A 56216-nucleotide genomic window follows, 5' to 3' on the forward strand; every position below is an offset into this window, starting at 1 on the left:
GAGCACGCCGAGCACGTCGTAGGAGGCGTTGTAGGTCCAGCCGTCGCCCGGCTGGTGGATCAGCGGGATCCGGGAGAGCCGCCTCATCCACTCGTCGGGAGCAGGCACCGCGTGGACGTCGTCGTCCGCCTGGTGGAGCTGCTCCATGAGCAGCGGCACGACCGGCGACTCCCAGGTGCAGAAGCCGTGGCCGGCCGTCCCGGTGAGCAGGTGCCGTGCCGTGATCGGACGCTCGCACACGACCGTGTCGTCGAGCGGGCTCTGCAGCGTCCGGAGCACCCGCGGCTCGGCGAGCTCGGGGAGCAGCTCGTCGACCGGGCCGTCGAGGTCGACCAGCCCGTCCTCGACCAGCGTCATCGTCAGCGCCGCGGTCAGCGGCTTGGTGATCGACGCGGCGCGGAAGATCGAGTCCCGCGCCATCGGCACGCCGCTGGATCCCTGGGTGCCGAGGGTGACGACCTCCACGTCGTCGCCCAGGGCCACCAGGGCCACCAGGCCCGGGATGTCGCCGGCGTCCACGAACGGGCGCAGCATGTCCTCGAGGTCCGCCATGTGCCGACCGTACGCTCGCCGTATGACATCCCCCGTCGCCCTCGTCACCGGCGGCTCGTCCGGCATCGGCGAGAGCACCGCCCGCGCCCTGCTCGCCAAGGGCTTCACCGTGTACGCCGTCGCCCGCCGCGTCGACCGGATGGCCGACCTCGCGGCTGCGGGCGTGCACGCGTTCGCGATGGACGTCACCGACGACGACTCGATGGTCGCCGGCATCGACCGGATCATCGACGAGCAGGGGCGCCTCGACGTCCTGGTCAACAACGCCGGCTACGGGTCGTACGGCGCCGTCGAGGACGTGCCGATCGACGAGGCGCGCCGGCAGTTCGAGGTCAACGTCTTCGGCCTGGCCCGCCTCGTCCAGCTGGTCACGCCGCACATGCGGGCGCAGCGGTCGGGCCGGATCATCAACATCTCCTCGATCGGCGGGAAGTTCTACGAGCCGTTCGGCGCGTGGTACCACGCCACCAAGTTCGCCGTGGAGGGCTTCAGCGACAGCCTCCGCATGGAGCTGCGGCCCTTCGGCATCCAGGTCGTCCTCATCGAGCCCGGCCCGATCCGCACCGAGTGGAACGAGATCGCCCGCGACTCGCTGCTCGAGCGGTCCGGCGACGGCCCCTACGCGTCGTACGCCCACCGCGCCCGCGGGGTGATGGAGCGCTTCGACGAGCCGTCCCGGGCCTCGACGCCCGAGGAGGTCGCGGACAAGATCGTGAAGGCGGCGCTGGCCAAGCGGCCCGCCGCCCGCTACCCGGTCGGCCGGGGCGCGCGGACCATCACGACCTCGCGCGACCTGCTGCCGGACCGCTTCTTCGACGAGGTCGTCAGCCGCACCTACGGGACGCGCTGAGGCCTCGGCTGGGCGCGGTCAGGAGGGCGCGAGGACGCTCATGCCCAGCGACGTCGCTGCGTCCGTCATGCGCGCGTCGTAGGTGATCACGGCGTCGACCTCGAGCCGGATGGCCGCGGCCAGGTGGAGAGCGTCGAGTGACCTCAGGTCGGCGCCGGGGAGCAGCCCGGCCTCGGTGAAGAGTGGCGGCGGCAGCTCGTAGAGGTCGACGCCTCGCAACAGGTCGCTGACCGCGTGCTGGGTCAGGGCGGGCTCCCGCGCCGCCATCCGACGCAGCTCGGTCTCGAGCAGGAGGCACGCCACCAGGACAGGTCCACGGCGACGCAGCGCGCCGGCCAGCGCCTCTGACTCCGATTCGTCCACCAGGAGCTTCGCGGCCGCGGACGTGTCGAGGTAGCAGCGGCTCACCGATCGCCTCGGCGGTCGTCGAGGAGATCTGACGTCGACTGCGAGGCCGTCACGCGTGGCAGCGCGGCCAGGTCACTCCCCGGGTTGCGAGGCCTGACACAACGGAGGTCCGCCTCCGGCACAGGCGTCACCCGCGCGACCGGGACTCCCCGCTTGGTCACCGTGAAGGATTCCCCCGCCTCGACGGCACGGATGATCGCAGCGTTGTCGTTGCGGAGCTCGCGCTGGCTGATGGTCCTCACGCGCCCTAACGTAGCACCTTGTAGCACCTTGTAGCACGGCCGCCTGCCGAACCGGGTCGACCGTCATCCCGCCGCTCGGGAGGCCTCGGCGAGGTCGAGGAGCAGGCCGCGTGCTGGTGCGTGCACCAAGGCCGCCCACCGCTCCCAGACGCCGTGCTGGCCCTCGCGGACGAGCATCCTCCGTGCGTCGGCCTGGGCGCCCGGCTGAAGGATTGCTGCCGCGACGTGCGGCGCCTCGGAGTCGGGCATGCCGCCGGAGGCGACGCTCCGCAGGATGCGGAAGGCGGCTCGGGGGATCTCGTCGCGGCCCGAGCGCAGCTGGGCCGTGACCCGCTCGAGATCTGCCGGGGGCGTGCCGATCCGGAGCAGCTCGATGCCGAGCACGTCGGTGACCAGCTCGAGGTCGGCGCGCATGAAGTCGCGCTGCACGAGGTCGCCCTCGTCGAGCGCCTGCTTCACCCGAGTCCAGGGCTGCTCCGCGCCCGCGACGTCGCGGGCGACCTGCTCGGGTACGGCGATCGGCGGGGTGTCGAACATCAGGAGGTCGCGCACGCCGCTGGGCACCAGTCGTCCGAGGACCCAACCGTCGGCGGCGTTGGCCCGCGCACCCAGGTCGAGCACCTCGGTCCAGCAGTCGGCGGCGAGGTCCTCGACGCGGAGTCGGCCGCCGGGCAGGCTCGGCCCGACGAGGAAGCCGCTCAGGGGGGCGCCGGCCCACGACCGGGCCAGGTCGGCGTGCTCTGCGAGACGCCCGGTCGCGAGCTCGTCGACGAAGCGCTCCAGCCCGCCCAGCTCGTGGACCAGGACCTGGTGGAACAGCCACGACTCCCCCAGCACCCGTGAGACGACCTGGACCGGGTCACCCCCGTTGGCGTGGCAGTCGGCGAGCTGGTCGTCGTGGAAGGTCTCGATGGCATAGGTCAGCGCGAGCCGTTGGATCGTCCCCGTCTCGGTGTCCGGGTCCTCGCAGCGGACGGCCTGGTAGGCGATCCAGCGCGCCCACACCCAGTCGGGGAGCTCGTCGCCGAGGGAGGCGAGCTGGGTCAGGAGCACGTGGTGGCGGCTGCGCAGGTTGAGCGCCGGCACGGACGCGTGCAGCTCGAGCGCGCGGGCGGCGTCACCGGACCGCTCGGCGGCGAGCGACTGCTCCACGATGTCGAAGTGCGCGGCGGTCATCCGGTCGGCGACACGCGGCTGCCGGCGAAAGCCGGGAGTGAGGTTCCGAGACATGCCTCCACCCCAATGCTCGCGCGGGGGCCACCACAAGCCACTCGAGCGGATCTGTGGACAGTGGCGGGACCCTGTGGAGACGCGTTCGCCACGTGCCTCGTCGGAGGGCAGTCTCGGTCCATGTTCGAACCAGTCCTCACCACCCAGACCCAGCTGGAGCATGCGTGGCGCGAGCTGATGGGGCCATGGAGCTTCGGTCGCCACAGCGTCTGGATGATGCTCATCGTCGACGACCGCCCGCTGCCGCAGCTGACCGAGATCGACGAAGCGGTCCACCCACCTGACGCCGAGCACCTGGACGGTCTCGCGGAGCTCCTGCTCATGCTCCATCGCGAGGTGGCGCCGGGACTGCGCGTCGCGTTCCTCCGCTCACGCCCCGGCAAGGACTCCGTCACCGACACCGACCGGGCCTGGGCGACGAGCCTCTACGCGGCCGCACGTCGCGCAGGCGTCCCGTGCGAGGTCGTGCACCTCGCCACCCGCGGCGCGATCCGGCCCCTCCCCGCCGACGTCGTGGGGATCCGGTAGGTCGCGCGCCACGCTCGCCCTGCGTCGCGCCGGGTGCTCGATGACCGGGCGGGCACGTGCCGAGGGGGCCTCTAGGCTCGCGCCATGCCTTCTCCAGCGGCCGAACCACGGCACGCCAGCCAGACGGCCGGACCGCTGGACGCCCTGGTCGACCGTGCCCTGTCGCTGCTCGAGCGGGCCGAGCGGGTCGTGCTCGGCATCACCGGCCCACCCGGCGCCGGCAAGTCGACGCTCGCCGAGATGCTGATCTCGCGACTGTGCGCCGACCTGGGCGAGGAAGCCGTCGGCCACCTGCCGATGGACGGCTACCACCTCGCCGACGCGCAGCTCGACCGGCTCGGCCGGCGCGACCGCAAGGGTGCGCCCGACACCTTCGACGTCGACGGCTACGTCGCGACGCTGCGGCGCCTGCACGACGAGCCCGACCGCACCGTCTTCGCGCCGGGCTTCGAGCGTGACCTCGAGCAGCCGATCGCCGCGGCGCTCTCGATCCTGCCGTCCGCGCACCTCGTGGTCACCGAGGGCAACTACCTCCTGGCCCCCGACGGCGGCTGGGAGCGCGTACGTCCGCTGCTGGCCGAGGCGTGGTACGTCGACGTCGACCCCGCCGTGCGCCGCGAGCGGCTGACCCGCCGGCACGAGCAGTTCGGCAAGTCACCCGGTGCCGCACGGGCCTGGGTCGAGCGCGTCGACGAGCCCAACGCCGAGCTGGTCGCCCGGACGCGGGACGCGGCCGACGTGGTGGTCGAGCTCGACCGGCTCGGGCTCGGGTTCGGGTGAGGGGCATGATCACCCCATGAGCGAGCGCAACGTCCTGGGCGGAGAGCTCGAGTCCTGCGGCACCGACCCCGTCACCGGCTTCTACCGCGACGGCACGTGCACGGTCGGCCCGCAGGACGTCGGCCTGCACGCCATCTGCGCCGTCATGACCGAGGAGTTCCTGGCCCACCAGGCGTCGGTCGGCAACGACCTCTCCACGCCCCGTCCCGAGTGGCACTTCGCCGGCCTGGTGCCGGGCGACCGCTGGTGCGTGGTCGCCGTCCGCTGGCTCCAGGCGTACGACGCCGGGGTGGCCGCCCCGGTCGTGCTGTCCGCGACGTCGGAGCGCGCGCTCGACGTCGTACCGCTCGAGGTGCTCCGGGCGCACTCGGTGGACGTGCCCCCGGACCTCAGCGCGCTTGACTGACCGCGACGCTGGACTGACCGCGACGCTCCACTCGCATGTGCCTCGGACCCTCGGGTACGGGACGTCTTCGACCACCCCCGATCCGAAGGCGGTAGACCCGCGATGAAGGCAGTCACCTGGCAGGGCGTCCACGACATGCAGGTCACGGAGGTCCCCGACCCCCGCATCGAGCAGCCGACGGACGCGATCATCAAGATCACGTCGACCGGCCTGTGCGGCTCCGACCTGCACCTCTACGAGACGCTCGCACCGTTCATGGAGGCCGGCGACGTCGTCGGCCACGAGCCGATGGGCATCGTCGAGGAGGTCGGCCCGGGGGTGAGCAACCTCAAGGTCGGCGACCGGGTCGTCGTGCCCTTCAACGTGTGCTGCGGCTCGTGCTGGATGTGCGACCAAGGCCTCTACAGCCAGTGCGAGACCACGCAGAACCACGAGCACGGCACCGGCGCGAGCTTCTTCGGCTACAGCAAGCTCTACGGCCAGGTCCCCGGCGGCCAGGCGGAGTACCTCCGCGTCCCGTTCGCCGACTTCCTCCCCGTCAAGGTGCCGCACGAGCACGCCGACGACCGGTTCCTGTTCCTCTCCGACGTCCTGCCCACGGCTTGGCAGGGCCTGCAGTACGCCGACGTGCCCGACGGTGGCACCCTCCTCGTCCTCGGCGCCGGCCCGATCGGCGACATGGCCTCCCGCATGGCCGTTCGCGCCGGCCACCGTGTCATCACCGTCGACCGCGTGCCCGAGCGGCTGGCCCGCGTCGAGGCCTTCGGCGCCGAGCCGCTCAACCTCGACGACGCCGAGGAGGTCGGCAGCGTGGGCGACGTCGTCCGCGAGGCCACCGGCGGCCGCGGCCCCGACGCCGTCATCGACGCGGTCGGCATGGAGGCCCACGGCTCGGGCGGCGCGCAGGTCGTGCAGAAGATGACCGGGCTGCTGCCCGACGCCATCGCCGAGCCGATGATGAAGACGGCCGGCCTCGACCGCCTCGCCGCGCTGCACACCGCCATCGACGCCGTCCGCCGCGGCGGCACGATCTCGATCTCCGGCGTCTACGGCGGCATGGCCGACCCGATGCCGATGATGCAGCTCTTCGACAAGCAGATCCAGGTGCGGATGGGCCAGGCCAACGTGCGCCGCTGGACCGACGAGCTCCTCGCCATGCTGGTCGAGGACGACCCCTTCGGCGTCGACGCGTTCGCCACCCACCACCTCCCGCTCACCGAGGCGCCCGACGCCTACGCGCACTTCCAGAAGAAGGAGGAGGGCATGGTGAAGGTGGTCTTCCAGCCCTGATCCGCACGGCGGGGCGAGGGACGTCGACAGCCCGCAGGCCTATCCACCGGCCCGCCCGGAGGTGTAGGCAAGGAGGGCGAGGGCGTCCCTCGCGTCCGCCGGACGAGGAGATGGCATGGCCGCACTCGAGACCACCCAGCTGCTGACCGAGCTCGAGCCGGTGGTGGAGGACAACCTCAACCGCCACCTGGCGATCGCCGACGAGTGGATGCCCCACGAGTACGTGCCGTGGAGCCTGGGCCGCGACTTCGCCGACCTCGGCGGCGATCCGTGGGAGGTGGCGCAGTCGCAGCTCTCACCGATCGCGCGCACGGCGCTCGAGGTCAACCTCCTCACCGAGGACAACCTGCCGAGCTACCACCGCGAGATCGACCGCGCCTTCGGCCGCGACAGCGCGTGGGGCGCCTGGGTCAACCGGTGGACGGCCGAGGAGGGCCGGCACGCGTTCTGCATCCGCGACTACCTCCTCGTCACCCGCGGCGTCGACCCCGTCGAGCTCGAGCGCGCGCGGATGGAGACGATGGAGACCGGCTACGAGGCGATGGACAAGTCGCTGCTCAACGTCTGCGCCTACGTGTCCTTCCAGGAGCTCGCCACCCGCGTCTCCCACCGCAACACCGGGCGCTACACCGAGGAGCCGGTCGCCGACAAGCTGCTCGCCCGCGTCGCCAAGGACGAGAACCTGCACATGATCTTCTACCGCAACCTCGTCACCGCGGCCCTCGAGCTCGCGCCCAGCCGGACGATGCGCGCGATCACGGAGGAGGTCGTCGGCTTCGAGATGCCCGGCAGCGTCATCCCAGGCTTCTCGCGCAAGGCGGTGCAGATGGCCAAGGCCGGCATCTACGACCTCCGCATCCACCACGACGACATCGTCTCGCCGCTGCTGCGGCAGTGGGGGGTGTGGGAGCTGACCGGCCTCGACGCCGACGGCGAGGCGGCCCGCGACGAGCTGGCTGCCGCCGTGGCCGCGCTCGACGGCGAGGCGACGCGCTTCGTCGAGCGACGCGACGCCGCGGCAGCCAAGAAGGCGGCACGCCAGGCCTGACGCGGCGCTCCGGGCAGCCGCTGCGGTCAGCCGCTCGAGTTCAGTGCTGCGCCGGCACGACGTGGGCGTCGGCGCCGGGGTAGACGAGCCCCTCGTGGCCGTCGCTCCACTTCACGACGTACGGCGGCCCGCCGTCCTCGCCGCGCACCTCGACGATCTGCCCCTGCCGGGGGGTCTTGTCCACCCTGTTGCTTTCGGCGACCAGGCTGTCGCCCACCTGAGCCTTCATGCGTCCACCATGCGACGGGGTCGACCTCCCGGCAAGGGACCTTCTGCCCCCGTCCGAGGGCCGGCGTGACCGGGCCCGACAGCCCGCGACTCGTGGCCCGCCACCAGCTGGTGGACCACGAGTCGCAGGGGGCTTCAGCCCAGGACGCTGCCGATCATCAGCACGCCGTCCGGGTCGTACGTCCGGCGCGCCCGCCGCAGCCGGGCGAGGGTCACCTCGTCGTAGGCGTCGGCGTACTCCTCCGGGGTGAACGTGAAGTTCGGCAGCCGGTGCGTGCCCACCCACGGCGCCATCGCGTCGAGGATCGCGCCGGCGTGGTCCTCCACGCCGGGGATCCCGGCGATGCCGACCACGAGCAGCGAGTACGCCGCGTCGCGAGAGGCGAAGGCGCTCGGGTGCTCGCCCGGCCGGGCGTAGGCGCCGCCGAGCTGGCGCACCTCCACCAGGATCTGCGGCGAGGGGACCCCGGGACCGGTCAGCGCCAGCAGCGCGTCCGCGGTCTCGGCGGTGAAGTCGGCGAGCACGTGGCCCGCCTCGTAGGCCGGGGTCGGGTCGAGCGGGTCGGTGTGGACCGAGTCGATCGCCGTGTAGGGCTTCTCGCTCACGTCGTCGAGGATCACCGGAGCGGCCGCCCGCATCGCGGCGAACCAGCGCTCCCCGTCCTCGGCCGAGCCCGTCCAGACGTAACGGACCGAGAGCGTCAGGCGGCCGGCGAGCATCGGCGGCACCCCCTCCATCTCCGGGAGCTGGAAGAGCGCGAACGACGTCGTGCCCTCCTCGGGCAGCTCGGCCGACCAGGCCCGCCAGGCGTCGATGACGGCGGGGGCGTCGGCGCCGTCGAACCACATCGAGCCGCCGTAGAACCGCGGCTGCTCGACCAGGTCGAACTCGATCGCCGTGATGATGCCGAGCATGCCCTTCGCGCCGCGGAGGGCGAAGAACAGCTCGGGGTGCTCGGTCGGGGTCACCCGCCGCAGCACGCCGTCTCCGGTGACGACCTCGATGGCGCGCACCTTGTCGATGGCGAGGCCGTAGGTCCGGGCCATCGGCCCGAGGCCGCCGCCGGTGGTGTAGCCGACGATGCCGACGTCGGTGATCGAGCCCGAGAGCGGGGCCAGGCCGTGCGGCGCGGCGGCCTCGACCACCTTGAGCCACTTCACGCCGGCTCCGGCGCGGGCCCAGCCTTCCTCGGGGTGGATGACGACCTCGTCGAGCTCCTTCGTGGTGACGAGCAGCCCGGTGGTCAGGTCGGCCATCGGGCCGTGGCCGGTGGCCTGCGGGGTGACGCGGAGGCCGTGGCGGGCCGCGAACTGCACGGCCTCGACCACGTCCTGGGCGTCATGCGCCGCCAGGACGGCCGCGGGCCGCACCGGGACGGCGACGTTCCACGGCGAGACGAGGGCGTCGTACTTCTTCTCGCCCGGCACCGCGACGGTGCCGATGGTGAGTGCGTCCAGCTCCGCGAACGGTACGGCTGCGGCGCTGGTCTGTGCGATGGTCATGCTTTCCTCCGTGTGGGTCGTCGTTGACCAGACGAAGGTGCACCCCGAGGCTTGCGGGCGACTTGAACCCGACTTGAGCCCGACCGCGGAATCAGTCGTTCGAGGCGGCCTGAGGGCCCACGAACAGTCCTTGCGGGTCCACTTGACGACGGATCCGCAACAACCGGTCGTACGCCGCCGGCGACCAGCCGCGGCGGGCGGCGGCCTCGTAGGCCATCGACAGGTAGGCCGCGCTCGAGGTCCACGGCGAGAGGGAGTCGAGGATGCGCAGGGCGTCCTGGCGCACGGCGCTCCACCCGGTGCCCACGTCGAGACCGACGCCGAGCACCAGGAACGACCCGTCGAGGTGGTCCATCGCGCCACCGCGCGGCGCGGGTCGCGCCAGCGCGCCGCCGAGCTGGCGCAGCTCGACGAAGAGCAGGTTGCTGCCCGACCCCGGCCCGGCCACGTCGACCAGGGCGTCGACCGCGTCCGCCGGCAGTCCGTGGACGAGCACGCTGTTGGCGTAGACCGCGGTGGGCTCCTGCGGGTCGAGCTGGAGGTGGGCGATGTCGGCGGCCGGCATCTGGGTGAACGTGTCGACCTCGGGCCGCAGCGCGCGCAGCGGGGCGATCGCGCGGGCACCCGCCTCGGCATCGCCGAGCACGACGGCGTCGACCACGACCAGCTTGCGGGCGCGCAGGTGCGGCGGCAGCCACTCGATGTCGGGGATCTGGAAGATCCGGGCGACGCTCGTCACCGCCTCCGGAGCGTCGGCCGTCCACTCGCCCCAGGCGGTGAGCACGCGCCGGGCGTGCTCCCAGTCCCACGCGAGCATCCCGGCGTACGCCGTCCGCACCGGCAGCAGGTCGAACTCCAGGGACGTGACCACCCCGAAGCCGCCGCTCCCCCCGCGCGCGGCCCAGAGCAGGTCGGCGTCGTGGTCCTCGGTCGCCCGCACGAAGGTGCCGTCGGCGAGCACCAGCTCGACGGCCGTGATCGCGCTGCACTGCAGGCCGTGCTGGCGGGCATACCAGCTCACGCCGCCGCCGAGCGAGGAGCCGACCACCCCGACGCTCGGGCTCGACATGTGCATCCCGGCCAGCCCCACCCGACCGGCGCGGGCGACGACGTCGCCCCAGAGCACGCCGGCCTCGGCGCGCGCCGTCCGGGTGGCGACGTCGACGCTCAGCCCGGTCATCGCGGAGGTGCGGAGGAGGACGGCGTCGCCGAGCCGGCCGGCGAGCGGAGGGGCGCCGTGGCCGGTGCCCTGCGGCGCGACCCGGAGCCCGGCCGCCGCAGCGGCCTTCACGACCCGGGCGACCTCCTGCGGGTCGGCCGGGTAGGCCACCGCGGCCGGGTGCTCGTCGACCTGGAGGTTCCACGGCATCCGCGCCTCGTCGTAGAGGGGGTCGCCCGGCAGGTGGACGGCACCACCGGCCAGCCCACGCAGCGCCCCCGCGTCGGGGTAGGCGTCGGCGGTCGGGAGGGGGGCGGAGTCGGGCACGTCAGCACCTCACTGTGTCTGCACCCCAGCGTCGCCGAGGCGACTTGAGGATGACTTGAGCCGTCGGTTGAGCCGCTCGACCAGCAGGGCCCGCTCGCCCGCCGGGACGTCGGAATGGATCGCGTCGCGGACCAGCGGGTTGACGAAGTCGAGCGGGTGCCCGTCGCGGAGGATCTCGCTGCGGGCCAGCAGGTCGAGCGCGGCCGCGACGTCCTCCTCCGAGAGCTGCGCGAGGTCGGCCACGCTCAGCAGGTCGGCGGTCGGCCCGAGCATCGCGACCGCGCGCGCGACCGTCGTGACGCCGGGCGGCATCCTGCGCAGGCGCAGCGTGACGAGCGAGGCGATCGCGCGCGAGCCCACCGCGCGGACGGTGTCGACGTGGGCGGCGTCGGGCGGGACGCCCTGGTCGGCGAGGGCCCGCAGCAGCTGGCGCAGCAGCAGCGGGTTGCCCGAGGTCATCCGGTGGCAGGTGGTCACGAAGGCGTCGGCGCCACGACCGAGCCGGTCGGTCACCAGCGCGGCGGTCCCCTCCTCGCTGAGCGGCGCGGGGCGTACGACGCTCACCGTCTCGTCGGCGACCAGCTCGGCGAGGTCGTCGGCCTGGTGCGCCTCGCCGGTGCGCATCGCGAGGACCACCAGCACGGGCAGCCCCTCGAGTCGCCGGACCAGGTAGGCGAGGAACTGCAGCGACGCCTCGTCGCACCGCTGGACGTCGTCGACGCAGAGCACGAACGGGGCCTGCTCGGCGAGCTGCGTGGTCAGCTCGCACAGCCCGCGGAGCACGGCGAAGCGCTCGCCGTGAGCCAGCGCGTCCTCCGCGCCGGCGCCGAAGAGCTGCCGGACCACGCCCCACTCGAAGTCCTGCTCCAGCGCGCTGCTGCGCGCCGACCGCACCCACACCCCGGCCGCGACGGCGAGCCGGCGGACCTCGTCGAGCAGGCGGGTCTTGCCGATGCCGGCGGGCCCCTCGACCAGCAGGCAGCCGGACGTCCCCTCGGCCAGCTCGTCCAGCTTGGTCCGCAGGAGAGCCATCTCGTCGTCCCGGTCGACGAGCCCATCCGGGGTGCGCGGTCGCGGGACGAGCGTCGCCGGGGGCGCGGGCGCCGCGGGCCTCGGCCCGTCGAGGTCCGGCGACTGGGCCAGCACCTCCGCCTCCAGCGCGCGCAGGGCCGGGCCGGGGTCGACGCCGAGCTCGTCGGCGAGCACCTCACGCGCCCGGCGCAGCGCAGCCAGCGCGGCGGCCTGCCGGTGCGCGCGGTAGAGCGCCAGGGTGAGGAGCCGCCAGCGCTCCTCGCGCAACGGGTCCTCCTTGACTAGCGCCTCGAGGTCGCCGATGACGAGCTGCGCCTCGCCGAGCTCGAGCCGCGTCGCGAGCAGCCGCTCCCTGGCGACCCCGCGCAGCTCGGTCAGCCGCGCGACCTCGGCCTCGGCCCACGCCTCCCCCGCGTAGTCGGCGTACGCCGGTCCCCGCCAGGCCCGCAGCGCCGTCTCCAGCGTGCACACCGCGTCCCCGGGCGCCTGGCCCGCGGCCGCCTCGACCGCGGCTTCGAAGGCCCACGCGTCGACGGCGTCCGGTGCCAGACGTAGCACGTAGCCCGGCCCGGCCCGGGCGATCACGCCCTCGCGCTGCCGGGCGGTGGCGTCGGGCTCGAGCCGCCGACGCAGGTGGCTGACGTACGCCTGCAGCGCGCCGTTCGCGTTGGCGGGCGGGTGGTCGCCCCACACGCAGTCGACGAGCCGGTCGGCCGGCACCACCTGGTCGCGCTGCATGGCCAGCGCCGCCAGCACGGCGCGCTGACGGCGCCCGCCGAGGTCCACGACCGCGCCGTCGCGCGTGGCCGTGAGCTCGCCGAGCACGTGCAGGTTGAGCTGCGGCTGTCCGTCCACCCCATTCCTCGCCTCGCCTCCGTCGAGGATAGGACTCCACGAGCTCCCCTGCGGCCCCGAATTTGGGCACAGGTGTCCCGCTCAAGTCGGTCCCAAGTCACCGTCAAGCCATCCCGGGCACGGTCGTCTCCTCGACCGAACAACCCAGGAGCACATCGATGAACCGCACGACCCGACTCAACCCCCGACTCACCGCCCTGACCGTCGCCGCGCTCGCCGTGCCGGCCCTCGCCTCCCCCGCGGTCGCCGCCCCCAAGCCCCTCGTGGATCTCCGCGGCGCCGACGTCGGGACGTACTCCCCAGACGCCGCAGGGACCGCGCACCTCGCCGGCTCGGTGACCGGCGACCCGTTCGACGGCACGTACGTCGCCACGCTGGCCGCCGACGACGGCTCGCTGCCGGCACCCGGCACCTGCGAGCCCGCCACCGGCACCCTCGACGTGACCTCCCCGAAGCGGACGCTGAGCCTCGAAGCCATCGGCGAGGTGTGCGGAGAGTTCACCGACGCCACCTACGTCGTCACCCACCGCTTCGTCGGCCGCTACGTCGTCACCGACGCCACCAGCCGGAGGCTGCGCGGCACCGACGGCTGGATCTCGCTGGTCCTCGCCACCGAGGGACGGGCCACCGTGGAGGCGTTCGACTCCTGAGCGCCGCAGGCGACGTGGCCCGTCCCCGTGGGTCGAAGGACCCTGCCACCACCCCGTCTCCCCGACCTAGCGTGGGAGCGGATCGCAGTGGAAGGGAGCACGAGCATGGCCAGCACCGCATCGGGCCAGGCGGGCAACGCCATCTACGGACTCGGCATCTTCGGCGCCTGGGTCTACTTCTGGATCGAGGCGGACGGCTTCTGGCAGCACGTCCTTGCCATCCTCGAGGGCATCGTCTGGCCGGCGTTCGCCGTCTACCACGGGCTCCAGGCGCTGGGCGCCTGACGCTCGGGTCGCGTCCCCCTCGGTCTACGTCCGCCTGGCGAAGCTGACCTTGTTGTCGGAGTGGGTCGTCATCGCGTAGCGGGAGTCGTGTGCGAGGCGATGATGTCGGGGGCAAAGCAGTCGCCCGTTGGCGAGGTCGGTCATCCCCAGGCGGGACCACGGGTCGTCGTGGTGGGCGTGGCACCCGGATGCCGAGGTCTCGCAGCCCCTGGCTGTGCAGCCGCCGTCCCGTAGTCCGAGGGCGACCCGCTGCGCCTTCGTGAAGAGCCGGGTCCGGCGGCCCATGTCGAGGGGCACGGACCGTGAGCCGAGGACCGCCGGGATCATCCCGGCCTCGCACGCCAGCCGACGAGCCTGGCCCGCCGACATGCGGGTGCCGTCGTCGAGCAGCGCGGTGCCGTCATCCGCGAGCAGCTGGTCCAGCGTCATCGTCACCACCACGGTGGCACTCACTCCCGCCGTCTGCGGGGTGCGGTCCTCGGGGTAGCGCTCGACGTACTCCACGAACGCCTCGCCCAACCGCCGCCGCAGCGGCTTCCACGCGCCGGTGTCGTCCTTGAGCTCGGCGTCGGTATGGCGCGCCGGGTTGGCGAGCGCGAGCAGGTGCCGCTTGAGCATCTTCCCCACGTGTGAGGGCATCTCGAACCGTCCGTGGCAGCGGCCCGCGCCGTCGTCGACCAGGACCAGCTCGACGCCCGCGTCGGCCCGCGCCTCCTCGGCCGCGAGCACAGCGGCCTCGTGGCACTCCCCCACCTCCGGCGCGACCACGTCGAGGATCCGCTTGCCGATCTGCCTCAGGTCTCGCGCGTCGTGGTCACGGGCGAGGGCCAGCATCGTGGCCTCCGCCCGCCACCGGATCTCCGCGTCGACGTGGGCGGGCAGCGCGTCGACCGCGTCGGCGACCACGCGCGCCTGCTCCGTCCGAAGGGCGCCGGAGGACAGCGCCGCGGCCACGTCCGGGTGGGCTTCCATCGCCCGGCCCAGCGCGAGAACTCGTCGCGCCTCGCGCTGTGTCGTACGCGTCTCGAGCGCGAGCCAGGCAGCGGCATCACGCAGTCCGTGCGCCTCGCCCACGTCGTCCGCGGCGGCGAGCACGCGGGCCGTCAACGCGTCCAGCTGCGACCGGGCCTCGGCCAGGGCGACCAGCGCGGACTCCTTCTCCGTGGTGCTCATGAACGCCGGCTCCACGCCGCGGGCGGCCTTCACGGCGGCGGAGATGTCGGATGCACACTCGATGATCGGATGCATGGGCCACCTCCTCGACACGCGTCACGGACACCCACCCAGTTCCGGGGTGGTTGCGGTGAGACGTGCCGGCCCATTGCCAGGTCGCCACCCGTGAGCCGTGCGGCGTCCCCGGAGCACCAACCGGGGTTCTATGGGTGACTGTCCCGATCCCGGGATCTCCGTCGCCTCAGACGGGATCCGTTGCGGATCGGCGTGCTTCACTTATCGTACACCTGTTCGACGCCGCCGGCAACCAAAACTCACGTCTGTTGAGGACGGCGGCTCGCTCCGTCGTGTCACGATGAGGTGATGGCGCGGTCCCGCAGGAGGAGGCTCGTCGTGGGGCTCGTGGTCGTGGCGCTCCTCGCCGGCGTCGGCCTGACGGCCGCCTGGGGCCTGCAGCGACAGCTCGTCTACTACCCCGACGCGAGCGACGTACCACCCGCCGGCGAGGTGCTGCCGCGTGCCCGCGACGTCACGCTGGTGACGGCTGACGGGCTCGAGCTGGGCGCGTGGTACCTGCCTGCCGACGCCGGACGCCACACCGGCCTGGCCGTCCTGGTGGCCCCGGGCAACGGTGGCAACCGGGCCGGCCGGGCCGGCCTCGCCCGCCAGCTCGGGGACCGCGGGTTCGCGGTGCTGCTCCTCGACTACCGCGGCTACGGCGGCAACCCGGGCAGTCCCAGCGAGGACGGGCTCGCCGCTGACGCCGATGCAGCGGTGCGCGCGCTGGACGGCCTCGGTCATCCCCTCGAGCGCACGATCTTCTTCGGCGAGTCGCTCGGGACCGGCGTGGTCGCCGGCCTCCTGCAGCGGCACCGTCCCGCCGCGGTCGTGCTCAGGTCACCGTTCACCGATCTTGCCGACGTCGGCCGGCACCACTTCCCGTGGCTGCCCGTCCGCACGCTGCTGCGCGACCGGTTCCCGGTGCTCCGACCGATCGCCGGGAGCGACGTACCGGTCACCGTGGTCTACGGCGACCGCGACGACGTCGTGCCGACCGAGCTCAGCGCGCGGGTCGCCGACAGCGCGCCCGCGCTGGCCGAACGCGTCGTGATCGAGGGCGCGGGGCACAACGACGCGGTCATGTTCGGCCCGCGGGTCGCCGACGCCGTCGAGCGGCTGGCTCGCAGGGTGGGGTGACGACGCCCGGCCTGCCGGCGGCCTGGTGTGAGGCCGTACCGCACCTGCCAGAGGTCCAGCCCGACCGGGGACCTTCTACCGTGCTCCGGCACGCGCCGGCGCAGGAGGATGGGGCCCGATGACAGGAAGGAGCGAAGACCATGCCCCCGCACTGCGATTCGCTCGACGGCCCGGTCGTCGAAGCGGCCCGCCGAGCATTGGACGCCTCCGACGTGACGGTGGTGCTTCCGTTCGTCCCCGAGGACGGCGAGGAGGAGGTTCGGTCCGTCTTCGCTGCGGTCCTGCCTGCCCGGGCTGCGAGCCCTGAAGCACGTGAGGTGGCCGACAGGTTGTTCTTCGAGACGGTCGTCCGGATCCACCGAGCCGGAGAAGGAGAGGCCTTCACCGGCCTCAAGCCCGCAGGGCTGGACGTCGGACCTGCGATCCCGCTCGCCGAGACCGCCATCACGACCGGCGACGCCGGACCCGTCGCTGACTACCTGATCACCACCCTGCGCCATCAGCTCGAGCATCGCCTCGAGGAGGTGAACGCCCTCGCGGCCACCAAGGATCGGTCGGTGGCCGACGCGCGCACCTGGGTGGAGGCGATGCTGGGCTTCCAGGTCTACAGCCACGAGGTCCTCGAGGTCATCACGCGCCGGGGTCACGGCGCGGCCGAGCACGCCGGGCCCCACCACCACGGCTAGCGCCTGCAGCTCGGAACGTCCGGTCGGAGTCGTTCCCCAGCCGGCGCGCCCTGCCCCCTGGTCTCGGCCTGTCCCCACCCCTCGCCGGTCGAGCTGGCGTGTCGAGACCCGCCTCTTCGGGGGTGGTCACCGCGGCGAGGCAGGGTGACCGTGGAGACATGGCCGTGACGAGCTTCCAGGACCTGCCCCTCGCCGACCGCGACCACGACTGGGACGGCGATGCCGCCGAGAAGCGCGTGCGCGAGTGGGCCGGCGCCGAGGACGAGCCGAACGAGAAGTACCGCGACGCCCACGTCTGGTACGACGCGGACAAGAAGGACAACTTCACCGCCTACAAGCTGCTCATCGCCGACGTCGTCGACGGCAGGCTGCGCGCGGTGCCGCGCGGGGTGATGGCCGCCGGCAACGTGATGTCGGGCGGCCGCGGCGGGGTTGACCTGCCCGACAAGGACGTCGCTCGCGTGAAGAGCCACCTGGCGAAGTACTACGCCAAGATGGGCGACGAGGCGCCCTGGGAGCGCGACTGAAGACGGGGGTGCCGGGCCGCCCGCGCCGTCGCGCATGGGTCGATCCACCCATCGGGGACGTCGTACGAGATGGGCATCCCGCCCGACGCGGTGGGAGCCGTCGCGGAAATAGCGTCGCGACATGGACACCACAGACATCGACACCGTGATCATCGGTGCTGGCCAGGCCGGGCTGTCGACCGGCTACCACCTAAAGCGCCGCGACGTCCCCTTCGTCATCCTCGACGCGGCCGGTCGGGTCGGCGACAACTGGCGACGGCAGTGGGACAGCCTGCGGCTCTACTCCCCCGCCCAGTTCGACGGCCTCCCCGGCCTGCCGTTCCCCGCACCACGCTGGACCTTCCCGGGCAAGGACGCCGTCGGTGACTACCTGGAGACCTACGCCCGCACCTTCGAGCTGCCCGTGCGCCTCGAGACCCGGGTGCAGGCGCTCGACGCGGACGGCGACGGGTACGTCGTGACGACGGACCGCGGCCGGTTCACCTGCCGCAACGTCGTGGTCGGGACCGGGACCTTCGGCCGGAGCGCGCTCGTCCCCGAGGTGGCCGCGGCGCTCGACCCGAGCATCCTGCAGCTGCACTCCAGCGAGTACCGCCGCCCCAGCCAGGTCAACGACGGTGCCGTGCTGGTCGTCGGCGCGAGCCACAGCGGGACCGACATCGCCTACGAGCTGGCCCAGACGCACCCGGTCGTCCTGGCCGGACGCGACTGCGGCGAGATCCCGCCGCGGCTCGGCTCACCGGCCTTCCGGGTGGCCTTTCCCGTCCTGCTGTTCGCCTGGAAGCACGTCCTCACCCGACGCAGCCCGATGCGCGCCACGCTGAAGGACGAGCTGCGCCACCACGGCGGCCCGATGCTCCGCGTCAAGCGGCGCGACCTCGTCGAGCGTGGCGTCGAGCGCGTCACCAGCCGGATCGAGGAGTCACGCGACGGCCGGCCCGTCGTCGACGGCACGCCACGCGACGTGTCCACCGTCGTGTGGGCGACCGGCTTTCGGCAGGACTTCGACTGGATCCACCTCCCGGTCCTCGACGAGGACGGCTGGCCGCGGGAGGAGCGCGGCGTCGTCCCCGACGCACCGGGGCTGTTCTTCTGCGGCCTGGCCTTCCAGTACTCGTTCAGCTCCATGCTGATGACCGGCGTCGGCCGGGACGCGGCCTTCGTCGCCGACCGGGTCGAGGCGCGTTCCCGTCGACTCGAGAACGCCGTCGCGAGGCGGCCCGCGGCGGCCTGATCGGTCGTACGCTCGAACCGTGAGCGAGGCGGCCGACCACTTCCGGCGCGGCGACTGGCAGGCCGCCTACGAAGCGTGGTCAGACGCGGGCCTCGGCGGCCTCGGGGCCGACGAGCTCGAGCAGTTCAGCACGGCCGCCGGCCTGGTCGGGCACCACGACGAGCTGGTCGGCGCGCTGCAACGCGCGTTCCTGGCCTGCCAGGAAGAGGGCGACCTGCGCGGCGCCGCCCGGTGCGCGTTCCGCCTGTCGATGAACTCCGCCGACCACGGCGAGCACGCGCTCGCCGGGGGGTGGGCCGCCAGGGCCGCCGACCTGGTCGCGGAGATCGGTGAGGACTGCGTCGAGGGTGGCTGGGTCGCGTTCCTGATGATGTTCCGCGCGCTCGGAGAGGGCGACCTCGCGACCGCCCGCAGCCGGGCCGCCGAGGCGCTCGAGGTCGGTCGGCGGCTGCGTGATCCCGACCTGACCGCGATGAGCACCTGCGCGCAGGGCCGCGTGTCGATCATGACCTGCCAGTTCGCCGCCGGGCTGGCCCAGCTCGACGACGCGATGGTGCGGGTGCTGACGGGCGAGCTCTCGCCGTTCATCGCCGGGCACGTCTACTGCACCGCCATCGAGGGAGCCCAGGAGATCGGCGACTTCGGCCGCGTCGCCGAGTGGACCGCGGCCCTCGAACGCTGGTGCGCCGCGCAGCCCGGGCTGCTCGCCTTCACCGGCCAGTGCGCCGTGCACCGCGGCCAGCTGATGCGCCTCCGGGGTGCGTGGGACGACGCGCTGCGCGAGTTCGCCGAGGCGGCCGAGCGCTACGTCGAGATCGGCACCCCGGCCGCCGTCGCGCTGACCGCCGTCGAGACGGGTGACGTGCTGCGCCTGCGCGGGCGCCTCGATGACGCCGACGCCGCCTACCAGCGCGCCGCCGACCTGGGGCTCGACCCGCAACCCGGGCTGGCGTTGCTGTGGTTGGCCGGCGGGCGAGCCGCCGCCGCGGTGGCGGCGGTCGAGCGGCTGCTCGCGACCGCGGAGGGACCCGTCCAGCGGTGTCGGCTGCTGCCCGCGGCGGTCGAGGTGCTGCTCGCGTGCGACGACGTCGACCGCGCGCGCCCGCTGGCCGACGAGCTCGTCTCGCTGGCCGCCTCGGTGGGCTCCACCGCGCTCTCCGCGGCCGGGGCCCAGGCCATGGGCGCCGTCGAGCTCGCGGCCGGTGACGCGTCCGGGGCCCTCCCCTACCTCCGCAAGGCCCACCAGCTGTGGGCGCGGGCGTCCGCGTCGTACGACGCCGCGGTGGCGCGGCTGCTCGTTGCGCGCTGCCTCACCGCCCTCGCCGACCCGTCGTCGGCCGAGCGCGAGCTGGTCGCCGCGCGGGCGGTATTCCGCCAGGTCGGCGCCGCCCCCATGGCCGACCTGGCCTCCGCGATGCTGACCCCCGACTCCCTGCCGGGCGGGCTGACCGCACGGGAGGTCGAGGTCCTCCGCCTCGTCGCGTCCGGGCGGAGCAACCCCCAGATCGCGACCGTGCTGGTGCTGAGCGAGAAGACCGTCGCACGCCACCTGTCCAACATCTTCGCCAAGCTCGACGTCGGCTCGCGGACCGCCGCCGCGGCGTACGCGTTCGAGCACGGGCTGGTCTGACCCGCGCACATGGGTCGGCACACGTTCTACCTCGTCAGCTCGGGCCTGATGCTGTGCTGGTACCTCCGTGGCGGCAGGGCCGGCGGGAGCGCGACCGAGGGCGCGGGCCTGCCAGGCCCGAGCACGGATCACCCTCACCCCGGGGTGGCCGGCAGCACGCCCTCACCCCGGCGCACCACGCCGGTCTCGTAGCCGAGGACCACCACCTGCACCCGCGTGGTGAGGCACAGCTTCGTCAGGATCCGGTTCACGTGGGTCTTCACGGTGGCCTCCGAGATGACCAGCAGGGTCTGGATGTCGGCGTTGGTGAGGCCGCGCGCCATCAGGACGAACACCTCACGCTCGCGCTCGGTGAGCACGTCGAGCGCGGTGTCGACGCCCGGCGGCTGACGTACGTGGTCCTCGATGAGGAGTCGCGTCAGGGCCGGCGCCAGCAGCGCCTCGCCCGCGACCACCGTCTCGATGCCGGCGACCAGCCGCTCGGGCGGCGTCGCCTTGAGCAGGAACCCCGCGGCGCCCGCCCGGAGCGCGCCGTAGACGTAGGTGTCGATGTCGTACGTCGTCAGGACCAGCACTCGGGTCGGCCCGCCGGCGGCGACGATCTCGCGGGTGGCCGCGATGCCGTCGAGGACCGGCATGCGCACGTCCATGAGCACCACGTCGGGTGCGTGCGTGGCGACCGACGTGACGGCTGCCCGGCCGTCACCGACGGTGTCGACCACGTCGATCCCGCGGGCCTCGAGCACCAGCTGCAGGCCGCTGCGGACCAGTTCCTGGTCGTCGGCGACCACGACCCGGACTGGGGCCCTCATGTCGCCCCCATCGGCAGGCTCGCGTCCACCTCGAACCGCCCGCCGTCGGTGACCCCGTGGTCGAGCCGCCCACCGAGCACGTGGACCCGCTCCGCGATGCCCAACAGCCCGAGCCCGGTGCCCTGGCCGGAGCGCCCGCCGACCTGGTTGGCGGCACGGATCCGCAGCGTGTCGGAGTCCCAGCTGACCGTGACCTCTGCGCGGCTGTCGGCGCCGTAGCGCAACGCGTTGGTCAACGCCTCCTGCACGATCCGGTACGCCGACACGTCCACGCCCGCGGGCAGCTCGGGCACCGGGTCGGCGAGCCGGAGGTCGACGTCGAGGCCGTCGACGCGGAACCGCTCGACCAGGTCGGGCAGCTGGGCCAGCCCGGGGGCCGGCTCCAGACCGAGCTCGTCCGCGCTGTCGCGGACCAGGTGAAGCAGCCGACCCGTCTCGGCGAGCGCCTGCCGCCCGGTGGCCGCGACGTTGTCCAGGGCCTGAGCTGCCTTGTCCAGGTCCGTGTGCAGGAGCTCCTGCGCGACGGCGGTCTGCACCACCATCGCGCTGACCGAGTGGGCGATCACGTCGTGCAGGTCGCGCGCGATGCGCTGGCGCTCGTCGCGGACGGCCTGCTCCCGGACGAGGTGCTGCTGGCGCTCGAGCTCGGCGGTCTGCTCCGCCAGGCGCAGCGTCACGCGTCCCAGGACGTAGGGCGGCACCAGCAGCGAGGTCACGAAGAAGACGTCGGTGACGTCGTTGTCCCGCTCGTCGGTGAAGACATAGTCGGCGGCGAGGAGCACCATGAGCGCGCCGAGCACGAGCAGGCCGCCGAAGCCGGGCACCCACCGCGCGAGCGTGTAGGCCACGACGGCCAGCACCAGGATCGGTGCCGCCAGGTCGTCCAGCTCGGGCCCGAACCACGGTGTGAAGAGGGTCAGCGCACCGGCCACCAACGTGGTGGACCGCGGCCACCGGCGGCGCGGCACGAGGGCCAGGCACGACAGCAGCGACAGCACGACCGCGGCCGCAGCGCCGTCCGGCGCGACCAGGGCGACCTCCAGGAGCGACACCCCGGCGACGATCGCCGGGACGCCCCAGTCGGTCACCGTCGACGGACCTCGCCCGATCACATGTCGAGGCTACGCGGATCGGCGCCCCCGCTCCGTCAAACCAGGGGTTGACCAGAGATCGGTCCCCGCGCCGATGCGCCGGTCGCCCCGACCGGCCGATGGTGGAGGTCCCCCGAGCGAAGGAGCAGCCATGTCAACCCTCAGGTTCTTCGACCAGCCGGACCACCAGCGCCGGATCGGCCGCCTCGCCTGGGTGATGGCCTGGGTCGGCCTGGTCGTCGGACAGCTCCACGCCCTCTCCCGGGTCGCCACCCGGGACGGCGCGGGCGACCTGGACGAGGGATACATGCAGGTCTGGTCCGAGCCGGCGTCGACGGCGCTCGCGCCCCTGCTCGACTGGTCCTCACCCAACGTGGTCTACCTGACCTACGGGAAGATCTGGGGCCCCGTCGTCGGGGCCGCGACGCTGGCCGCGTTCGTCGTCCACCGTCGGCGGTCCGCCGCCGGGTTCCGCGGGGCCGAGCGCTGGGCGTGGCGCATCACGCTCACCGCGCTCTCCCTGGCGACCCTCGGCTGCTTCGCCGAGTACTGGACGCAGTGGGGAAGCGGCAACGAGGAGCTCCTCGAGGCGGTGTTCATCGTCCTGGTCCCGGTCCTGCTGCTCACCCTGGCTAGCTCGAGCTTCCTGGGCATCGTGCTGATCCGTCGCGGCCTCGGCCTGCCTGCGTGGCTGCTCGCGCTCACCCTCCCGGGGCTGTTCGTGATCTCGGAGGTCACGTCGCTCGGCAGCGTGTTCCTGCCCATCGCGTTCGCGTTCGGCATCCTCGGCCGCCGGATCGCGCGTGAGCCGCACTCGACGACGGCGGTCTCGTCGTCCCGGACGGCGCCGGTCGTCCACTGACCGACGCGCCGGACCCGCGGGCGTGCCAGACGCCCGCCGGAGGTGGGGTCCTCCGGCGGGCGTCCTCTCCGTCCGACAGGATGCGGGCGTGCGTATCGGGACGTGGAACCTCGCCGGCCGGTGGTCGGACGATCACCGAAGCCTCCTGCTCGAGGCCGACTGCGACGTCTGGCTGCTGACGGAGGTCAGTGAGCGAACGACCCTGCCCGGCTTTGCAATGCACCTGTCAGGGGCGCCGATGGCGGCTCGCCGCCGCTGGGCCGCGGTCGCCAGCCGCCTCCCGATGGCGTCGAGCCCCGACCCGCACCCGGCCAGCGCCGCGGCGCAGGTCGGCGCGACGACGTACGTCAGCTCGGTGCTGCCGTGGCGCAGCGCTCGATCCGGCCTGGTGTGGGTCGGCGACCGTCACGCCGACAGGACGCAGAACGTGGTCGGCGACCTGCTCCTGCGGCTGCGCGCCGCCCGCCCGCTGGTGTGGGGTGGCGACTGGAACCACGCGCTGACCGGCAAGGAGTACGCTGGCTCGAAGGCCGGCCGCGACTCGATCACCGCCGCCCTCGACGAGCTCGGCCTGGTCGTGCCGACGACCGAGCTGCCGCACGCGGTCGACGGGCTGCTCAGCATCGACCACGTCGCCGTACCCGCCGGTTCGTCCGCGACCGCGCGGCGGGTCGTGGCGGAGTGCGCGGGCAAGCGCCTCTCGGACCACGACGCGTACGTCGTCGACGCGCAGGAGGCGTAGACCGTGCCCGACCCGGACACGTCCGCCGTGCCGCCGCTGCGCATCCACCAGCGGGAAGCGCTCGACGCGCTCGCCCGCGCGTGGGACGACGCGGACCATCCGCGGGCGTGGGTCGTCCTGCCGCCCGGCGCGGGCAAGACCCGCGTCGGCCTCGAGGCCGTCGCCGGCGAGCTCCGCGCACACCCCGACAGGCGCGCGGTCGTGCTCGCCCCCAACACCGCGATCCAGGCCCAGTGGATCGCCGAGGCCCGGACGTTGGGGCTCGACGCCAGCGACGACAAGTCGCTCACCAGCCCGCTGACCTGCCTGACCTATCAGTCCCTGGCCGTCTTCGACTCCGAGGCCGCGGACGACGTGGACTCCACCACCGCGGTCGTCGACCGGCTGCACCCCAACGGGGTCGCCCTCTTCGAACGGGTCCGCGCCCAGCCCCGCCTGGTGCTCGTCCTCGACGAGTGCCACCACCTGCTCGAGGTGTGGGGGCGGCTGCTCGCCGAGCTGCTCGACGCGGTCGGCCGCGCGCACGTCCTCGCGCTCACCGCCACACCGCCCGAGAGCCTCGCCGGGGAGCAGCGCGCCCTCGTCGACCGGCTCTTCGGAGAGATCCGCTACCGCGTCTCGGTGCCTGCGGTGGTGAAGGAGGGTCACCTCGCGCCGTTCGACGAGCTCGTCTGGCTGACCACCCCCACGCCCACCGAGGAGGACTGGCTCACCAGCGAGGCGCTGCGCTTCACCGGGCTCACCACCCTGCTCACCACCCCGGGCTTCGGGTCGGTCGGCTTCTACGAGTGGCTCACCACCCGGTTCGTCGAGCCCGTGCCCGCCACGACCACCTGGGCGGCGCTCGCCGAGCGCGAGCCCGACCTGTGCGACGCCGCCCTGCGCATGCACCACGCGGGCCTGCTCGCCCTGCCCGCCGGCGCCCGGCTGCGCGAGGAGCACCGGCACGACCCGTCGGCCGAGGACTGGGTGCGGCTCCTCGGCGACTGGCTGCTCCACCACGTCGCCGAGTCCGCCGACCCGGCCGACGCCGAGGTGCTCGCGGTGGTGAAGGCCGCGCTGCCGTCGGTGGGCTACCAGTGGACGCGTCGCGGCGTACGTCGCGGGCGCTCCACCGTGGACCGCGTGCTGGCCCGGTCCTACGCCAAGCCCGGCGCCGCCGTCCAGATCATCGCCGCCGAGCACGCCGCGATCGGCGAGCGGGCCCGGGTGCTGGTGCTGTGCGACCACGAGCGCGCGGCCGCCACCGTGCCGGTCAGCCTGGACGGGGTCCTCGACGCCGAGGCCGGGTCGGCGATCGCGGCGCTCGAGGCCCTGCTGGCCGACCCGAGCACCGCCCTGCTCCACCCGATGCTTGTCACCGGGTCCGTCGTCGCCGCCGCCGAGTCGACGCTGCGCGACCTGGTCGCCTTCGTCGCCGACCGCGACCCCGACCTGGCCTCGCGGCTCCGCGTCGAGACGAGCGCCGGCCCTGTCGCGACGTGCACGTCCGGGTGGACCTCGCGCACCTGGGTCACCCACGTCACCGCGTTCTTCGAGTCCGGCCGGACCCAGGTCCTCGTCGGCACCCGCGGCCTCCTCGGCGAGGGGTGGAACGCCCGCGGCGTCTCCACCCTCATCGACCTGACCACCGCGACCACGCTGACGGCCGTCGTCCAGACGAGGGGCCGGGCGCTGCGCACCGACCCGACCTGGCCGGACAAGGTCGCCACCAACTGGACGGTCGTGTGCGTGTCGGAGGCGCACCCCAAGGGCGACAACGACTGGTCCCGGCTGGTCCGCAAGCACCAGGGCTTCCACGGCATCGACGCCGACGGCGACATCGTCGACGGGGTCGCCCACATCGACGCGTCCTTCTCCCCCTACGCGCCTCCACCGGTCGCCGAGTTCGACGGCCTCAACGCCCGGATGCTCGTCGCCGCCGCCGACCGCGACACCATCCGCGACGCCTGGGAGGTGGGCGAGCCCTACCAGGACGTCACGCTCGCGTCGCTGCGCGTACGCCGCCCCGCCGCGGACGTCGCGCCGCTCGACGAGGTCGTGACGCTCACGCCCGTCCCGCCGACGTGGCGGCTCACCTCGGACGGCATGACGACCGACGCCCCGGTGCCTGAGACCAGCTGGCGTACGCCGCTCGCGCTGGCCGCGGCGTCGGCCGGCGTCGGCGCGGCTTCGCTCGCGGTCGGCGACTGGGCGCTCGTGGCCGGGGCCGTGGGTGGGCTCGCGACCCTCGGCCAGGGTGCGGTGACCGGCCGCTCGCACGCGGACGACCTCACGTCGTGGGCGCGGGAGCAGCTCGCCCTGACGTCGGCCGTCCCGCCGCTGGAGGCGGTCGCGGCGGCGGTCGCGGACGGTCTCGCCGCGGCCGGGCTGACGAGCGTCGGTGCGTCGGCGCTCGCGGTCGACGTCCACCCGGGCGGCGAGTACCGCTTCCGCCTCGCCGGCACCGAGGAGGACGCCGAGGTGTTCGCCACCGCGTTCGACGAGGCGATCGGCCCGGTCGGCGTCCCGCGCTACCTGGTGTCCCGCTACACCGGCGCTGAGCTGGCCGACGCCCCCATCCGTACGCGCTCCGGCGCGCGCAAGGCCCTGCAGGCAGCACGCGCGACCGGAGAGGCGTGGCACCCGGTCCCGGCCGTCCTGGGCCGCAACGCCACCAACGCCGGCCACTACCTCCGGAGCTGGAACGCCTGGGTGGGCGGAGGTCGGCTGCTCGCCGCTGCGAAGCCGGAGGGTGCAGGGATCGTGGCCGCGGTCTCGGGTGAGGACCCGTTCGCAGCGACCACGGTCATGCGGCGCCACTGGTCCTGACCTCGGCGACGCGTCACGACACCTCGGTCGCGCGCACGTCCACGCGTCCACGCGCCATGAGCGGTACGCCCTCCTCCCGGAGCCGATCGACGGCCGTCCCGCCGTGGCACGTGGCGGGGCGGCCGTCGGCGTGCACCACCCGCCACCACGGCACGGCGTCCCCGTGGAGTGCCATCACCCGCCCGACCTGGCGCGGGCCACCGGTCCCGACCGCGCGCGCCAGGGCGCCGTACGTCGTCACCCGGCCGGCCGGGACGTCCTCGACCAGCGCGAGCACGGCCTCGACGTAGTCGTCGTCCACGCGGTTCAACCCCCGTCGCTCGTGTCGTAGCGGAGCACGCCGTCGACCACCTGCGCGCCCGCCGACGGCTCGTGCGGGGTCGTCCTGCCGCTGTGCGCCAGGTGCGCCACGTCGATGTCGCGGAGCAGGAGCGCGGCGTCGGCCACGAGCCGGCGGTGGCAGCGCCACCAGACGGCCTCGCTGCACATGACGACCGTCGTCCCGTGTGCGGCGACGTCCTCGCCCAGGTCGTCGAGCGCCGCGAGGAAGTCCGGTGTCCGGGTGTGGGCGGCGTACGCCCGGAACGCCTCGACCCGCCACCAGGCGTCGGCGTCCGGATCGGCGTCCTTGTCGCGCCGCCGGCGTCCGCCGAGCCGCTCCTCCCAGCGGTAGGCGATGCCCACGTCCGGGAGCCACCCCGCCAGCGCGTCGGAGCTGACGTCGGGGTTGTGCCGGCTGCCCGGGAAGCGACGGATGTCGACGAGCAGGTCGGTCTGCGCGCCCGCGAGCAGCGCGCTGAGCGCGTCGCGGTCGAGCGTCCCGTGCCCGACGGTCAGCAGCCGTCCCATCTCGTCCTCCGTCCCGTCTCGCGACGCTGTGTGCGGCGCAGCCTCGCACCCCCGACGTACCCATGCTGCGCCCGCTGACGCACCCGATCCCGACGGGGCAGGCTCCGGCGGGCGCTCGTCGCACGGTCCGGCCGACGGATTTTGGTCGCGCTGAGCGGGAACCAACCGGCCCGTCCGGTGCGACAGTCTTGTCATGGGGAGCATCCCGGCACTCGCGGAGCAGGACGACACGGTCCTGGTCGCGCTGGTGGCCGGTGGTGACAGCGCAGCGCTCGAGGAGCTCTACAGCCGGCACGCGGCGTGGCTCGTCACGCGGCTGATGCGGCGCTGCAACGACTCCGACGTCGTGCTCGACGTCGTGCAGGACACCTTCGTCACGCTGTGGAAGGACGCGAAGCGGTACCGCGGCGCCGGGGAGGTCGCGGGCTGGCTCTGGGGCATCGCGTTCCGACGGATGGTGTCGCGACTGCGGTCGCGCAAGGACGTCGTGCTCCTCCCCGAGTGGGACACCGTCGGCCGGGGGCACGTGCCCGCGGCCGAGGACGAGGTGCTGCTCGGGGTGGAGTACGGCGACCTGGCCGGGGCGCTCGCCCGGCTCTCCCCCGAGTTCCGCTCGGTCGTCCAGGCGTGCGTGCTGGACGGCCTGACAACCAAGGAGGCCGGCAAGCTGCTCGGCGTCCGCGAGAACACGGTGAAGACCCGCCTCCACCGGGCGAAGGCCCAGCTGCGCGGATCCCTCACCCTGCCGCAGGAGGGATGGCGATGACCACCACCTGGCACGTCCACGACGACCTGCTCGCCGCCTACGTCGCCGGCCGGCTCGACGCGATCGTCGGCGCCTCGGTCGAGCAGCACGTCGCGCGGTGCGCCGAGTGCCGCGCGTCCACGACGCCGCTGGTCGACCCCCGGCTGCTCGCTCGCGGGTGGGACGGGATCCGCGACGCCGTCGAGTCCCCCGCGCTGCCCCTGCCCGTCCGGCTGGCCCGGCGCTGCGGGCTGCCCGAGCCCACCGCGGTGCTGCTCGCCGCCGCGACCTCGCTGCGCACGGCGTGGGTCGTGGGTGCGTTCCTCGCCCTGAGCTTCGCCGCGCTGGCCGTCGTGCTCGCGGGCGGCGAGCTGCTGGCACCGTTCCTCCTCGTGGCACCGCTCGTGCCGGTCATCGGCGTCGCAGCGGCGTACGGTCACCAGCAGGACCCGCTCGAGACGCTCGTCGTCACCGCCCCCTACGGCCGCACCCGACTGATCCTCGTCCGCACCGTCGCGGTGCTCGCCTCCGTGCTGCCCTTCACTGTGCTCCTCGGGCTCTTCCTCCCGGGTCCCGCCTGGCTGGCCGCCGCCTGGCTCGGACCCGCCGTCGCCCTCCTGCCGACGTTGCTCGCGCTGTCCAGCTTCGTCGGGCCGCGGGTCGCGGTCGCGGTGGTCGCCCTCGGGTGGAGCGCCGTCGTCCTGTTCTCGCTGCGGGGGCTGCCGGCGACCTGGCCGGTCGAGGCGACCCAGCAGCTCGTCTACCTCGCTCTCGCCGCCATGTCCCTCGTCGTGCTGGCCGCCCGGTCCAGCCGTGATCGCCGGATCGGAGCCGTCCTGTGAACGCCGTCGACCTCACCGCCGTCACCAAGACCTACGGACGCACCCGCGCCCTCGACGCCGTCGACCTGTCGTTCGACCGCGGGGTCACCGGACTGCTCGGGCCCAACGGCGCCGGCAAGACCACGCTGCTGCGGATCGTGGCCACGTCGATCGCCGCCGACCGCGGCGACGTACGACTGCTCGGCCGCGACCCGCACGGCTCCCACGCCGAGCTCACCGAGATCCGCCGCGAGCTCGGCTACCTGCCCCAGGAGCTGGGCTACCCCGGGGACATGACCGCGTTCGGCTTCGTGGAGTACGTCGCCGTGCTCAAGGAGTGGAACGACCGCGGCCGGCGGCACCGGGAGGTACGCCGCGTGCTGGAGCTGGTCGGTCTCGGCGACCTCGCCACCAAGCGAGTGTCGAAGCTCTCCGGCGGGCAGCGGCGTCGGGTGGCGCTGGCGCAGGCGCTCCTCGGCGACCCGCGGATCCTCGTGCTCGACGAGCCGACCACCGGCCTCGACCCCACGCAGCGTGCCGACCTGCGCCGTACCCTCTCCGCCCTCGGCGGCCGCTGCGCCGTCCTGCTCTCCACCCACCAGACCGAGGACGTCGCTGCGCTCTGCGAGAGGGTGGTCGTCCTCGCCGGCGGCACCGTCCGCTTCGACGGAACCGTCACCGACCTCGTCGCCACGGCCGCCGGCCGGGTGTGGCTGTGCGACGACGAACCGGGCACCGACGCGCTCGTCAGCTGGCGCACCGGTACGGGCCGCCACCACGTCGTGGGCGGCACGCCGCCGCCCGGCGCGGTCCCGACCGACCCCACCCTGGAGGACGCCTACCTCCTCATGCTCGGCGCCGACGCACACGCCGTCCGGGCACCCGCCTGACCTCCGCCGGCGCCACCACTGCGCCGTCTCCGCCTCTCGAGGAGTGACCATGACCAGCACCGCCCTGCCCCTGCCGGGATCCGGCTCCGCCGCCCTCTCCGGGATGGCCGGGATCGAGACCCGCCGCCTGCTCCGCAACCCGATCTTCCTGGTCGGGGTGGCGCTCGCCTTCGGCGTCCTCGCGCTGATGGTGACGACCAACGACGACCCGGCCTACACCGACCTCCTGCCCATCCCCCTGCTGCCCGCGTTCTTCGTCGGGCTGCCGAGCCTGGTCGCGATGGCGCGCCAGACCCGCTCGACCGAGGCGGCCGCCGAGGCCGTCGGGACCGCTCCCGGCACCGAGGCGCAGCGCACCGTGGCACTGACGGTCGCCTGCCTGGTGCCCTTCGCCGTCGGCCTGCTGTTCGTCGTCGTGGAGGTGGTCTTCGCCTCGATCTACGGCGTGGCCGAGCAGGAGTGGTGGTTCGGCACGCTGCCCGACTGGCAGGTCTGGAGCATGCTGCTCGCCACCGGCCCGGTCGCCTGCCTCGGCGGCGCGCTGCTCGGGGTGCTGACGGGGCGGTGGCTCCACTTCCCCGGAGCGCCCGCCGTCGTGGTGGTCGCCGCCGTGCTGGTGAGCTTCGCCGGGTCGGTCCCGATCGCGTACGGCGACAGCTCCGAGCTGCGGCTGTGGGTGCCGTGGCCGATGTGGCACTCCGGCACGCTCGAGGACGGCACGCAGGAGCTGATGGCCGGCAACCCGCTGGCCCACCTCGGCTACGTCCTGTGCCTGTGCGCCGCTGCGGCCCTGGTCGCCGTCTGGCACGACCGGACGGCCCGTACGCCCCGCCTCCGCGGCGCGATCATCGGCACCGTCGTGGTCGGTCTCGCCTGCCTCGTGCTCGCGGTCACCACGGGCCCGTCCGACAACCGCGTCTCGGAGCCGGTCCCGTTCCGGGTGGAGTGATGGCCCCGCGCTGGTGGTACGTCCGCCGCGGCGTCGCCTGGCCCGCCCTCCTCGGCTGCTGTGGAGCCGCGCTGGCGGTCGCCGCGGCGCTCGACCGGTGGCCGACGACCGCGGTCGTCCTGCTGCCCGCGCTGCTGGCCTGCTGCGCCGCCGGGGCCGGATTCGTCTTCGACGAACGTGCCGGCGCGGTCGTCGCGGTCACCCCGCGCGGTGGCGGCTGGCGGCGTACGTCCCGGCTGGCCGTCGCCGTGCTGCCGCTCGCCGTGTGGGGGTTCGTGGTCCTCACCCGGCCCGGCGACCTGCCGCTCGACCGGTGGGCGTGGGGGCTCGCTGGGGTCGCCACGCTCACGATCGTCTCCGGCCTCGCGGCCCTGGCCTCGCGGCACGAGGTGGACACCCCCGGCTCGCTCCTGGCTCCCGTCGTCGCGTTCGCGGTCCTCGCACCGGTCGTGGTGACGGGCTTCCTCGGCTGGTCGTCCGTGTACCCGCTCGATGACCTGGCGCCGGGGGTCTGGGCCTTCTGGGTCGCTGTCGGCGCCGGCGGGGTGGCTGTCTGGCTCGCCGCGGTGCGGTCGGGGATGCGGGCCTGAGTCTCGATGACCACCCAACCAGCGCGGGCCCGCGGCACCGCAGGGCCGAAGGGCCCTACCCGCCGGGGCCAGAGCGCGGGCACCGGCGCTGGCGTCCGGCCTAGGCTTGCGGCGTGCATCGCCTCCCACGAGCCACGCCCATGAGCCAACGTGTCGACCCGGCCGGAGTCCTGGCGTTCGTGGACGCGGTGGATGCTGATCCGAACGTCGAGCTCCACGGGCTGATGGTGCTCCGGCACGGGCACGTCGTCGCCGAGGGCTGGTGGGCGCCGCACACGGCCGAGCGGACGCGGCTGGTCTACTCGCTCAGCAAGAGCTTCACCTCGACTGCTCTGGCGTTCGCGGCGGACGAGGGCCTGGTCGACCTCGACGACACGGTGCTGCAGCACTTCCCCGAGTACGCCGACGAGGTGACCGATCCGCGCAGCCGGTCGCTCACCCTGCGACACCTCATCTCGATGGCCAGCGGCCACGACCGGGACATGTGGGGCGAGGCCGTGGCGCGGGACCGAGAGGATCCGGTGCGCGGGTTCCTGTTGATGCCGCCGGAGGCGCCCCCGGGCAGCGTCTTCGCCTACAGCCAACCCTGCACCTACACCGTCGCCGCCGTGATCCAGCGCCTCGCGGGGCAGCGGCTGAGCGAGTACCTCGGCCCGCGGCTCCTCGAGCCGCTCGGGATCGACCCGGTCGCCTGGTTCTCCATGCCGCCGGGGCGCGAACAGGGCTTCAGCGGTCTCTTCGCCCGAACCGAGGACGTCGCGAAGCTCGGCCAGCTCTACCTCCAGCGCGGCCGCTGGGACGGTCAGCAGCTGATCCCCGAGTCGTACGTCGCCCAGGCGACGTCCCGGGCGGTGGCCACAGCGGATGCGGATGAAGGCAAGGTCGACTGGAGCCAGGGCTACGGGTACGGCTTCTGGATGTCGCGGCACGGCTACCGAGGCGACGGCGCCTTCGGCCAGTTCTGCCTGGTGCTGCCGGAGCAGGACGCCGTGGTCGCCATCACCGGCGGCACCGAGGCGATGCAGACGGTCCTGGACCATGTCTGGGAGCACCTGCTCCCCAGTCTGGGTGGCGGCACCGAGGTCGCCGAGGACGCCCACCCTCGCCTGGTGGAGCGGCTCCGCACGCTCGGCCTGCCGCCCTGCCCGGGTACGCCGTCGCCGCCGCGACTGGCGGACTGGAGCGGCACGACGTTCTCGGTGGTGGACTCCTCCGCAGCTGCGTCCACGCTGTCGTCCGTCGTCGTGGAGACGGCGCACGGCAGCGTCGGCATCACGCTCCACGAGCCCGACAACGCCCTGACCTTCGCCGCGGGCGCCGGCGAGTGGCTCGTCTCCGAGCCGAGCGACGCGTCAGGCGACGGCGTACCCGTTGCGGCCTCGGCCGGCTGGATCGGCGACGACACCCTCCGGGTCGAGGCGATCTTCCTCGAGACACCTCATCGCCTGGACGTCGAGTGCTCGCTCTCGACCGGGACCGCGCGAGCCACGTGGCGCGGTACGCCGCTGGACGGCGGCAGGCTCAAGAGGCTGCACCGCCCGCGATAGAGGCCGCTCACGACCAGCTCGTCGGTCGCGCGGTCGCTCATGACGATCCGCGCTTCCCCTGGACCGCGACGAGGACGTCGGCACCCGACGACGGTCCGGGGCTGGCGCTGTGCCTATCACTTCCGGGACGTCTACGCGGGCGAGCTCCTCCTGGTCACCGAGCACGGCTGGGTGGATCTCATGACCGACGCCTGCGGCCACGAACCCCGGATGGTGGCCTGAAGGTTCCGCAGGTGCTGCAAGGCTGTGCCCATGACCGAGGACGAGCTGTTCGACCTGTTGACCGCGATCGAGGAACGCGTCCCGCTCGAGGAGAAGCCCGCGTGGTTCGAGCGTGAGGCGAACGACCTCGAGCCCGGCGAGCACGGACGTGCGTCGCTGCTGATCGCGGCCGGTGAGCATTGGCAGATGAGGAAGGAGTACGACGAGGCGCGACGCTGCTTCCGGCTCGCGATGCGCGACGGCGGCGAGTCGGGCTCAGACCCGATCGCGAACCTGTTGTCGCTGGCGCTCGACGAGGGCGACGCGGGGTCGATCACGGAGTTCGACAAGACGTTGCGCGGGTTGGTGCGCGATGACGAGGTCAGCCCGACCACCTGCCACCTCGTCGCGGAGGCGTACGAGATCCACGACCAGCTGCGGCAGGCGCTGCGCTGGTACAACATCCCGTTCACCCACGGTTATCCGGACGGTGAGCCCGGCGACGCGGCGTTGCTCCAAGGACGCCGGCGCGTCCGGACCGCCCTCGGTCTCGCTCCCGACCAGCTCGACGTCATGGCCGACGACCTTCGCCAGAACAGGCAGTAGAACGGGAGGCGGCTTCCTCCCGTCGGCGTTGGCGCACCTGTGCAAGGCGGCGCCGCCGCCCCGGCTCCTCCGCCCTCAGACCCCGAGCCTGCGTGCCACACCGTCGCCAGCCACGCGGCGTACGGTCGCCGGATCGCCCACCACGACCTGCTCGTCGGTCGCGCGGGACATGCCGACGTAGAGCCGCTCGGCATCGGCGGCAGCGCGTGCACCGACGCGCGCTGCCGGCGCCCGGGTGGTCGCCGTCTGCGGCGTGAACGAGCTGCCGCTCCACGCGCTGGGGGCCGCCGGCATCGAGGCCGCCTATGCCGTCGCCGACCGCGCGCCGACGATCGAGGCCGCCATCAGCGACGCCGCGTCGCATCTTGAGCAGCTGGCCGCTGACGAACTGCCGCGTCACCTCTGGCTCACGCCACGATGACGTGGACCCCACGTTCGCGCAGTCGGGCCACCGACTCCTCGGCAGCCGCGGCATCCAGGACCAAGGTCCACGACTCGCCCAGGGGGACCCACGCAGGTGCGCGCTGCTCGAGCTTGGAGGCGTCGGCGAGCAGCACGACGCGGTCGGCCACGGCGGCGGCTCGCTCCTTGACCCATGTCTCGTCGACGGTCGGCTCACCCAGCCCACGGACCGGGTCGACAGCGTCCGCGCCGAGGAAGGCCACGTCGAAGTGGTGACGATCCAAGGCCATCGCCGACAGAGGGCCGACCACACCGTGGCTGCGTGGCTGGACCCGCCCGCCCACGATCAGCACGTCCAGGTCATCGGCCGCGGACAGAGCCAAGGCAGCCTCGAGACCGCGCGTGACAACGGTCAGCGGTCCACGCGTGACCAGCAGCCGCGCAAGGGCCAAGCAGGTCGTCCCCGCGTCGATGAACACCGTGCCCCGGGCCGGCACCAGGTCGACCGCGGCCGCGGCGATCGCCGACTTCTGCCTCAGGTTGAGCTGCTGGCTCTCGTCGAACGGGCGCTCATGGAAGACCTCACGCACCAGCGCGCCGCCGTACGTCCTGGCGAGCCGGCCCTCGCGCTGAAGGGTCGCAAGGTCGCGTCGTACGGTCGAGGCCGACACGCCGAGCCGTTCCGACAACACCTCGACGCTGTCCTCGCCGCCCCGGACGAGGTCGACCATCGCGTCGTGGCGGGCCTTGGTGGCACGCCGCACGCCCACTCCCTCTGACACCGATCCCCCTCCTGGGCCCTGGCTGTCAGGAGCCGTACGTCGCCCGGATGTTATCGACATAGGGTGCGTAGTCCACCGCCGCCAGGTAGGCCGACAGCATGGTGCCGTGACCGGCCTTGCCGGACCCCGCTATGTCGAAGGCGGTGCCGTGGTCGACCGAGGTGCGCAGGATGGGAAGGCCCACGGTGACCGAGATGGTGCCGTCGAAGTCGAACGTCTTCGCGGGGATGTGGCCCTGATCGTGGAAGTGAGACAGGACGCCGTCGTAGCGGCCGACCAGGCCCTGGTGGAACACCGAGTCGGCCGGGACCGGGCCCGAGACGTCGAGCCCCTCCGCCTGCGCCGCCTCGACGGCAGGGGCGAGGTGCACGATCTCGTCGTCACCGAAGGCGCCGTTCTCGCCGCCGTGGGGGTTGATCGCGGCAACCGCCAGACGGGGCCTCTCGACGCCGAAGACCTGCAGCGCGGTGTGGGCCTTGTGGATCGACTCGCCCACCAGTTCCTTGTTGATCTGGTCCAGGGCCTTGCGCAGTGACACGTGCCGGGTGGTGAAGAAGATCCGCAGATGGTGACCGTCGGCCGCGTCGTTGCGAACCACGAACATCGTGTCCTGCTTGGTGACGCCCGTGAGCGCGCCGAGCATCTCGGTGTGACCGAGGTGCTCCGAGCCGGCAGCCCAGATCGCCTCCTTGTTGATCGGACCGGTGACGATGCCGGCGACCTTGCGGTCCATCGCGGCCTGCGTGGCGACCTCGATGGACTTCACCGCGGCGAGACCCGCACGCTTGTCGACCACTCCCCACTCCGGCAGGTCCTCACCGAGGACGCCGGTGTCGTAGCAGTCGATGACTCCCTCAGCCGGCTCGACGTCGAAGCTGTCGACGACGCGGACCTCGATGTCCAGACCCATCGCCTGCGCGCCGCGGCGCAGCGCTGCCGGGTCTCCTACGGCCACCCCATGGTGCTCGGTGGCGCCGGCCTGCTCGACGAGAGTCTTCGCGGTGATCTCCGGGCCGATGCCGACGGGGTCTCCGAGGGTCAGGGCAAGGACGTGTCTGCTCATGGTGTGCTCCTCAGGGGTATCAGTGGGGTTCGCGGGATTCGACGGCGGTGACTTGTCGGCGGTGGGCCGCCACCTGGCTGCGCAGGTGGTCGAGGCAGACGATCGTCGTCCGCGCGTCGCCGACGAGGCCACCCTTCGTGACGACCTGCAGCCCGTCCCACGGGCCGCCGACCAGGGATCCGGCCACAGCCAGCGGTACTACCTCGTCGGAGACCTCCAACCCGTGCGAGCCGAGCTCGGCCAGCAGGGCGGCCGTGACGTCGCCGCCGGTCGTGAAGATGCCGTCGACCGGGTGAGACTCCAGCGCACGGCGCGCGGCGCGGGCGAGCGCGGTCGGGATCTGGGTCGCCTGCTCGGCCGACGGTGACCACAGGTCCGACTCGTCGAGGACCGTCGCCAGTACGACGATGTCGTCCGCGCCGGCATGGTCGAGCGCCTCATCGAGCAGCCGGGCAGTGGCGTCCACGTCGGGCACGGCGTGCTCGCGGACTGCGCGGATGGGACGGGCAGCGCGCTCGGCGACAAGCTGCCCCAGCTGCAGGCGGGTGAGCTCGGTGGCCGATCCCGAGAGGACGAGCAACGGCGCCCCCGGTGTCTCGCCGGCCAGGCCCAGCGCCTTCGCGAGCGCGACCGACGCCGGCCCCGGGTCGCTGGTCGTCCACACGAGGTCGGTGCCGACGGTGGCGGCGACAGCTGCGGCCGCGATGCGGTCGAGGTGGTCGGCGGTCATCGCGTCGGCGACGACCACCTCTGCGCCCCCGTCCAGGTGCTGCCGGATCTTCTCGGCGAGCCGGTCGAGATCGCCGGTGACGTCCTCGACCGCTACGACCGCGACCTCGAGCCCGCCCTGCTGGCGCAGCAGCTCAGCGACGTCTGACGTGCGCACCGGCGTCCGGGCGTCGCGGGCGACCTCCGTGTCCTCGAGCCGCCGGCCGTCGAGCAGTTGGATGCCGCCGATGGTCTGGCGCCCGGCGGCGGGGTGCGCGGGCGCGCAGAGCAGCACCGTGCGCGAACCCGCAAGCTCGCCGACACGGTCGAAGATCTCGCGGGTGGTGGCGCCGACGTTGCCGCGGAGCGTGGTGTCGATGCGGTTGCACACCAGGCGTGCCGGCCAGCCGGCGCGCACCGCCCGGCCCACGCGTTCGCGGGCGGTGTGCGCGTCGAGGTGTCGGCTCTCGGTCGTGGCCACGACAACGTCGAACCGCGACACCATCTCGGCCACCACCTCCGCGTGCTCGCCGGCGCTGGCGGTGACGGCGCGGAACCCCGCCCGGGCGAAACCGGCCGCAGCCGCGTTCGCCCCCGTCAGATCGTCAGCGACGACGAGCACGTCTGCCACGTCAGAGCACCGCGCCGGCGATGAGGACCAGCGGCAGCGAGCCGAGCCAGACCGCGGTCGTGATGCCGGACCAGCCACGGAGGGCGGCCGTCCCCTCGAGGCCGGTGAACCGCGTCACGACCCAGAAGTAGGAGTCGTTGAAGTAGCTGAACACCATCGAGCCAGCACAGCAGGCCAACGCGGCGGCGAGCGGGGACAGACCCAGCCCGGCCACGAGCGGCGCGCTGACGGAGGCCGCGGTGATCATGGCGACGGTGCCGGAGCCCTGGGCGACGCGAACCAGTGACGCCACGAAGAACGGGACGAGCACGCCGGGCAGGCTGAGGTCGGCGATCGCCTCGGCGAGGGCGTCGCCGACGCCCGAGTCTCGGAGCACCTGGCCGAGAGCTCCGCCGGCGCCGGTGATCAGGATGATGAGTCCGGCCGAAGCAGCGGCCTCAGCCATCCAGTTGTGCACCTGCTTGCGAGGCGTCCAGCGCGGGAGGAGCACGTAGACGGCGAGCACGATGCCGATGATCAGCGCGACGACAGGGTGACCGACGAAGGCCAGCACCTCGGCCCACGAGGACGGCGTGTACTCGTCGTCCGGCCCAAGCGCGCTCTGGCTGTTGCGGTCGATGGCCGCGGCCACCGTGTTGAGGACGATGAGGAGCAGCGGAACGACCAGCGGAAGGGCGGCGAGACCGAAGGAGATCGAGTGCGGCTTCTCGCCCACCGGCGGCTCGCCCAGCTGGTGGACCGGGGAGTCCTGGTCGGGGCCGTCCGTCGCGTCACTGCGGTCCATCGTTGCCGTCGCGGTGCCGCCCGGGTGACCGGACCCACCGACAGTCACGGTGCCGTACACCTCTTCACGGATGTGCTCGTTGAGCTCACCCTCGAGCTTGGGGCCGATCCATGCGGCGTACGCGATCACGACCGGCAGCAGGAGGAGCGTGAACACCAGCCCTGCGAGGATCAGCCCACCGAGGTCGGCGCCCAGGATGCCGGCCACGCCCAGCGGGCCGGGTGTCGGGGGCACCAGGTGGTGGGTCAGCGTCATGCCGCAGCCGAGGGCCAGTGCGAGTGTGACGTAGCGACCGCGGAGCCGTCGAGCGATCGAACGTGCGAGCGGGTTCATGATGACGTAGCCCGAGTCGCAGAACACCGGGATCGACACGACGGCACCCGTGCCGGCCATGGCCCAGTGCTCGCGGCCCCGTCCCAGCAGGCGGACGAACGTCTTGGCCAGCGTGTCCGCAGCGCCGGACACCTCGAGGATCTTGCCGATGGCGACGCCCAGGCCGATGACGATTCCGATCGAGGCCAGCGTGTTGCCGAACCCGGTTGTCATCGACGTGATCGTCTCCAGCGCCGGCGACCCGGCGACGAACCCCGTCACCAGGGCTGCGAGCAACAGCGCCACGAACGCATCGATCCGGGTGCGCAGCACCAGGACGATGATCGTCCCGATGCCGAGGACGAGGGCGAGAAGGAGTTGTAGGTCCACCGGTGCCTCCAAGGAGCAGGGGCCCGTCGATCGGGCCTCGCCTCATGCTGGACGGTGACGCACGACACAGTCAAGCATTGTGCGCATTTTAGTTGCGCACAATACGCAACTGTCACGTGGCCGCCCACCACCTGGCGTCCCGGCGCCCGACCGACCCGCACCCCCCGCCGGGGGTGCGCACGGCCTCGCACGTGAGGAAGACTGCCCGCGTGCCCCGCTCCGTGCTGTTCATCGAGGACGACGAGCGGATCCGCCGAGCCGTGGCGTTGGCTCTCAACGCCGACGGGTTCGACGTGACCGAGGCGGGCACCGGAGAGGACGGTCTGTTCGCGCTTGCCGAGCGCGAGGCCGACGTCGTCCTGGTCGACATCATGTTGCCCGACATCGACGGGTTCGAGGTGTGCCGCCAGATCCGGCGCCGAAGCGACGCACCCATCATCATGGTCACCGCCAGGACCGACAGCCACGACGTGGTGGCCGGGTTGGAGGCCGGAGCCGACGACTACGTCACCAAGCCGTTCGTGGCCAAGGAGCTGTCCGCCCGCATCCGCGCGCTTCTGCGTCGAACCAATTCCTCGACCCCACGCACGTCGTCTGTCGTGGCCGGCGCACTCGAGATCTCCCCGCACCAGGGCCTTGTTGCCCGCCACGGGAACCCGATCAACCTCACTCACACGGAGTTCCGCCTCCTGTGCGAGCTCGCCTCCGAGCCCGGACGGGTCATGACTCGCGAGGAACTGCTCGAGCGAGTGTGGGGATACGACTACTTCGGCGACGAGCGCCTGGTCGACGTCCACATCCGTCGGCTGCGCACCAAGATCGAGGAGGACCCCGCCCAACCGCAGGTCGTGCTGACCGTGCGTGGCATCGGCTACCGCCTGGCACCCGCGCACGGCGCGCCCACCAGCAGGTGACGCTGCTCGCCGGGCCGGGTCGACCGGCAGCACGGGAGGGCGCGCGCTTGCAGGGTCTCCCTGGGGCGGCGCCATCGGTCGGAACGTCACGAGGGTCGCGTCGGCTCTCGAGCGTCCTGGACGGCGTAGCGCCGAACGTCATCAGACCGCAAACCGTGCGTGCACGCGGTGACCTGACGGCGGCGCGCCCACATGACGTTTGGGTTGGCCTGCCGACGGGCGGTGGTCTTTGAATGGGCGCTGCGGAAGACTCACCCCGGTGACGTCGGGACCGGGCTCACTGCATTCATGGCTGCGTCGCGGCCGGACCCGGGCCCGGGGGTGGCTCATGCTGCTGGGGATACGGGCCCGCGCCACCTTGTTGTTCGGTCTGGTGGCCGCGATGTTGGCCGTCCTCACCAGCACTGCGGTGTGGTTCAGCGTGGCGAGCTACCTGCTCGGTCAGCGGCAGGAGGCGGCGGTGGCGCAGGCGCTGTCCAACCTCGAGCAGGTCAGCCTGGAGGTGCGCTCAGGCGGCTCGTCGCCGTCCGCGGTGCTTGCCCGTCTGCCGCGCGAGCTGGACTCGACCTCGCTGCTGCGCACCGAGCAGGACGAGTGGTTCACCGACGACCTACGGGTCAACCGCAGCAGCATCCCTGCGGCACTGACCGAGCACGTCACCGAGGGGCGTCCGCACTCGCAGCGTGTCGAGGTGTCCGGTCGTCCGGCCCTGGTCGTGGGGATGCCGGTTGCCGGTGCCGGCGGGGCCTACTTCGAGGTCTTCACCCTCGACGAGCTCGACCAGACGTTGCGAACCTTGAGCCTCGTCCTGCTGGTCGGCGGCATCCTGGCGCCACTGGCGACCATGGCGTTGGGGTGGTGGGTGATGCAGCCGGCGTTGCGGCCCCTGGAGCAGGTCGCGGACGCGGTGGCCGCCATCGCACGTGGGGATGTCAGCGCTCGCCTGGACGCACGAGGCGACCCCGCGCTGCGGTCCATCGCGGATTCGTTCAACAAGACCGCTGCCGCCCTGGAGCGGCGGATGAGGATGGACGCGAAGTTCGCCGCCGACGTCAGTCATGAGCTGCGCAGCCCGCTGACCACGATGGTGAACACCGTGCAGCTGATGGACGGGTACCGCGGCTCCATGGCTCCCGAGGGCCGCGAGGTGCTGGACCTGCTGCGCGCCGAGGTCGATGGGTTCCAGCGCTTGGTTCAGGACCTGCTGGAGATCTCGCGCGCCGATGCCGGCAGTCACCAGTTCACCCTGGTCGAGTTCCGCCTCGCCGACCTGGCCCGGCAGGCGCTGCCGCAGCGCCTGGTAGAGCGACTCGAGGTGACATCGGCCGGCGCGGAGGCCGTCGTGCGCGGCGACAAGCGGCGTTTGGAACGAGTGCTGATGAACCTGGTCGACAACGCGGACCGGCACGGTCACGGGGCGCACCGCGTGGTGGTCGACGCCACCGACGACGTCGTGTGTCTGGCCGTGGAGGACTCCGGACCCGGCCTGATGACTGAGGAGCTGGAGGGGATCTTCGACCGCTTCTCCCGCGGGAGGAGAAGCGAGCGTGGGTCGACCGACGGCGCGGGGCTTGGCCTGGCCCTGGTGGCGCAGCATGTGCGCCTTCTGGACGGCACCGTCACAGCCGAGAACCGCCCCAGCGGGGGCGCCCGCTTCGTCGTACGGCTGCCCCGCGTCGATTCGGCGGGGACGCGATGCTGAACCGGTTACGCGCCCGAGTCGCCGCGGCGCTCCTCGCAGCGACGGTGCTGCTCACTGCCGGGTGCGGTGTCCCGCTGCAGGACGATCCCGCGCTGCTGCAGCAGAGCCCCGCCCCTCCCGTGCCGACGTCGGCTCCGAGCGGGATGAACGCCGTGCGGGTGTACCTGATTCGCGACGGTCGTCTGGAGCCGGTGACGCGTACCAGCGACAACACGTCGGCACGGTCGTTGGTGGAGCTCCTGATCGAGGGTCCGACCGCGGCGGAGGAGGCGGCCGGTGCCACGACAGCGGTGGCGCCGGGAGAGTTCCAGGTCGATCAGGCACCCTCCTGGCGGTCGCCCGGCGTCTCGGTGACCATCAACGTGCCGGTGCAGTTCACGCAGATCGACGGAGACCTGCAACTGCTGGCCACCGCACAGCTGGTGTGGACCGCGACCGAGCTTCGGCCGCGGGGGCTGGTGCGGATGACGTTCAACGGTGAGCCGATCGAGCTGCCCACGGACCGCGGTCTGACCAGCGGTGCCGTGCGCCGCTCCGACTTCTTCTCGGTGGCGCCGCGAGGCGCGCGCCTCGAGTCGGCCGACCCGGAGTAGAACGCCGGCGCCACCTCATGCGGCCGCCGGAGCCACCGTTCGGACGGTCGTCATCAGATCGACATGTCGGCCGGACAGGGCCGTGCCACGCATGACGGGTGCGGATGGCCAGCAGCACAGACCCCCCGGTGACGATCCGATGACGATCGGCCGCGACGGCCGAAGGGCCCGCATGCGCGCGAGCCCCGCGGGCAACCATGGCTGCATGGTCGAACCTCCGCGCACCCGCCGCCCCGCCCGACGACTCCCCGCGATGCTGGCCGCACTGCTGCTGGCAGGCTTGACCGCCTGCGCTGATCCTGAGATCGAGACCCAGCCCTCGATCGGCCAGGTGGAGAGCACCGAGTCGATGAAGGCCCTCGGGATGGCGCTGGTGACCAACGGCGAGGGCGCGGCGCGTCTGGTGGGAACCCTGGTGAACTCCGGTGACGACACCGACCGGCTCGTGGGAGTCGACGTCGACCCGACCATCGAGTCCTACGACATCGTGATCGCGGACGGACCCATCGTCCTGCCCCCGGACGAGCCTGTCACGTTGGCCCGCGATGCCCAGATGACGGTGTTCAGCGATCAGTTCGTGCCCGGCTTCAGGGCCGAGCTGCGGCTGGTCTTCGCGAACTCAGCTCCGATCGCGACGACGGTTCCGGTCGAGACGCAAACGGGTCCCTACGCCGAGGTGGAGGTGTTGGAACCGATCGACGGTGACATCTCACCGGAGTGAGCTGCGAGGCGGGGCCCGTCGCGGTTCACGGTGTCATGACGTCCACGGTGCGCACGTCGCGCAGGGGCGACTCCTGGCAGCCGCCGATGGCGTAGAGAGCGCCGTCGAGAGCAACGAGCCCGTGGCCGTGGCGAGACAGCGGGGGGTGGTTCGCGGGCGCCCACTCGCCGGTCCTCAGGTCGAGGGCGGCGGCAAACTCGTGGAACGACACCCACAATCGCCCGTCGAGGACCGCGGCACCGGCTCGGGACACCGGCTCGGGCAAGGCGGGCCCTGCGGTCCACGTCCCGGTCTTGGGCACGTACCTCTGGACCAGACGGGACGGCGCGCCATCGAGCCAGCCGCCCAGGACGTAGAGTCCGTCCGACGTTGACACGGTGTCGTGAGACCCGCGGGCGTGCGGCAGCGGGGCGCCGGGCGACCACCGGCCTGACTGCACGTCGAACACGTCCACCTCGCGCACCGCTCCCGCGACCGACTCCCCGCCGACGACGTAGATGCGGCCCTCGTGCAGCGTCACCGTGTGCGCGTAGCGGGCGTGCGGGATGGGAGGCAGCGCCGTCCATCTCCCCGACGACGTGTCGAGGACGGCGGAGAAGTCAGTGGGCTGGCTGGCCGCGTCGAGGCCGCCGAAGACGAAGATCCGGCCATCGATCGCCACGCCCTCGAAGGACGCGAGCCCCACGGGCATCTCCACCTTCGACGTCTTCCAGGCACGGGTGTGCGGGTCGTAGACCTCGATGGAGGTCAGGCGGTTCCCGCGGTCCCCGGTCATCCCGCCGAGCACCCAGATCTCACCGTCGACGACCGCAGTCGCGAAGTCGTCGCGGGGTGTCTGCAGCGTGCCGGCGAGCTCCCAGGTGGGCATGGAGGGGTACGGCGCCGTGGTCCGCGCCGGGGTCGGGGTCCCGGAGGCGACCGGCACCTCGGACGTCGCCCGAGGAGGTCCCGCGGAGCATCCGGTGAACAGCCACAGGATCAGGACCGCCCAGACGTGTACTGGCCGCGAGCGATGCCTGTTCCGGGCGGACACGCGCGAGTGCCGGGTCCGCCTCATCGGCTGGCGGTGCTGTCACCGTCGCGTCCGAACATGTGAGCGCCTTCCGTGCGGAGGTCGCGGTCGAGGGCGTGGACGACGTCGCGCTCGGTGGCGAAGTGGCACGCGGACGGGTGTGCTGCCCCGTCGCGGGTGACGAGCATCGGCTCGTCGGTGGCGCAGATGTCCTCCGCCTTCCAGCAGCGGGTCCGGAACCGACAGCCGGACGGAGGATCCACCGGGCTGGGCACGTCGCCCTCAAGCACGATGTGGTCGCGATGGCCCCGCAACCGGGGGTCCGGCACCGAGACCGCGGACAGGAGCGCCTGGGTGTAGGGGTGGGTGGGGTGCTCGTAGATCTCGGCCTCGGTGCCGTACTCGACGCCTTTGCCGAGGTACATCACCAGCACCCGGTCGGAGATGTGCCGGACCACCGACAGGTCGTGGGCGATGAACACGTAGGACAACCCGAACTCTTCCTGCAGCTGCTCGAAGAGGTTGACGACCTGGGCCTGCACCGACACGTCGAGAGCAGAGACCGGCTCGTCGCAGACGATGATCTCCGGCTTGAGCGCCAGGGCGCGGGCGATGCCGATGCGCTGGCGTTGACCGCCCGAGAACTGATGCGGGTAGCGGTTGACGTGGCTGGGATCGAGCCCCACCACGTCGAGCAGCTCCTGGACGGTCGTGCGTCGATCCCGACCGGCCAGGGCGTCGGGGTGCACGTGATAGGGCTCACCGACGATGTCTCCCACGGTCATTCGCGGGTCGAGGGACGAGTAGGGGTCCTGCAGGACGATCTGGATGTTGCGCCTCATCTTGCGGAGCTCAGGCCCCTTGAGGTCGGCGATCTCGCGCCCGTTCAGCTTGATGGAACCCGAGGTGGGCCGCTCGAGCCCCATCAGCAACCGACCCAGGGTCGATTTCCCGCAGCCGGACTCCCCGACGACACCGAGCGTCTCGCCGCGGCGCAACTCCAGCGACACGCCGTCGACCGCCTGCACCTGGCCGACCGTCCGTTGGAAGACGATGCCCTTCTTCACCGGAAAGTACTTCTTGACGTCCGTGACCTGGAGGACGACGTCACCGTCGGCGCGAGCGAGCTTCGAGTTCTGCTCACTCATTTCGGTGCTCATGAGCCGAGCACCTCCTCCCAGTAGTGGCAGGCGCTCTTGCGCCCGCCCGGCACGTCGTACAGCGGCGGCTCGTCGTGCGCACAGTTGCCACGGGCGTACTGGCAGCGCGGATTGAACGAACAGCCCGGGGGGCGGTCGGTCAGTACGGGCGGCAGGCCCTTGATGACGGTCAGGTCCTGGCCCTTCTGGTCGATGCGCGGGATCGACTCGAGAAGGGCCTTCGTGTAGGGGTGCGCCGGCTTCTCATAGATGTCGTAGACGTTGGCCTGCTCGACCGCGCCGCCGGCGTACATCACGCAGATTTTGTCCGCGACGTCGGCAACGACGCCCATGTCGTGGGTGATCAGCACCAGCCCGAGCTGCAGCTCCTTCTGCAGCCCAGCGAGCAGGTCCATCACCTGCGCCTGGACGGTCACGTCCAGGGCGGTGGTGGGCTCGTCGGCGATGATGACGTCCGGCTCGAGCGCCAGTGCCATCGCGATCATCACGCGCTGGCGCATGCCTCCGGAGAACTGGTGGGGGTAGTCGCTCACCCGCTCCTTCGCGGCCGGGATGCCGACCATGTCGAGGAGCTCGACGGCCCGGCGCCTGGCATCGGCGCGCGAGGCGCCGGAGTGCTTGCGCGCCGGCTCGCCGAGCTGCCAGCCGACGGTGAACACCGGGTTGAGCGCGGACAGCGCGTCCTGGAAGATCATCGCGATCCGGTTCGCCCTGACGTGTCGTCGTACGGACTCGTCCAGCGACAGGAGGTCGACGCCGCGGTAGCGCACCTCGCCACCGGCGATCTTCGCCGGCGGGGTGTCCAAGATGCCCATGATGGCCTGGGCGGTCACCGATTTCCCACAGCCGGACTCGCCCAGGATGCCCAGGGTCTCCCCGGCCTCGAGCACGAAGCTGACGCCGTTGACTGCGTGGGCCAGCCCGTCACGGGTGTGGAACTCGACCTGCAGGTCCCTGACCTCCAGGAGGGGCGCGTCCTCGTCGAACGCGAGGGCGTCCAGAGGCGTCCGGATGGCGCGGTGGTGTCCGTTGCTGAGTATGTCGGTCATCGTCGTCCTCTCCTATCGATTTCGTGGGTCGAGCGCATCGCGGAGGACGTCGCCGAGCAGGATGAACGCCAGCACGGTGGTGACGATGAATGCGCACGGGTAGACGAGCAGGTGCCAGAACCCGGCGAGCGCGAGTGTCTGGCCGTCGGCCACGAGCAGTCCCCACGACGCCGCCGGTCGCTGGTAGCCGACACCGAGGAAAGTGAGCGTTGCTTCGGCGCTGATGTAGGTGCCGAGCGCGATCGTCGCCAGCACGATCACGGGAGCGATGCTGTTGGCGATCACGTGCTTGCGGATGATGAACAGGTCGCTGGCGCCGAGCGCTCGCGCCGCGTCGATGAAATCCTTCTGCTTGGTAGCGATGACGCTTCCGCGCATGACGCGGGTCAGCGACGTCCATCCGAACACGACGAAGACCAGAGTCAGGGTGTAGACGTTCCGTTCGGGGAACAGCGCCAGGAAGACCAGCGCTCCCAGGATGAACGGCAGGCCGAAGAAGATGTCGGTGATCCGACTGATGATCGTGTCGGTGCCTCCTCCGTAGTAGCCGGCCGCGGTGCCGAGCAGGACGCCGAGGATCGTCGTCCCCGCGGTCACCAGGATCGCCAGGATCACGGACTTCCCGGTTCCCCAGACCAGGGACGACCACATGTCGCAACCGGCGGTGGTGTAACCGAACGGATGGTCCCAGGTGGGCTTGCCCCGGGCGTTCGCCAGGTCGCAGGCGCCCCGTGCGTTCGGCGACTCCGACGCCCACAGCTGAGGGAAGAAGGCCATGGTGAGGATGACCAGCACGAGCATCAGCGACACCCAGAAGAGCGGTTTGCGCGCCAACTCGTAGCGCACGTCGCCCCACAGCGAGCGGTTGACGCCCTCGTCGGCGATCTCACTGGCTCCGGCGCTCTTCGCCGACATCGTCTCAGTCATAGCGGATCCTCGGGTCGAGTGCGGCGTACAGGATGTCGACGACGAGGTTCGAGACGAGGAACACGACCGTGAGGATCGTGACCACGCCGATGATCACCGGGGCGTCGTTGGCCTGGATCGCAAGGAACACCAGTTGCCCGACCCCGGGGATGTTGAAGATGCCTTCGGTGACGAGCGAGCCGCCAAGCAGGAACCCGATGTCGATGCCGATGTAGGTGATCACCGGGATGAGCGAGTTGCGCAGTGTGTGGACACCGACGATGTCTCTGGCGCCCAGGCCCTTGGCTCGCGCGGTGCGGACATAGTCGGATCGCAGGTTCTCGATCAAGCTGGTGCGGGTGAGACGAGCGATGGCCGCCAAGGAGAACGCGCCGAGCACGATGCCGGGGAGCACCAGGCTGAGCCAGGGGTAGTCGGGGTCGTAGCCGACGTTGAGCATCTGTCCGAGCCACTCCGGTGCCCAGTCGCTGTTGCGCAACGGCAGCCCGATCTTGAGTCCGACGAGGAGCAGGGCCAGCGATCCGAAGACGAACACCGGAAAGGCGATCAGCACGACAGTGGTGAAGCGCACCAGGTTGTCGATGAGCTTGTCCTTCTTGAGCCCGGCCAGCACTCCGGCGGTGATGCCGACGACGATCTCGAACGCGAGCGCGATCACGGTCAGCCGAGCAGTGACGGGAAATCGCTCGAGGAACATCTCCATCACCGAGCGGCCCCGGAAGTTCACCCCGAAGTCGCCGGAGGCGTACTGCCCGATCCGATCCACGAACAGGCCGACGCACGGGTTGCCCGTCTGCTCGAGGCAGGGGTCGTCGAGGTTGTACCTCGCTTGCAGCTCCTCGATGATCGCCTGCGGCGGGGCGTTGGGCCCGAAGAGGGCCCGCACCGGGTCACCGACGATCTGGATCGTCAGTGTGCTGAGCATGTGAAGCAGGAAGAGCGTCCCGAGGATGACGGGGATGAACTGGATCAGCCGACGGGCGACGTAGCGACCCATGAGGACCCCTTTCCGGTTCTGCTCAGTGGTGGCCGCCCGAGCGGGGGCGGGCACGGTGTGCCCGGCCCCCGCACGGGCTGGTGTGCGCCCGGGGTGTTCCCAGACCCGGCATCTGGGACACGTGCTGTGTTGCTAGACGCTCACTCCTCGACGGTGATCTCGCCGTACGCGATCTCACCCTCGCCCACGTCGAACCGGACGTTGCCGACCTCGTCGGAGTGGGCGATGGCAGTGCCGCCGCTCCACATCGGGATGATCGGCATGTCCTCGAGAGCCAGGTCGCCGGCCTGCTGGTAGAGGTCGATGGCTTCGTCCAACGAGGTGGCGGCGTCGCCCTGGGCGACCAGCTCGTCCAGCTCCGGGTTGCTGTAGCCCGTGTAGTTCGAGTCACCGTCGGTGCCCACGATCGGCCGGATGTAGTTCTCCGGCGACGGGTAGTCCAGGGACCAGCCGAGGCGGAACGGGCCCTCGAAGTCACCGCCGTCGAGGAGCTCGAGGTACTGCGCCCACTCGGTGGAGTTCAGCTCGTAGTCGAAGCCGAGCGTCTTCTGGACCTGACGGGCTGCCGCCTCGACCCAGGCGTCGTGTCCGGCGCCGGCGTTGAAGTAGTACTGAAGGGTCATACCCTCGGGGTCCACCCCGGACTCAGCGAGCAACTCCTTGGCCCGCTCGGGGTCGTACGTGCAGTACTCGCACGCGTCGTCTCGCGCACCGGGGATCGGCGGCGTCACGATGTCGGTCGACGGGTAGGCCAGTCCGTTGAGCACCTGATCGACGATCAGCTCGCGGTCGATCGCCATCGAGATCGCCTGGCGCACCTTCTTGTTGTCGTACGGCGCCTCGTCGATGGGGAACCCGAGGTAGGTCAGTGTCGCAGTGGGCTCCTCGATGATCGCGTCACCGAGCACGCCCTGCGCCTCGAGGTAGACCTCGGGCGCCAGGCTGAGCACGTCGAGGCCGCCGTTCTGGAAGTCGCGGTAGGCCGCGACCGGCGTGGTGAACATCTTGAACTCGACCGAGTCCGCCATCGCGGGCTGCTCGCCCTCGTAGTCGGCCCATTTCTCGACCGTGATCTGCTGGTCGTGCTGCCAGGGCTCCGTCATCTCGTAGGCGCCGGTGCCGATCGGTGTGTCGTTGCACGAGTCGATGTCGTCGAAGCACTCCTGGGCGATGGGAGCGAACGCCGGGGCGTAGCTCAGCATCTGACCGAACTGCGAGAACGGCTTGTCGAGCGTCACCTCGAGGGTCTGCTCGTCGACGACCTTGATCCCGGAGGCCTCAGGGCCCTCTCCCGCGCCCTCGATGCGAGACATGAAACCGGCCGTGGCCTGCGCGTTGTCGGGGTCCTGCGAGAAGTTCCACGCACGGGCGAATGACTCGGCGTCGATCGGTTCACCGTTGTGGAAGGTGCGGCCCTCCTTGAGCGTGATCGTCCAGACCGTCTGGTCCTCGTTGGCCGTGATCTCCTCCGCAAGACCGTCATAGATCAGCTCGCCCGACTCGAAGTCGGTGCTGACCAGCGGGTCGTTGATGAGGTCGAGGACGGCGCTGCACTCGGACTCGTAGCAGTTCGAGGCAGGAGCCAGGAACGTCGGCTCGGTCAGCTCGGCGGCGTACGTTCCTCCCGCGGTGCCGGTCGACGGGTCGGAGGTCCCTTCGTTCTGGTCCGCGTCGTCGTTCCCGCCGCCGCATGCGGCCAGACCGAGGACAAGTGCTGAGCAGGCGGCTGCGACGCGCCATGACCGTTTCGCTCGCATGAGATCTCCTAGCAAAGTCGAGGATGCTCGTCTCGCCATCGTTGGCCGCCCCGCAGAGCTGCGGCAACGCGCAGCCCCGAACGTCATACGACCGCAAACAGCAACCCCGGTTTGTGACGCGATTGTGTGACGACTGCGTCTCGCGCGCTCACAGCAGCGGCTGCCGCGGCATCGCCGCCTGCGGGGCCCTTCTTCCGGACTCGCGGGGCGAACCGATGCGAATCGACAGCGACCTCACCAGTCGGCGTGCACGCCCACGGCGCCGTCCCTGCGTCCGACTACTGGTTGCCGGGTCCCTCAGCTGAGCCGATGACGCGTCGCTCGAACGCACTTCGGCCCCGAGAGACTTGCTCTCTCGGGGCCGAAGTGGCTGTCACTGCACTTGTCGTGTCAGCGGTGCCGGATGCTCAGCACTCGCGAGAATCGACTGACTCACTTCTGCGAATCCACTGACTCACTCGTGAGAACTCACATCAGCTGCAGCCGCTGGTGCTCCCGCAGCCCTCGCACACGTAGCAGGACCCAGCCGGGCGCATCTTCGTCCCGCAGGTCATGCAGAGCGGGGAGTCGACGGCGGTGCCGGTGAGCTTCTCGAAGAGCTCGGCGGTCGTCTTGGCCTCGCCGGTGGTCACCTGGGCCGGGACCTCGCGGGCCTCGGACCCGTGGGTGTCCTTGGTCTCGATCTCCTCGGCCTCGACGACCTCGGCCGCAGCGGAGGACGAGGCCGGCGTCGTGAGCTCGGCGGCCGAGCCGGTCTCCTCGACGAGCGGCTCGTAGGAGCCGGTCTCGAGGTGGCGCTGGCGCTCCTCGGCGGAGTAGATGCCGAGCATCGACCGCTCCTCGAAGGACAGGTAGTCCAGGGCGAGGCGGCGGAAGATGTAGTCCATGATCGACTGCGACATCCGCACGTCCGGGTCGTCGGTGAGGCCGGCGGGCTCGAAGCGCAGGTTGGTGAACTTCGAGACGTAGGTCTCCAGCGGGACGCCGTACTGCAGGCCGATCGACACCGCGATCGAGAAGGCGTCCATCACGCCGGCCAGGGTCGAGCCCTGCTTGCCGAGCTTGAGGAAGACTTCGCCGAGCTGGCCGTCGTCGTGGGCGCCGGAGGTCATGTAGCCCTCGGCACCGCCGACGGTGAACGACGTCGTACGGGAGACGCGCGACTTCGGCAGGCGCTTGCGGACCGGGGCGTAGACGACCTTCTCCACGACCTTGGTCTCGACCTCGGCCGCGTCGGAGGCGGCCTTGTCGGCGGCGTCCTTCTTTGCCTTGCCGCCACCGTCGGAGAGCGGCTGGCCGACCTTGCAGTTGTCGCGGTAGATCGCGGTGGCCTTGAGGCCGAGCTTCCACGACTGCAGGTAGACGTCCTCGATCTCCTCGACCGTGGCCGTCTCCGGCAGGTTGACCGTCTTGGAGATCGCGCCGGACAGGAACGGCTGGCAGGCCGCCATCATCCGCACGTGGCCCATCGGCTTGAGCGAGCGGGCGCCCATCGCGGTGTCGAAGATCTCGTAGTGCTCGGCCTTGAGGCCGGGGGCGTCGACGACGTGGCCGTGCTCGGCGATGTAGGCGACGATCGCCTCGACCTGCTCCTCCTGGTAGCCCATCTTCTTCAGGGCCCGCGGGATGGTCTGGTTGACGATCTGCATGGAGCCGCCGCCGACGAGCTTCTTGAACTTCACCAGCGAGAAGTCGGGCTCGATGCCGGTGGTGTCGCAGTCCATCATGAAGCCGATGGTGCCGGTGGGCGCGAGCACCGAGGCCTGCGCGTTGCGGAAGCCGTTCTTCTCACCGGTCTTGATCACGTCGGCCCACGCCTTGGTGGCCAGCTTGTGCACGCGGCCGTCCTCGGTGTGCAGCACGCGTACGACGTCGTTGGCCGCCTGGTGCTTGCGCATCACGCGCTTGTGGGCCTCGGCGTTGCGGGCGTAGCCGGCGTAGGGGCCGACGATCCCGGCGAGCTCGGCGCTGCGCTTGTAGGACGTACCGGTCATGAGCGAGGTGATCGCGGCAGCCATCGAGCGGCCACCCTCGGAGTCGTAACCCAGGCCCATCGCCATCAGCAGTGCGCCGAGGTTGGCGTAGCCGATGCCGAGCTGGCGGTAGTCGACGGTGGTCTTGCCGATCGCCTCGGTCGGGAAGTCGGCGAAGCAGATCGAGATGTCCATCGCGGTGATGATGAACTCGACGGCCTTCGCGAAGAGGGCGGCGTCGAAGGTGTCGTCGTCCTTGAGGAACTTCAGCAGGTTGAGCGACGCGAGGTTGCACGACGAGTTGTCGAGCGACATGTACTCCGAGCACGGGTTGGACGCGGTGATGCGGCCGGTCTCGGGGTTGGTGTGCCAGTCGTTGATCGTGTCGTCGTACTGCAGGCCCGGGTCGGCGCACTCCCACGCGGCCTGGCTGATCTTGCGGAACAGGTCGCGGGCGTCGACGGTCTCGATGACCTCGCCGGTGCCGCGGGCGCGCAGGCCGAACTCGGTGCCGTCCTCGACCGCACGCATGAACTCGTCGGTCACGCGGACCGAGTTGTTGGCGTTCTGGTACTGCACCGAGGTGATGTCGGCGCCGCCGAGGTCCATGTCGAAGCCGGCGTCGCGCAGCGCGCGGATCTTGTCCTCCTCGCGCGCCTTGGTCATCACGAACTCCTCGATGTCGGGGTGGTCGACGTCGAGGACGACCATCTTGGCCGCACGACGCGTCGCGCCGCCCGACTTGATGGTGCCCGCGGACGCGTCGGCGCCGCGCATGAAGGAGACGGGACCCGACGCCGTACCGCCGGAGGACAGCAGCTCCTTGGAGGAGCGGATGCGGGAGAGGTTGAGGCCGGCACCGGAGCCGCCCTTGAAGATGAAGCCCTCCTCCTTGTACCAGTTGAGGATCGAGTCCATCGAGTCGTCGACCGAGAGGATGAAGCAGGCCGAGACCTGCTGCGGCGACGGGGTGCCGACGTTGAACCACACGGGCGAGTTGAAGGAGAAGTACTGGTTGACCAGCAGCCAGGTCAGCTCGTGCTCGAAGATCTCCGCGTCGGCGTCGCCGGCGAAGTAGCCGTTGTCGATGCCGGCCTTCGTGTAGGTCTTCACGACCCGGTCGATGAGCTGCTTGAGGCTCCACTCGCGGGCGTCGGTGCCGACGGCGCCGCGGAAGTACTTGGTGGTGACGATGGTCGAGGCGTTGACCGACCAGAAGTCGGGGAACTCCACGCCGCGCTGCTCGAAGACGGTCTCGCCGGTCTTCCAGTTCTGCTGGACGACGTCGCGACGCTCCCACGTGATGGCGTCGTAGGGGTGCGTGCCCTCGGTGCTGAAGACGCGCTCCAGCTTCAGGCCCTTGCCCCTCGCCTTGGCGCGGGTGCTCACCGTCTCGGTCATGGAGTTCCTCTGTCCCTCGTGGATTGGGTGGTGGGTTTGGTGCTGGCGCGAGTCGTCTCGCGGGGGTTGTGAGCCCGGCAGGCAGCTTCCCCACTACCTGCCGGGCCGTCTGGGGGTCAGCCCGTGTGCACGGGCTGATCGTCGGCGGCTCGCTCGAGCCGCAGCATCTTGATCTCGGCGTCGAAGTCGTCGACCGACTCGAACGCGCGGTAGACCGAGGCGAAGCGGAGGTAGGCCACCTCGTCGAGCGCCCGCAGCGGCGCCAGGATCGCGAGGCCGACGTCGTTGGCGTCGAACTCGGCCTGCCCGCTCAGGCGCAGGGCGTCCTCGACCTCCTGGCCGAGGCAGGCGAGCTGGGCATCGGAGACCGGGCGGCCCTTGCAGGCCTTGCGGACGCCAGCGATCGCCTTGTCGCGGTTGAACGGCTCGGTCGCGCCGGAACGCTTGAGCACGGTGAGCTGCATCTTCTCGACCGTCGTGAACCGGCGGTCGCAGGCCGCGCACGTGCGGCGACGACGGATCGAACCGCCGTCGTCGGCGACCCGGGAGTCGAGGACCTTGGTGTCCTCGTTCTTGCAGTAGGGACAGTGCATGCTGGTCCTCCTCTCGGACGTCTCAGGGCGCGCTTCATACACCCGTACAACGGGGTGCCGGCTGGGGATGTTCCTGTGGACAACTAGCCTGTAGCTGTGCGGTTCGCCCTCTGGCCTGTGCACCAGATGTGGATAACTACAGCGGTGTAACTACTAGATGTAGTGGTAACCGTACGCCCCGGCCACAACGCATGGCAAGCGAACGCGTGAAGTCCGCGAGGCAATTTCTGAGCACGTCCCTGACCTGCGGTTTTGGGCGGATGTGCGTCTCCCGACCGGCGCGCCGCACGACGTCTCGCGTCGCTTCCGGGCGGTTCCCGTGCCCCCATCAGGCCGCGTCCGACACAATGACCTCGTGTCCACGGGGGGTAAGCGAGCAGGGTCGCGGAGGGCCGCTCCGGCGCCACGCACCCTCAACAAGGCTGCCCTCGGACTCGGCGCCGCGATCACCCTCTGCGTGGTCGCCTGGGGCTACCTCGTCTACGCCGCCATCGACTTCGGTACGGCGGCGCGCGGGGGCACCGGCGGCTCGGCCTGGAGCTTCATGGCACTGGCCTGCCTCGGCGCGATCGTGTGCCTCTTCGTCGGCCTGCTGCTGGTCGCCCGGCTCATGCGGGTCCTCGGGATCACGACCCCGCCGCCGTCCGACGACGCTCCCCCGCGTCCCGTCGGCGGGAAGCGCGCCGCTCGCTGATCGCCCCTGCCGCGCCCTTGCGCGGTGGCTGTGGTCCACCCGGTGGACCACAGGGACCGCACTACTCGAGGACGAGCTGCGGGAGCGCCTCGACGACCTCGAGGTCCTCCTCGTCCCCCTCGACCGTCAGGGTGTCCGGGATCGACGTCCACTCCCCCTCCCCGATGCGGTACTCGCCCGCATAGGTCGTGTCCACGCGTACGACGACGTCGCCGGTGCGCGCGTACTGGTGGGTGATCTCCAGGTCGGGGTGCGGGCTCCCGGGGCTGGCGGTCGTGGTGCTGGTGTCGTCGCCGAAGTAGTAGGTGTAGGAGACCGGCACCGCGCGGATCACCACCGACTGGCCGGCGATCGTGAGGGACTGGTCGATCGACTGGTGGTCGGGTGTGTAGAAGTTGGTGTCGAAGTTGACCAGCGTGCGCCCGCCGCGCGGCTGAACGACGAGCTCGGACGACGGCCAGGCGATCCGCTTGAACTCGCGGAGGACCAGCTTCGCGATGTCGATCTCCTGCACCGCGTTGTCCGGCACGCACACGTCGCCTACGTCGACTCCGTCCCGGAAGATGTCGTGGACGTAGCCGGGCTGGCCGCCCTCCTCGCACTCGACGTGCTCGACACAGATGCCGCCGTTGCCGCACTGGATGGCGACCACCCAGGTGTGCGTCTCGCCAGACGAGCTAGAGGCCTCATAGTCGGCGAAACTCCACATGCAGGTACTACTGGCACCCCAGAGGCCAACGCTCTCTGAACAATTTCCCTCTGCGTGAGATGGCGGAGCCGGACTGATCAAGGTCGCACAGATCACGAGCAGGAGACCGGCGTACCGCGATACCGAGGTTGCCATCACTAGCGCCGCGCGTAGTGGGCCACACGCCAACTGTCGCCACGGCCTGCCAAGGTCACGACGTATTTACCGGTCCCAGCCGGATACTCGTCCTGCACATCGTCTTGCGCGTTTCGGACGATGGTTTCAGGCGTCTGCATATCGAGTTCGAACGTCGGCGGTTCTTTCCCAACGCGTCTCAGCAAGGTGATCTTCGAGCCACCAAACTCAATCGATCCACCCGCGCCGTAGACCTCTTGCACGGTCCGGATCAGGTCCGCACAGGCCTGGCATCCCTTCGATATCGCGCGGAACGCTTCAACATTCCCAGTCACCTGCATCTCGTCGCCCGCCTTTACCCAGCGGCGGACAAACGCCTCCGGGCTCTCCGCCTCGGGCGTCTCCAACTCCGTCGGCGTCGGCGTCGGCGAGGAGCTGGTCGGCTCGGGGATCTTGGGCGCGGGCTCGGGGTCGTCCGAGCACCCGGCGAGGAGGGCGGGGACCGCGAGAGCGAACGCGAGTGCGCGGCGTACGTGCATGAGGTGCCTTCCCGAGAACAACGTCAGCACCGCCGAAACTACCCATCCGAGCGTGGGTCGAACCAGAGCGACGGCAAAACCTGTGGAGAACTTGCGCGGCGCGCGCGGTGGCGGCACATGACACCGGACCGGCCGCCCAAGCTGCGATCTGCCGCCACCCCCAGCGCCGTACGGCCGAAGGTGGCAGCACATGACACCGGACCGGCCGTCCAAGCTGCGACCCGCCGCCACCCCCAGCGCCGTACGGCCCAAGGTGGCGGCAGACGACACCGGACCGGCCGTCCAAGCTGCGACCCGCCGCCACCCCCAGCGCCGCACCGCCGAAGGTGGCGGCACATCACACCGGACCAGCCGTCCAAGCTGCGACCCGCCGCCACCCCCAGCGCCGTACGGCCGAAGGTGGCGGCAGATGGCACCCCGGCAGCCCTCCGAGATGCGATCTGCCGCCACCCCCAGCGCCGTACGGCCGAAGGTGGCGGCACATGACACCCCGGCAGCCCTCCGAGATGCGATCTGCCGCCACCTTCCGGCTCGCACGACGGACCACCACCCCCGGGCCGCGAGACCAGCCAGCCGACGGGAACGAGGACGAAATGCGCCGAGGGGCGGGCCACTGGGCCCGCCCCTCGGTCTTCCCCTTTGGTTCCACCAGCCGGGGTCGAAGCGGCTGATGGAGGCCTCGCGCGTCAGTCGGAGACGACCGGGACGCGGAGCTTCTGGCCGGCCGAGAGGCCGGCGGACTCGAGGGCGTTGAGCCGCTCGATCTCGCTCATCATGGAGCGGACGTCGCCGTCGGTGGCGATCTCGCTGGCGATCCCCCAGAGGGTGTCGCCGGGCGCCACCTGGACGATCTCGGTCGGGGCGGGCTGGCCGGCCTCGTCGGTGCCGACGGCACCGCCGGCGAGCATGAAGGCCACGCCCAGCACCAGGAACAGGGAGGTCATGAAGACCAC

The 56216-nt window shown here is 71.7% G+C and carries 56 protein-coding genes and 1 pseudogene (2 of these 57 running past the window's edge); 29 read left to right on the top strand and 28 right to left on the bottom strand.

The window, feature by feature from the left end; genetic code table 11:
- A protein-coding gene (locus NCI01_RS15095; protein ID WP_254182323.1) for a serine hydrolase domain-containing protein crosses the window boundary here: on the bottom strand, positions 1–552 show its 5' portion. It extends 600 nt beyond the left edge of the window; the window shows 552 of its 1152 coding nt (coding positions 1–552); the start codon lies at positions 550–552; its stop codon lies beyond the left edge, outside the window.
- Positions 553–574: 22 nt separating this feature from the next.
- Between NCI01_RS15095 and NCI01_RS15100 the strand changes: the two genes are divergently transcribed.
- Positions 575–1402, top strand: a complete 828-nt coding sequence (locus NCI01_RS15100) for an oxidoreductase (RefSeq protein ID WP_254182324.1) — start codon at positions 575–577, stop codon at positions 1400–1402.
- Between the two features lie 18 nt (positions 1403–1420).
- On the opposite strand, the gene NCI01_RS15105 is transcribed toward NCI01_RS15100, so the two are convergent.
- The 3 genes from NCI01_RS15105 to NCI01_RS15110 are packed head-to-tail and all read right to left on the bottom strand — an operon-like array spanning position 1421 to position 3282.
- Positions 1421–1810: a type II toxin-antitoxin system VapC family toxin gene (locus NCI01_RS15105; protein WP_254182325.1), complete on the bottom strand. Its 390-nt coding sequence runs from the start codon at positions 1808–1810 to the stop codon at positions 1421–1423.
- Positions 1807–2079: a type II toxin-antitoxin system Phd/YefM family antitoxin gene (locus tag NCI01_RS22330; protein ID WP_308213225.1), complete on the bottom strand. Its 273-nt coding sequence runs from the start codon at positions 2077–2079 to the stop codon at positions 1807–1809. Before NCI01_RS22330 ends, NCI01_RS15105 begins: the two co-directional genes overlap by 4 nt.
- Before the next feature lie 36 nt (positions 2080–2115).
- Positions 2116–3282 carry a hypothetical protein gene (locus NCI01_RS15110; protein ID WP_254182326.1) on the bottom strand — a complete coding sequence of 389 codons (1167 nt, stop codon included), beginning with the start codon at positions 3280–3282 and terminating at the stop codon, positions 2116–2118.
- A gap of 120 nt (positions 3283–3402) precedes the next feature.
- Between NCI01_RS15110 and NCI01_RS15115 the strand changes: the two genes are divergently transcribed.
- The 5 genes from NCI01_RS15115 to NCI01_RS15135 all read left to right on the top strand — a co-directional run bounded on the left by NCI01_RS15115 (position 3403) and on the right by NCI01_RS15135 (position 7334).
- The gene (locus tag NCI01_RS15115) at positions 3403–3810 is read left to right on the top strand and encodes a hypothetical protein (RefSeq protein WP_254182327.1); all 408 of its coding nucleotides are present in this window, start codon (positions 3403–3405) and stop codon (positions 3808–3810) included.
- An 84-nt stretch (positions 3811–3894) separates the two neighbouring features.
- Entirely contained in the window at positions 3895–4590 is a 696-nt protein-coding gene (locus tag NCI01_RS15120; protein ID WP_254182328.1) for a nucleoside/nucleotide kinase family protein, read from the top strand.
- A 16-nt stretch (positions 4591–4606) separates the two neighbouring features.
- Entirely contained in the window at positions 4607–4996 is a 390-nt protein-coding gene (locus tag NCI01_RS15125) for a DUF2237 family protein (RefSeq protein ID WP_254182329.1), read from the top strand.
- A 102-nt stretch (positions 4997–5098) separates the two neighbouring features.
- Complete coding sequence (locus NCI01_RS15130) at positions 5099–6286, top strand: zinc-dependent alcohol dehydrogenase (protein WP_254182330.1); 1188 nt, start codon at positions 5099–5101, stop codon at positions 6284–6286.
- Positions 6287–6401: 115 nt separating this feature from the next.
- Positions 6402–7334, top strand: coding sequence for an acyl-ACP desaturase (locus tag NCI01_RS15135; RefSeq protein ID WP_254182331.1), 933 nt, complete (start codon positions 6402–6404; stop codon positions 7332–7334).
- 40 nt (positions 7335–7374) lie between these two features.
- Here the strand turns inward: NCI01_RS15135 and NCI01_RS15140 are convergent, their stop codons facing one another.
- The 4 genes from NCI01_RS15140 to NCI01_RS15155 form a co-directional block, all read right to left on the bottom strand.
- On the bottom strand, positions 7375–7563 hold the full coding sequence (locus tag NCI01_RS15140) for a DUF1918 domain-containing protein (RefSeq protein WP_254182332.1): 189 nt from the start codon (positions 7561–7563) through the stop codon (positions 7375–7377).
- Between the two features lie 134 nt (positions 7564–7697).
- Positions 7698–9065 carry an FAD-binding oxidoreductase gene (locus tag NCI01_RS15145; RefSeq protein WP_254182333.1) on the bottom strand — a complete coding sequence of 456 codons (1368 nt, stop codon included), beginning with the start codon at positions 9063–9065 and terminating at the stop codon, positions 7698–7700.
- 91 nt (positions 9066–9156) lie between these two features.
- Entirely contained in the window at positions 9157–10551 is a 1395-nt protein-coding gene (locus NCI01_RS15150) for an FAD-binding oxidoreductase (RefSeq protein ID WP_254182334.1), read from the bottom strand.
- A 9-nt stretch (positions 10552–10560) separates the two neighbouring features.
- On the bottom strand, positions 10561–12438 hold the full coding sequence (locus NCI01_RS15155) for an ATP-binding protein (protein ID WP_254182335.1): 1878 nt from the start codon (positions 12436–12438) through the stop codon (positions 10561–10563).
- 158 nt (positions 12439–12596) lie between these two features.
- Between NCI01_RS15155 and NCI01_RS15160 the strand changes: the two genes are divergently transcribed.
- On the top strand, positions 12597–13088 hold the full coding sequence (locus NCI01_RS15160; protein WP_254182336.1) for a hypothetical protein: 492 nt from the start codon (positions 12597–12599) through the stop codon (positions 13086–13088).
- A 105-nt stretch (positions 13089–13193) separates the two neighbouring features.
- Positions 13194–13373: a hypothetical protein gene (locus NCI01_RS15165; RefSeq protein ID WP_254182337.1), complete on the top strand. Its 180-nt coding sequence runs from the start codon at positions 13194–13196 to the stop codon at positions 13371–13373.
- Positions 13374–13397: 24 nt separating this feature from the next.
- On the opposite strand, the gene NCI01_RS15170 is transcribed toward NCI01_RS15165, so the two are convergent.
- A complete protein-coding gene (locus NCI01_RS15170; protein ID WP_254182338.1) occupies positions 13398–14621 on the bottom strand; it encodes an HNH endonuclease signature motif containing protein in 1224 nt (407 codons plus the stop codon).
- A gap of 318 nt (positions 14622–14939) precedes the next feature.
- Between NCI01_RS15170 and NCI01_RS15175 the strand changes: the two genes are divergently transcribed.
- The 5 genes from NCI01_RS15175 to NCI01_RS22800 all read left to right on the top strand — a co-directional run bounded on the left by NCI01_RS15175 (position 14940) and on the right by NCI01_RS22800 (position 19820).
- Positions 14940–15743 (top strand): alpha/beta hydrolase, encoded by an 804-nt coding sequence (locus tag NCI01_RS15175; RefSeq protein WP_254182339.1) that lies wholly within the window; start codon positions 14940–14942, stop codon positions 15741–15743.
- A 140-nt stretch (positions 15744–15883) separates the two neighbouring features.
- The gene (locus tag NCI01_RS15180; protein WP_254182340.1) at positions 15884–16429 is read left to right on the top strand and encodes a DUF6448 family protein; all 546 of its coding nucleotides are present in this window, start codon (positions 15884–15886) and stop codon (positions 16427–16429) included.
- 158 nt (positions 16430–16587) lie between these two features.
- A complete protein-coding gene (locus NCI01_RS15185; protein ID WP_254182341.1) occupies positions 16588–16956 on the top strand; it encodes a hypothetical protein in 369 nt (122 codons plus the stop codon).
- Between the two features lie 121 nt (positions 16957–17077).
- Positions 17078–18190, top strand: a complete 1113-nt coding sequence (locus NCI01_RS15190; protein ID WP_254182342.1) for a flavin-containing monooxygenase — start codon at positions 17078–17080, stop codon at positions 18188–18190.
- A gap of 19 nt (positions 18191–18209) precedes the next feature.
- The gene (locus tag NCI01_RS22800; RefSeq protein WP_254182343.1) at positions 18210–19820 is read left to right on the top strand and encodes a LuxR C-terminal-related transcriptional regulator; all 1611 of its coding nucleotides are present in this window, start codon (positions 18210–18212) and stop codon (positions 19818–19820) included.
- Between the two features lie 134 nt (positions 19821–19954).
- On the opposite strand, the gene NCI01_RS15200 is transcribed toward NCI01_RS22800, so the two are convergent.
- Positions 19955–20632, bottom strand: coding sequence for a response regulator (locus NCI01_RS15200; RefSeq protein ID WP_254182344.1), 678 nt, complete (start codon positions 20630–20632; stop codon positions 19955–19957).
- Positions 20629–21744: a sensor histidine kinase gene (locus NCI01_RS15205; RefSeq protein ID WP_254182345.1), complete on the bottom strand. Its 1116-nt coding sequence runs from the start codon at positions 21742–21744 to the stop codon at positions 20629–20631. The genes NCI01_RS15200 and NCI01_RS15205 overlap by 4 nt, the downstream gene beginning before the upstream one ends.
- Before the next feature lie 130 nt (positions 21745–21874).
- Between NCI01_RS15205 and NCI01_RS15210 the strand changes: the two genes are divergently transcribed.
- The 3 genes from NCI01_RS15210 (at position 21875) to NCI01_RS15220 (ending at position 26138) form a co-directional block, all read left to right on the top strand.
- A complete protein-coding gene (locus tag NCI01_RS15210; RefSeq protein WP_254182346.1) occupies positions 21875–22585 on the top strand; it encodes a hypothetical protein in 711 nt (236 codons plus the stop codon).
- Positions 22586–22673: 88 nt separating this feature from the next.
- Positions 22674–23327 (top strand): endonuclease/exonuclease/phosphatase family protein, encoded by a 654-nt coding sequence (locus tag NCI01_RS15215; protein WP_254182347.1) that lies wholly within the window; start codon positions 22674–22676, stop codon positions 23325–23327.
- 3 nt (positions 23328–23330) lie between these two features.
- Positions 23331–26138 (top strand): DEAD/DEAH box helicase family protein, encoded by a 2808-nt coding sequence (locus NCI01_RS15220; RefSeq protein ID WP_254182348.1) that lies wholly within the window; start codon positions 23331–23333, stop codon positions 26136–26138.
- A 13-nt stretch (positions 26139–26151) separates the two neighbouring features.
- Here the strand turns inward: NCI01_RS15220 and NCI01_RS15225 are convergent, their stop codons facing one another.
- Together NCI01_RS15225 and NCI01_RS15230 are read right to left on the bottom strand one after the other, a co-directional pair.
- Positions 26152–26439, bottom strand: coding sequence for an MGMT family protein (locus NCI01_RS15225; RefSeq protein WP_254182349.1), 288 nt, complete (start codon positions 26437–26439; stop codon positions 26152–26154).
- Positions 26440–26444: 5 nt separating this feature from the next.
- On the bottom strand, positions 26445–26987 hold the full coding sequence (locus NCI01_RS15230; RefSeq protein WP_254182350.1) for a DUF488 domain-containing protein: 543 nt from the start codon (positions 26985–26987) through the stop codon (positions 26445–26447).
- 193 nt (positions 26988–27180) lie between these two features.
- Between NCI01_RS15230 and NCI01_RS15235 the strand changes: the two genes are divergently transcribed.
- The 8 genes and pseudogenes from NCI01_RS15235 to NCI01_RS15270 form a co-directional block, all read left to right on the top strand.
- Positions 27181–27753: an RNA polymerase sigma factor gene (locus NCI01_RS15235; protein WP_254182351.1), complete on the top strand. Its 573-nt coding sequence runs from the start codon at positions 27181–27183 to the stop codon at positions 27751–27753.
- Positions 27750–28574: a zf-HC2 domain-containing protein gene (locus NCI01_RS15240; protein ID WP_254182352.1), complete on the top strand. Its 825-nt coding sequence runs from the start codon at positions 27750–27752 to the stop codon at positions 28572–28574. The genes NCI01_RS15235 and NCI01_RS15240 overlap by 4 nt, the downstream gene beginning before the upstream one ends.
- A complete protein-coding gene (locus NCI01_RS15245) occupies positions 28571–29443 on the top strand; it encodes an ATP-binding cassette domain-containing protein (RefSeq protein ID WP_254182353.1) in 873 nt (290 codons plus the stop codon). Before NCI01_RS15240 ends, NCI01_RS15245 begins: the two co-directional genes overlap by 4 nt.
- A gap of 49 nt (positions 29444–29492) precedes the next feature.
- Entirely contained in the window at positions 29493–30392 is a 900-nt protein-coding gene (locus NCI01_RS15250; RefSeq protein WP_254182354.1) for a hypothetical protein, read from the top strand.
- Positions 30392–30982, top strand: coding sequence for a hypothetical protein (locus NCI01_RS15255; RefSeq protein ID WP_254182355.1), 591 nt, complete (start codon positions 30392–30394; stop codon positions 30980–30982). Before NCI01_RS15250 ends, NCI01_RS15255 begins: the two co-directional genes overlap by 1 nt.
- 140 nt (positions 30983–31122) lie before the next feature.
- Positions 31123–32529: a serine hydrolase domain-containing protein gene (locus tag NCI01_RS15260; RefSeq protein ID WP_254182356.1), complete on the top strand. Its 1407-nt coding sequence runs from the start codon at positions 31123–31125 to the stop codon at positions 32527–32529.
- 252 nt (positions 32530–32781) lie between these two features.
- Positions 32782–33336, top strand: coding sequence for a hypothetical protein (locus NCI01_RS15265; protein WP_254182357.1), 555 nt, complete (start codon positions 32782–32784; stop codon positions 33334–33336).
- A gap of 226 nt (positions 33337–33562) precedes the next feature.
- Positions 33563–33757 (top strand): annotated as a pseudogene (locus tag NCI01_RS15270) (glycerate kinase); the annotation flags it as partial.
- Here NCI01_RS15270 and NCI01_RS15275 read toward each other — a convergent pair.
- From NCI01_RS15275 to NCI01_RS15290, 4 genes are read right to left on the bottom strand one after another with little or no spacing between them, the layout of a single operon-like run.
- Positions 33744–34520 carry a DeoR/GlpR family DNA-binding transcription regulator gene (locus tag NCI01_RS15275; protein ID WP_254182359.1) on the bottom strand — a complete coding sequence of 259 codons (777 nt, stop codon included), beginning with the start codon at positions 34518–34520 and terminating at the stop codon, positions 33744–33746. The pseudogene NCI01_RS15270 and the gene NCI01_RS15275 overlap by 14 nt on opposite strands.
- 25 nt (positions 34521–34545) lie before the next feature.
- Positions 34546–35583, bottom strand: a complete 1038-nt coding sequence (gene pdxA, locus NCI01_RS15280; protein ID WP_254182360.1) for a 4-hydroxythreonine-4-phosphate dehydrogenase PdxA — start codon at positions 35581–35583, stop codon at positions 34546–34548.
- Positions 35584–35602: 19 nt separating this feature from the next.
- On the bottom strand, positions 35603–36922 hold the full coding sequence (locus NCI01_RS22805) for a four-carbon acid sugar kinase family protein (protein ID WP_254182361.1): 1320 nt from the start codon (positions 36920–36922) through the stop codon (positions 35603–35605).
- Between the two features lies 1 nt (position 36923).
- Positions 36924–38408 (bottom strand): GntP family permease, encoded by a 1485-nt coding sequence (locus NCI01_RS15290; RefSeq protein ID WP_254182362.1) that lies wholly within the window; start codon positions 38406–38408, stop codon positions 36924–36926.
- A gap of 209 nt (positions 38409–38617) precedes the next feature.
- On the opposite strand from NCI01_RS15290, the gene NCI01_RS15295 reads away from it, so the two are divergent.
- The 4 genes from NCI01_RS15295 (at position 38618) to NCI01_RS15310 (ending at position 42338) form a co-directional block, all read left to right on the top strand.
- Positions 38618–39322, top strand: a complete 705-nt coding sequence (locus tag NCI01_RS15295; protein ID WP_254182363.1) for a winged helix-turn-helix domain-containing protein — start codon at positions 38618–38620, stop codon at positions 39320–39322.
- A 328-nt stretch (positions 39323–39650) separates the two neighbouring features.
- Entirely contained in the window at positions 39651–41024 is a 1374-nt protein-coding gene (locus NCI01_RS15300; RefSeq protein WP_254182364.1) for a HAMP domain-containing sensor histidine kinase, read from the top strand.
- Complete coding sequence (locus NCI01_RS15305) at positions 41018–41617, top strand: GerMN domain-containing protein (protein ID WP_254182365.1); 600 nt, start codon at positions 41018–41020, stop codon at positions 41615–41617. Before NCI01_RS15300 ends, NCI01_RS15305 begins: the two co-directional genes overlap by 7 nt.
- A 139-nt stretch (positions 41618–41756) precedes the next feature.
- Positions 41757–42338, top strand: coding sequence for a copper chaperone PCu(A)C (locus tag NCI01_RS15310; protein WP_254182366.1), 582 nt, complete (start codon positions 41757–41759; stop codon positions 42336–42338).
- A 25-nt stretch (positions 42339–42363) separates the two neighbouring features.
- Here NCI01_RS15310 and NCI01_RS15315 read toward each other — a convergent pair whose 3' ends face one another.
- From NCI01_RS15315 to nrdR, 8 genes are all read right to left on the bottom strand, one after another.
- Positions 42364–43206, bottom strand: a complete 843-nt coding sequence (locus tag NCI01_RS15315; RefSeq protein WP_254182367.1) for a Kelch repeat-containing protein — start codon at positions 43204–43206, stop codon at positions 42364–42366.
- Positions 43207–43391: 185 nt separating this feature from the next.
- Complete coding sequence (locus NCI01_RS15320; RefSeq protein WP_254182368.1) at positions 43392–44498, bottom strand: ABC transporter ATP-binding protein; 1107 nt, start codon at positions 44496–44498, stop codon at positions 43392–43394.
- 8 nt (positions 44499–44506) lie between these two features.
- Positions 44507–45559, bottom strand: a complete 1053-nt coding sequence (locus tag NCI01_RS15325) for an ABC transporter ATP-binding protein (protein ID WP_254182369.1) — start codon at positions 45557–45559, stop codon at positions 44507–44509.
- 12 nt (positions 45560–45571) lie between these two features.
- Complete coding sequence (locus NCI01_RS15330; RefSeq protein ID WP_254182370.1) at positions 45572–46474, bottom strand: ABC transporter permease; 903 nt, start codon at positions 46472–46474, stop codon at positions 45572–45574.
- 4 nt (positions 46475–46478) lie between these two features.
- On the bottom strand, positions 46479–47483 hold the full coding sequence (locus NCI01_RS15335; RefSeq protein ID WP_254182371.1) for an ABC transporter permease: 1005 nt from the start codon (positions 47481–47483) through the stop codon (positions 46479–46481).
- A gap of 140 nt (positions 47484–47623) precedes the next feature.
- The gene (locus NCI01_RS15340) at positions 47624–49240 is read right to left on the bottom strand and encodes a peptide ABC transporter substrate-binding protein (protein ID WP_254182372.1); all 1617 of its coding nucleotides are present in this window, start codon (positions 49238–49240) and stop codon (positions 47624–47626) included.
- Positions 49241–49713: 473 nt separating this feature from the next.
- Complete coding sequence (locus tag NCI01_RS15345; RefSeq protein WP_254182373.1) at positions 49714–52614, bottom strand: vitamin B12-dependent ribonucleotide reductase; 2901 nt, start codon at positions 52612–52614, stop codon at positions 49714–49716.
- Between the two features lie 116 nt (positions 52615–52730).
- Positions 52731–53207, bottom strand: coding sequence for a transcriptional regulator NrdR (gene nrdR, locus NCI01_RS15350; RefSeq protein WP_254182374.1), 477 nt, complete (start codon positions 53205–53207; stop codon positions 52731–52733).
- A 355-nt stretch (positions 53208–53562) separates the two neighbouring features.
- On the opposite strand from nrdR, the gene NCI01_RS15355 reads away from it, so the two are divergent.
- The gene (locus NCI01_RS15355; protein ID WP_254182375.1) at positions 53563–53901 is read left to right on the top strand and encodes a hypothetical protein; all 339 of its coding nucleotides are present in this window, start codon (positions 53563–53565) and stop codon (positions 53899–53901) included.
- Between the two features lie 61 nt (positions 53902–53962).
- Here the strand turns inward: NCI01_RS15355 and NCI01_RS15360 are convergent, their stop codons facing one another.
- The 3 genes from NCI01_RS15360 to NCI01_RS15370 all read right to left on the bottom strand — a co-directional run.
- Positions 53963–54553, bottom strand: a complete 591-nt coding sequence (locus NCI01_RS15360; protein ID WP_254182376.1) for a hypothetical protein — start codon at positions 54551–54553, stop codon at positions 53963–53965.
- Positions 54554–54747: 194 nt separating this feature from the next.
- The gene (locus NCI01_RS15365) at positions 54748–55293 is read right to left on the bottom strand and encodes a hypothetical protein (RefSeq protein WP_254182377.1); all 546 of its coding nucleotides are present in this window, start codon (positions 55291–55293) and stop codon (positions 54748–54750) included.
- A 656-nt stretch (positions 55294–55949) separates the two neighbouring features.
- Positions 55950–56216, bottom strand: the 3' portion of a protein-coding gene (locus NCI01_RS15370) for a LysM peptidoglycan-binding domain-containing protein (RefSeq protein ID WP_254182378.1). It continues 87 nt past the right edge of the window; the window shows 267 of its 354 coding nt (coding positions 88–354); the start codon falls outside the window, past its right edge; the stop codon is at positions 55950–55952.

Source organism: Nocardioides pinisoli, from assembly GCF_024199985.1.
Classification (GTDB): domain Bacteria; phylum Actinomycetota; class Actinomycetes; order Propionibacteriales; family Nocardioidaceae; genus Nocardioides; species Nocardioides pinisoli.

Coding starts and splice junctions, on each gene's coding strand:
- pdxA (WP_254182360.1), bottom strand. CDS start 35,583: ATGAGCAGACACGTCCTTGCCCTGACCCTCGGAGACCCCGTCGGCATC.
- NCI01_RS15250 (WP_254182354.1), top strand. CDS start 29,493: ATGACCAGCACCGCCCTGCCCCTGCCGGGATCCGGCTCCGCCGCCCTC.
- NCI01_RS15315 (WP_254182367.1), bottom strand. CDS start 43,206: ATGCCCACCTGGGAGCTCGCCGGCACGCTGCAGACACCCCGCGACGAC.
- NCI01_RS15145 (WP_254182333.1), bottom strand. CDS start 9,065: ATGACCATCGCACAGACCAGCGCCGCAGCCGTACCGTTCGCGGAGCTG.
- NCI01_RS15210 (WP_254182346.1), top strand. CDS start 21,875: ATGTCAACCCTCAGGTTCTTCGACCAGCCGGACCACCAGCGCCGGATC.
- NCI01_RS15230 (WP_254182350.1), bottom strand. CDS start 26,987: ATGGGACGGCTGCTGACCGTCGGGCACGGGACGCTCGACCGCGACGCG.
- NCI01_RS15310 (WP_254182366.1), top strand. CDS start 41,757: ATGACGATCGGCCGCGACGGCCGAAGGGCCCGCATGCGCGCGAGCCCC.
- NCI01_RS15170 (WP_254182338.1), bottom strand. CDS start 14,621: ATGCATCCGATCATCGAGTGTGCATCCGACATCTCCGCCGCCGTGAAG.
- NCI01_RS15255 (WP_254182355.1), top strand. CDS start 30,392: ATGGCCCCGCGCTGGTGGTACGTCCGCCGCGGCGTCGCCTGGCCCGCC.
- NCI01_RS15340 (WP_254182372.1), bottom strand. CDS start 49,240: ATGCGAGCGAAACGGTCATGGCGCGTCGCAGCCGCCTGCTCAGCACTT.
- NCI01_RS15100 (WP_254182324.1), top strand. CDS start 575: ATGACATCCCCCGTCGCCCTCGTCACCGGCGGCTCGTCCGGCATCGGC.
- NCI01_RS15130 (WP_254182330.1), top strand. CDS start 5,099: ATGAAGGCAGTCACCTGGCAGGGCGTCCACGACATGCAGGTCACGGAG.
- nrdR (WP_254182374.1), bottom strand. CDS start 53,207: ATGCACTGTCCCTACTGCAAGAACGAGGACACCAAGGTCCTCGACTCC.
- NCI01_RS15135 (WP_254182331.1), top strand. CDS start 6,402: ATGGCCGCACTCGAGACCACCCAGCTGCTGACCGAGCTCGAGCCGGTG.
- NCI01_RS15180 (WP_254182340.1), top strand. CDS start 15,884: ATGCCCCCGCACTGCGATTCGCTCGACGGCCCGGTCGTCGAAGCGGCC.
- NCI01_RS15265 (WP_254182357.1), top strand. CDS start 32,782: ATGACCGAGGACGAGCTGTTCGACCTGTTGACCGCGATCGAGGAACGC.
- NCI01_RS15330 (WP_254182370.1), bottom strand. CDS start 46,474: ATGTCGGCGAAGAGCGCCGGAGCCAGTGAGATCGCCGACGAGGGCGTC.
- NCI01_RS15185 (WP_254182341.1), top strand. CDS start 16,588: ATGGCCGTGACGAGCTTCCAGGACCTGCCCCTCGCCGACCGCGACCAC.
- NCI01_RS15140 (WP_254182332.1), bottom strand. CDS start 7,563: ATGAAGGCTCAGGTGGGCGACAGCCTGGTCGCCGAAAGCAACAGGGTG.
- NCI01_RS15125 (WP_254182329.1), top strand. CDS start 4,607: ATGAGCGAGCGCAACGTCCTGGGCGGAGAGCTCGAGTCCTGCGGCACC.
- NCI01_RS15335 (WP_254182371.1), bottom strand. CDS start 47,483: ATGGGTCGCTACGTCGCCCGTCGGCTGATCCAGTTCATCCCCGTCATC.
- NCI01_RS15325 (WP_254182369.1), bottom strand. CDS start 45,559: ATGACCGACATACTCAGCAACGGACACCACCGCGCCATCCGGACGCCT.
- NCI01_RS15305 (WP_254182365.1), top strand. CDS start 41,018: ATGCTGAACCGGTTACGCGCCCGAGTCGCCGCGGCGCTCCTCGCAGCG.
- NCI01_RS15200 (WP_254182344.1), bottom strand. CDS start 20,632: ATGAGGGCCCCAGTCCGGGTCGTGGTCGCCGACGACCAGGAACTGGTC.
- NCI01_RS15300 (WP_254182364.1), top strand. CDS start 39,651: ATGCTGCTGGGGATACGGGCCCGCGCCACCTTGTTGTTCGGTCTGGTG.
- NCI01_RS15110 (WP_254182326.1), bottom strand. CDS start 3,282: ATGTCTCGGAACCTCACTCCCGGCTTTCGCCGGCAGCCGCGTGTCGCC.
- NCI01_RS15115 (WP_254182327.1), top strand. CDS start 3,403: ATGTTCGAACCAGTCCTCACCACCCAGACCCAGCTGGAGCATGCGTGG.
- NCI01_RS15165 (WP_254182337.1), top strand. CDS start 13,194: ATGGCCAGCACCGCATCGGGCCAGGCGGGCAACGCCATCTACGGACTC.
- NCI01_RS15190 (WP_254182342.1), top strand. CDS start 17,078: ATGGACACCACAGACATCGACACCGTGATCATCGGTGCTGGCCAGGCC.
- NCI01_RS15235 (WP_254182351.1), top strand. CDS start 27,181: ATGGGGAGCATCCCGGCACTCGCGGAGCAGGACGACACGGTCCTGGTC.
- NCI01_RS15120 (WP_254182328.1), top strand. CDS start 3,895: ATGCCTTCTCCAGCGGCCGAACCACGGCACGCCAGCCAGACGGCCGGA.
- NCI01_RS15160 (WP_254182336.1), top strand. CDS start 12,597: ATGAACCGCACGACCCGACTCAACCCCCGACTCACCGCCCTGACCGTC.
- NCI01_RS15260 (WP_254182356.1), top strand. CDS start 31,123: ATGAGCCAACGTGTCGACCCGGCCGGAGTCCTGGCGTTCGTGGACGCG.
- NCI01_RS15320 (WP_254182368.1), bottom strand. CDS start 44,498: ATGAGTGAGCAGAACTCGAAGCTCGCTCGCGCCGACGGTGACGTCGTC.
- NCI01_RS15345 (WP_254182373.1), bottom strand. CDS start 52,614: ATGACCGAGACGGTGAGCACCCGCGCCAAGGCGAGGGGCAAGGGCCTG.
- NCI01_RS15240 (WP_254182352.1), top strand. CDS start 27,750: ATGACCACCACCTGGCACGTCCACGACGACCTGCTCGCCGCCTACGTC.